The organism is Pseudomonas sp. LB-090624 (genome assembly GCF_003205205.1).
Taxonomy (GTDB): domain Bacteria; phylum Pseudomonadota; class Gammaproteobacteria; order Pseudomonadales; family Pseudomonadaceae; genus Aquipseudomonas.
Genome location: NZ_QJRL01000025.1, coordinates 1 through 55,712, shown reverse-complemented (window position 1 = coordinate 55,712; position 55,712 = coordinate 1). Strand labels below are relative to the sequence as shown.

Annotated in this window: 55 protein-coding genes; 15 read left to right on the top strand and 40 right to left on the bottom strand. The window is 62.6% G+C overall.

Annotation, left to right across the window (positions count from 1 at the left end; all coding sequences use genetic code 11):
* Positions 1–32: 32 nt before the first annotated feature.
* From relA to DMX11_RS20090, 5 genes are all read right to left on the bottom strand, one after another.
* The gene (relA, locus tag DMX11_RS20115; protein WP_110746095.1) at positions 33–2,273 is read right to left on the bottom strand and encodes a GTP diphosphokinase; all 2,241 of its coding nucleotides are present in this window, start codon (positions 2,271–2,273) and stop codon (positions 33–35) included.
* Between the two features lie 96 nt (positions 2,274–2,369).
* Positions 2,370–3,728, bottom strand: a complete 1,359-nt coding sequence (rlmD, locus tag DMX11_RS20110; RefSeq protein WP_110746094.1) for a 23S rRNA (uracil(1939)-C(5))-methyltransferase RlmD — start codon at positions 3,726–3,728, stop codon at positions 2,370–2,372.
* Entirely contained in the window at positions 3,729–4,628 is a 900-nt protein-coding gene (gene cysM / locus DMX11_RS20105; RefSeq protein WP_024717686.1) for a cysteine synthase CysM, read from the bottom strand.
* A 159-nt stretch (positions 4,629–4,787) separates the two neighbouring features.
* A complete protein-coding gene (locus tag DMX11_RS20095) occupies positions 4,788–6,179 on the bottom strand; it encodes a sensor histidine kinase (protein WP_110746092.1) in 1,392 nt (463 codons plus the stop codon).
* A 2-nt stretch (positions 6,180–6,181) separates the two neighbouring features.
* Positions 6,182–6,901: a response regulator transcription factor gene (locus tag DMX11_RS20090; RefSeq protein WP_110746091.1), complete on the bottom strand. Its 720-nt coding sequence runs from the start codon at positions 6,899–6,901 to the stop codon at positions 6,182–6,184.
* Positions 6,902–7,094: 193 nt separating this feature from the next.
* Here DMX11_RS20090 and DMX11_RS20085 point away from each other — a divergent pair, with 193 nt between their 5' ends.
* The 4 genes from DMX11_RS20085 to DMX11_RS20070 all read left to right on the top strand — a co-directional run bounded on the left by DMX11_RS20085 (position 7,095) and on the right by DMX11_RS20070 (position 11,789).
* Positions 7,095–9,848, top strand: coding sequence for a response regulator (locus tag DMX11_RS20085; RefSeq protein ID WP_110746090.1), 2,754 nt, complete (start codon positions 7,095–7,097; stop codon positions 9,846–9,848).
* Positions 9,849–9,929: 81 nt separating this feature from the next.
* On the top strand, positions 9,930–10,919 hold the full coding sequence (locus DMX11_RS20080) for a 2-hydroxyacid dehydrogenase (protein WP_110746089.1): 990 nt from the start codon (positions 9,930–9,932) through the stop codon (positions 10,917–10,919).
* 31 nt (positions 10,920–10,950) lie between these two features.
* Positions 10,951–11,388 carry a hypothetical protein gene (locus tag DMX11_RS20075; RefSeq protein WP_110746088.1) on the top strand — a complete coding sequence of 146 codons (438 nt, stop codon included), beginning with the start codon at positions 10,951–10,953 and terminating at the stop codon, positions 11,386–11,388.
* Entirely contained in the window at positions 11,385–11,789 is a 405-nt protein-coding gene (locus DMX11_RS20070) for an META domain-containing protein (RefSeq protein WP_110746087.1), read from the top strand. Before DMX11_RS20075 ends, DMX11_RS20070 begins: the two co-directional genes overlap by 4 nt.
* A 34-nt stretch (positions 11,790–11,823) precedes the next feature.
* Here DMX11_RS20070 and DMX11_RS20065 read toward each other — a convergent pair whose 3' ends face one another.
* Complete coding sequence (locus DMX11_RS20065) at positions 11,824–12,288, bottom strand: TlpA disulfide reductase family protein (protein WP_023047672.1); 465 nt, start codon at positions 12,286–12,288, stop codon at positions 11,824–11,826.
* Positions 12,289–12,373: 85 nt separating this feature from the next.
* On the opposite strand from DMX11_RS20065, the gene arsC reads away from it, so the two are divergent.
* The 3 genes from arsC to DMX11_RS20050 are packed head-to-tail and all read left to right on the top strand — an operon-like array spanning position 12,374 to position 13,735.
* Entirely contained in the window at positions 12,374–12,727 is a 354-nt protein-coding gene (arsC, locus tag DMX11_RS20060) for an arsenate reductase (glutaredoxin) (RefSeq protein ID WP_110746086.1), read from the top strand.
* The gene (wrbA, locus tag DMX11_RS20055; protein ID WP_110746085.1) at positions 12,724–13,329 is read left to right on the top strand and encodes an NAD(P)H:quinone oxidoreductase; all 606 of its coding nucleotides are present in this window, start codon (positions 12,724–12,726) and stop codon (positions 13,327–13,329) included. The genes arsC and wrbA overlap by 4 nt, the downstream gene beginning before the upstream one ends.
* Positions 13,322–13,735, top strand: coding sequence for a DUF2069 domain-containing protein (locus DMX11_RS20050; RefSeq protein ID WP_110746084.1), 414 nt, complete (start codon positions 13,322–13,324; stop codon positions 13,733–13,735). Before wrbA ends, DMX11_RS20050 begins: the two co-directional genes overlap by 8 nt.
* A gap of 30 nt (positions 13,736–13,765) precedes the next feature.
* On the opposite strand, the gene DMX11_RS20045 is transcribed toward DMX11_RS20050, so the two are convergent.
* Complete coding sequence (locus tag DMX11_RS20045; protein WP_110746083.1) at positions 13,766–14,437, bottom strand: DNA-3-methyladenine glycosylase I; 672 nt, start codon at positions 14,435–14,437, stop codon at positions 13,766–13,768.
* 4 nt (positions 14,438–14,441) lie between these two features.
* A complete protein-coding gene (gene ttcA / locus DMX11_RS20040) occupies positions 14,442–15,266 on the bottom strand; it encodes a tRNA 2-thiocytidine(32) synthetase TtcA (RefSeq protein ID WP_027918067.1) in 825 nt (274 codons plus the stop codon).
* A gap of 261 nt (positions 15,267–15,527) precedes the next feature.
* Between ttcA and DMX11_RS20035 the strand changes: the two genes are divergently transcribed.
* Both DMX11_RS20035 and DMX11_RS20030 read left to right on the top strand, forming a co-directional pair.
* On the top strand, positions 15,528–16,127 hold the full coding sequence (locus tag DMX11_RS20035) for a Yip1 family protein (protein ID WP_003252385.1): 600 nt from the start codon (positions 15,528–15,530) through the stop codon (positions 16,125–16,127).
* A 131-nt stretch (positions 16,128–16,258) separates the two neighbouring features.
* Complete coding sequence (locus tag DMX11_RS20030; protein WP_110746082.1) at positions 16,259–16,753, top strand: SprT family zinc-dependent metalloprotease; 495 nt, start codon at positions 16,259–16,261, stop codon at positions 16,751–16,753.
* Positions 16,754–16,939: 186 nt separating this feature from the next.
* On the opposite strand, the gene fpr is transcribed toward DMX11_RS20030, so the two are convergent.
* Positions 16,940–17,719, bottom strand: coding sequence for a ferredoxin-NADP reductase (gene fpr / locus DMX11_RS20025; protein WP_016501130.1), 780 nt, complete (start codon positions 17,717–17,719; stop codon positions 16,940–16,942).
* A 120-nt stretch (positions 17,720–17,839) separates the two neighbouring features.
* On the opposite strand from fpr, the gene finR reads away from it, so the two are divergent.
* Entirely contained in the window at positions 17,840–18,766 is a 927-nt protein-coding gene (gene finR / locus DMX11_RS20020) for a LysR family transcriptional regulator FinR (RefSeq protein WP_110746081.1), read from the top strand.
* Here the strand turns inward: finR and DMX11_RS20015 are convergent.
* The 3 genes from DMX11_RS20015 to DMX11_RS20005 form a co-directional block, all read right to left on the bottom strand.
* Complete coding sequence (locus DMX11_RS20015; protein WP_010952700.1) at positions 18,763–19,128, bottom strand: diacylglycerol kinase; 366 nt, start codon at positions 19,126–19,128, stop codon at positions 18,763–18,765. The two genes, finR and DMX11_RS20015, sit on opposite strands and share 4 nt — an antisense overlap.
* Before the next feature lie 73 nt (positions 19,129–19,201).
* Positions 19,202–19,852 (bottom strand): response regulator transcription factor ErdR, encoded by a 651-nt coding sequence (gene erdR / locus DMX11_RS20010; protein WP_110746080.1) that lies wholly within the window; start codon positions 19,850–19,852, stop codon positions 19,202–19,204.
* 178 nt (positions 19,853–20,030) lie between these two features.
* Entirely contained in the window at positions 20,031–20,741 is a 711-nt protein-coding gene (locus DMX11_RS20005) for a tRNA-uridine aminocarboxypropyltransferase (RefSeq protein WP_110746079.1), read from the bottom strand.
* Between the two features lie 218 nt (positions 20,742–20,959).
* Between DMX11_RS20005 and DMX11_RS20000 the strand changes: the two genes are divergently transcribed.
* A complete protein-coding gene (locus tag DMX11_RS20000) occupies positions 20,960–21,379 on the top strand; it encodes a quorum-sensing-regulated virulence factor family protein (protein WP_110746078.1) in 420 nt (139 codons plus the stop codon).
* Between the two features lie 14 nt (positions 21,380–21,393).
* Here the strand turns inward: DMX11_RS20000 and DMX11_RS19995 are convergent, their stop codons facing one another.
* Positions 21,394–21,603, bottom strand: a complete 210-nt coding sequence (locus tag DMX11_RS19995; RefSeq protein WP_110746077.1) for a hypothetical protein — start codon at positions 21,601–21,603, stop codon at positions 21,394–21,396.
* A gap of 160 nt (positions 21,604–21,763) precedes the next feature.
* Here DMX11_RS19995 and DMX11_RS19990 point away from each other — a divergent pair, with 160 nt between their 5' ends.
* On the top strand, positions 21,764–22,882 hold the full coding sequence (locus DMX11_RS19990) for an LOG family protein (protein WP_110746076.1): 1,119 nt from the start codon (positions 21,764–21,766) through the stop codon (positions 22,880–22,882).
* 195 nt (positions 22,883–23,077) lie between these two features.
* Here the strand turns inward: DMX11_RS19990 and recX are convergent, their stop codons facing one another.
* The 4 genes from recX to DMX11_RS19970 all read right to left on the bottom strand — a co-directional run bounded on the left by recX (position 23,078) and on the right by DMX11_RS19970 (position 25,971).
* Positions 23,078–23,548, bottom strand: coding sequence for a recombination regulator RecX (recX, locus tag DMX11_RS19985; protein ID WP_110746075.1), 471 nt, complete (start codon positions 23,546–23,548; stop codon positions 23,078–23,080).
* Positions 23,549–23,569: 21 nt separating this feature from the next.
* The gene (recA, locus tag DMX11_RS19980; RefSeq protein WP_110746074.1) at positions 23,570–24,637 is read right to left on the bottom strand and encodes a recombinase RecA; all 1,068 of its coding nucleotides are present in this window, start codon (positions 24,635–24,637) and stop codon (positions 23,570–23,572) included.
* Positions 24,638–24,740: 103 nt separating this feature from the next.
* Complete coding sequence (locus DMX11_RS19975; protein WP_110746073.1) at positions 24,741–25,223, bottom strand: CinA family protein; 483 nt, start codon at positions 25,221–25,223, stop codon at positions 24,741–24,743.
* Positions 25,224–25,317: 94 nt separating this feature from the next.
* The gene (locus DMX11_RS19970) at positions 25,318–25,971 is read right to left on the bottom strand and encodes a hypothetical protein (RefSeq protein WP_110746072.1); all 654 of its coding nucleotides are present in this window, start codon (positions 25,969–25,971) and stop codon (positions 25,318–25,320) included.
* 240 nt (positions 25,972–26,211) lie between these two features.
* Here DMX11_RS19970 and mutS point away from each other — a divergent pair, with 240 nt between their 5' ends.
* Both mutS and fdxA read left to right on the top strand, forming a co-directional pair.
* Positions 26,212–28,785, top strand: coding sequence for a DNA mismatch repair protein MutS (mutS, locus tag DMX11_RS19965; RefSeq protein WP_110746121.1), 2,574 nt, complete (start codon positions 26,212–26,214; stop codon positions 28,783–28,785).
* A 140-nt stretch (positions 28,786–28,925) separates the two neighbouring features.
* Positions 28,926–29,249, top strand: coding sequence for a ferredoxin FdxA (fdxA, locus tag DMX11_RS19960; protein ID WP_003252355.1), 324 nt, complete (start codon positions 28,926–28,928; stop codon positions 29,247–29,249).
* Between the two features lie 539 nt (positions 29,250–29,788).
* Here the strand turns inward: fdxA and rpoS are convergent.
* The 8 genes from rpoS to DMX11_RS19920 form a co-directional block, all read right to left on the bottom strand.
* Positions 29,789–30,796: an RNA polymerase sigma factor RpoS gene (gene rpoS / locus DMX11_RS19955; RefSeq protein WP_003252351.1), complete on the bottom strand. Its 1,008-nt coding sequence runs from the start codon at positions 30,794–30,796 to the stop codon at positions 29,789–29,791.
* A gap of 108 nt (positions 30,797–30,904) precedes the next feature.
* Positions 30,905–31,762, bottom strand: a complete 858-nt coding sequence (locus DMX11_RS19950) for a peptidoglycan DD-metalloendopeptidase family protein (RefSeq protein ID WP_110746071.1) — start codon at positions 31,760–31,762, stop codon at positions 30,905–30,907.
* 222 nt (positions 31,763–31,984) lie between these two features.
* Positions 31,985–32,623, bottom strand: a complete 639-nt coding sequence (locus tag DMX11_RS19945; protein ID WP_162241111.1) for a protein-L-isoaspartate(D-aspartate) O-methyltransferase — start codon at positions 32,621–32,623, stop codon at positions 31,985–31,987.
* Between the two features lie 35 nt (positions 32,624–32,658).
* A complete protein-coding gene (surE, locus tag DMX11_RS19940) occupies positions 32,659–33,408 on the bottom strand; it encodes a 5'/3'-nucleotidase SurE (RefSeq protein ID WP_110746070.1) in 750 nt (249 codons plus the stop codon).
* Positions 33,396–34,454, bottom strand: a complete 1,059-nt coding sequence (gene truD / locus DMX11_RS19935) for a tRNA pseudouridine(13) synthase TruD (RefSeq protein ID WP_110746069.1) — start codon at positions 34,452–34,454, stop codon at positions 33,396–33,398. The genes surE and truD overlap by 13 nt, the downstream gene beginning before the upstream one ends.
* Positions 34,451–34,924: a 2-C-methyl-D-erythritol 2,4-cyclodiphosphate synthase gene (gene ispF, locus DMX11_RS19930; protein WP_110746068.1), complete on the bottom strand. Its 474-nt coding sequence runs from the start codon at positions 34,922–34,924 to the stop codon at positions 34,451–34,453. Before ispF ends, truD begins: the two co-directional genes overlap by 4 nt.
* A 338-nt stretch (positions 34,925–35,262) precedes the next feature.
* Positions 35,263–36,117, bottom strand: coding sequence for an S-formylglutathione hydrolase (fghA, locus tag DMX11_RS19925; protein ID WP_110746067.1), 855 nt, complete (start codon positions 36,115–36,117; stop codon positions 35,263–35,265).
* An 8-nt stretch (positions 36,118–36,125) separates the two neighbouring features.
* The gene (locus tag DMX11_RS19920) at positions 36,126–37,238 is read right to left on the bottom strand and encodes an S-(hydroxymethyl)glutathione dehydrogenase/class III alcohol dehydrogenase (RefSeq protein WP_110746066.1); all 1,113 of its coding nucleotides are present in this window, start codon (positions 37,236–37,238) and stop codon (positions 36,126–36,128) included.
* 107 nt (positions 37,239–37,345) lie between these two features.
* On the opposite strand from DMX11_RS19920, the gene DMX11_RS19915 reads away from it, so the two are divergent.
* Positions 37,346–38,242, top strand: coding sequence for a LysR substrate-binding domain-containing protein (locus tag DMX11_RS19915; protein ID WP_110746065.1), 897 nt, complete (start codon positions 37,346–37,348; stop codon positions 38,240–38,242).
* 70 nt (positions 38,243–38,312) lie between these two features.
* On the opposite strand, the gene ispD is transcribed toward DMX11_RS19915, so the two are convergent.
* The 15 genes from ispD to bamA form a co-directional block, all read right to left on the bottom strand.
* Positions 38,313–39,020 (bottom strand): 2-C-methyl-D-erythritol 4-phosphate cytidylyltransferase, encoded by a 708-nt coding sequence (gene ispD / locus DMX11_RS19910; RefSeq protein WP_110746064.1) that lies wholly within the window; start codon positions 39,018–39,020, stop codon positions 38,313–38,315.
* Positions 39,017–39,298, bottom strand: coding sequence for a cell division protein FtsB (ftsB, locus tag DMX11_RS19905; protein WP_004576849.1), 282 nt, complete (start codon positions 39,296–39,298; stop codon positions 39,017–39,019). The genes ispD and ftsB overlap by 4 nt, the downstream gene beginning before the upstream one ends.
* 164 nt (positions 39,299–39,462) lie before the next feature.
* Positions 39,463–40,752 (bottom strand): phosphopyruvate hydratase, encoded by a 1,290-nt coding sequence (gene eno / locus DMX11_RS19900; protein ID WP_003252333.1) that lies wholly within the window; start codon positions 40,750–40,752, stop codon positions 39,463–39,465.
* 154 nt (positions 40,753–40,906) lie between these two features.
* Complete coding sequence (gene kdsA, locus DMX11_RS19895) at positions 40,907–41,752, bottom strand: 3-deoxy-8-phosphooctulonate synthase (protein WP_110746063.1); 846 nt, start codon at positions 41,750–41,752, stop codon at positions 40,907–40,909.
* Between the two features lie 3 nt (positions 41,753–41,755).
* Positions 41,756–43,384, bottom strand: a complete 1,629-nt coding sequence (locus tag DMX11_RS19890; protein WP_110746062.1) for a CTP synthase — start codon at positions 43,382–43,384, stop codon at positions 41,756–41,758.
* A 269-nt stretch (positions 43,385–43,653) separates the two neighbouring features.
* Complete coding sequence (gene tilS, locus DMX11_RS19885) at positions 43,654–44,937, bottom strand: tRNA lysidine(34) synthetase TilS (protein WP_110746061.1); 1,284 nt, start codon at positions 44,935–44,937, stop codon at positions 43,654–43,656.
* 152 nt (positions 44,938–45,089) lie between these two features.
* Positions 45,090–46,037 carry an acetyl-CoA carboxylase carboxyltransferase subunit alpha gene (locus DMX11_RS19880; RefSeq protein WP_110746060.1) on the bottom strand — a complete coding sequence of 316 codons (948 nt, stop codon included), beginning with the start codon at positions 46,035–46,037 and terminating at the stop codon, positions 45,090–45,092.
* A gap of 106 nt (positions 46,038–46,143) precedes the next feature.
* The gene (dnaE, locus tag DMX11_RS19875; protein WP_110746059.1) at positions 46,144–49,668 is read right to left on the bottom strand and encodes a DNA polymerase III subunit alpha; all 3,525 of its coding nucleotides are present in this window, start codon (positions 49,666–49,668) and stop codon (positions 46,144–46,146) included.
* Between the two features lie 185 nt (positions 49,669–49,853).
* A complete protein-coding gene (rnhB, locus tag DMX11_RS19870) occupies positions 49,854–50,477 on the bottom strand; it encodes a ribonuclease HII (RefSeq protein ID WP_110746058.1) in 624 nt (207 codons plus the stop codon).
* Position 50,478: 1 nt separating this feature from the next.
* Positions 50,479–51,606: a lipid-A-disaccharide synthase gene (lpxB, locus tag DMX11_RS19865; protein WP_110746057.1), complete on the bottom strand. Its 1,128-nt coding sequence runs from the start codon at positions 51,604–51,606 to the stop codon at positions 50,479–50,481.
* 1 nt (position 51,607) lies between these two features.
* Positions 51,608–52,384, bottom strand: coding sequence for an acyl-ACP--UDP-N-acetylglucosamine O-acyltransferase (lpxA, locus tag DMX11_RS19860; protein ID WP_110746056.1), 777 nt, complete (start codon positions 52,382–52,384; stop codon positions 51,608–51,610).
* Positions 52,381–52,821: a 3-hydroxyacyl-ACP dehydratase FabZ gene (gene fabZ, locus DMX11_RS19855; RefSeq protein WP_051097422.1), complete on the bottom strand. Its 441-nt coding sequence runs from the start codon at positions 52,819–52,821 to the stop codon at positions 52,381–52,383. Before fabZ ends, lpxA begins: the two co-directional genes overlap by 4 nt.
* Before the next feature lie 114 nt (positions 52,822–52,935).
* Entirely contained in the window at positions 52,936–53,991 is a 1,056-nt protein-coding gene (gene lpxD / locus DMX11_RS19850; RefSeq protein ID WP_110746055.1) for a UDP-3-O-(3-hydroxymyristoyl)glucosamine N-acyltransferase, read from the bottom strand.
* Position 53,992: 1 nt separating this feature from the next.
* The gene (locus tag DMX11_RS19845; protein ID WP_003252311.1) at positions 53,993–54,496 is read right to left on the bottom strand and encodes an OmpH family outer membrane protein; all 504 of its coding nucleotides are present in this window, start codon (positions 54,494–54,496) and stop codon (positions 53,993–53,995) included.
* A gap of 44 nt (positions 54,497–54,540) precedes the next feature.
* On the bottom strand, positions 54,541–55,712 hold a 1,172-nt coding region (bamA, locus tag DMX11_RS19840), incomplete at its 5' end, for an outer membrane protein assembly factor BamA (RefSeq protein ID WP_110746054.1).

Here is a 55,712-nt window from a genome sequence, read left to right as displayed (position 1 = left end):
GCGGGTGAACCCGCGAAGCAGGCGCCGCGGTCTCAAGGGGTACGATTACGCCGCGTCTCGATGATGTTCGGCAACTGCGAGATACGCCCCAGCAGGCGCCCCAGCGCGTCCAGGCCTGGAATCTCGATGGTCAGCGACATCAGCGCGGTGTTGTCTTCCTTGTTCGAGCGGGTATTCACCGCCAGCACGTTGATCTTCTCGTTCAGCAGCACTTGCGACACGTCGCGCAGCAGGCCCGGGCGATCGTAGGCGCGGATGACGATGTCGACCGGGTAGGTCTGCACCGGGATCGGCCCCCAGCTCACCTGGATCATCCGCTCCGGCTCCTTGCCCGCCAGCTGCAGCACCGAGGCACAGTCCTGGCGGTGGATGCTCACGCCACGACCCTGGGTGATGTAACCGACAATCGCATCGCCCGGCAGCGGCTGGCAGCAGCCGGCCATCTGCGTCAGCAGGTTGCCGACACCCTGGATCTGGATGTCGCCACGCTTGCCGGTACGCGGGCCGCTAGGCTTGCGCGGCACCAGCTCGATCTGCTCGATGCGCTCGGGCTCCAGCAGCTGCTGAGCGGCGTTGACCAGATGGGCCAGGCGCAGGTCGCCAGCACCGAGCGAGGCGAACATGTCCTCGGCGGTTTTTACGTTGGTCTTTTCGGCCAGGCGCTCGAAGTCCACCTGTGGCAAGCCCAGGCGGCTGAGCTCGCGCTCGAGCAAGGTCTTGCCGGCGGCGACGTTCTGGTCGCGCGCCTGCAGTTTGAACCAGTGGACGATCTTGGCCCGCGCCCGCGAGGTGGTGACGTAACCCAGGTTGGAGTTCAACCAGTCACGGCTGGGGTTGCCGTGCTTGCTGGTAATGATCTCGACCTGCTCGCCGGTCTGCAGGCTGTAGTTCAGCGGCACGATACGGCCGTTGATCTTCGCGCCGCGGCAGTTATGGCCGATCTCGGTGTGCACGCGGTAGGCGAAGTCCAGCGGCGTGGCGCCCTTGGGCAAGTCGATGGCGTGACCATCCGGGGTGAACACATAGACCCGGTCCGGCTCGATATCGACCCGCAGCTGCTCGGCCAGGCCACCAATGTCGCCCAACTCCTCGTGCCACTCCAGCACCTGGCGCAGCCAGGAGATCTTTTCTTCGTAGTGGTTGGAGCTGGGCTTGACGTCAGTGCCCTTGTAGCGCCAGTGCGCACACACGCCAAGCTCGGCTTCCTCGTGCATGCCGTGGGTGCGAATCTGCACTTCCAGCACCTTGCCCTCGGGGCCGATCACAGCAGTGTGCAGCGAGCGGTAGCCGTTCTCCTTGGGGTTGGCGATGTAGTCGTCGAACTCCTTGGGGATGTGCCGCCACAGGGTGTGGACGATACCCAACGCGGTGTAGCAGTCGCGGATTTCCGGCACCAGTACGCGCACTGCGCGCACATCGTAGATCTGGCTGAACTCCAAGCCCTTGCGCTGCATCTTGCGCCAGATCGAATAGATGTGTTTTGCCCGGCCGCTGATGTCGGCCTTCACGCCGGTAGCCAGCAGCTCGTTCTGCAGTTGGTTCATCACGTCGCTGATGAAGCGCTCGCGGTCCAGTCGGCGCTCGTGCAGCAGTTTGGCGATCTGCTTGTACTGGTCAGGCTCCAGGTAGCGGAAAGACAGGTCTTCCAGCTCCCACTTGATGTGGCCGATACCCAGGCGATGCGCCAGCGGCGCATAGATGTCGAACACCTCGCGCGCGACACGCAGGCGCTTTTCGTCGTCGGCAGACTTGACCGCACGGATCGCGCAGGTACGTTCGGCCAGCTTGATCAGCGCCACGCGCACGTCGTCGACCATGGCCACGAGCATCTTGCGCAGGTTCTCGACCTGCGCCTGGGAGCCCAACACCAGCGACTGCCGCGGGCTTAGGCTGGCACTGATGGCGGCCATGCGCAGCACGCCGTCGATCAGCTTGGACACCACGGGGCCAAAGCGCTGACTGACTTCGGCCAGGGTGACCTTGCCCTCGCGCACCGAGCGATAGATGACCGCCGCCACCAGCGAGTCCTGGTCGAGCTTGAGGTCGGCGAGTATTTCGGCGATCTCCAGCCCGGCCTGGAAACTGGACGTACCGTCCGCCCAGGAATGCTTGGCCGGGTTGCCCTTTTTCTCTACTTCATGGGCAAACTCGCAGGCCTCTTTCAGCGCTGCGCGATCCAGTGCCGAATCGACGCTTACCACATGGTCCAGCCATGCATCGAGATTGATACTGCCGTCGGTATTGACCGGCTGGTGCACTCTCACCTGTACCATCTTTGTTTTACCTTTCCATACAGCGCACCACGCGGGTGCACTGGCGATCACCGTGCGACTGCCCTTCCGTGGCAGCCGCACCAAGGGGCCAGTCAGCTAGCCCGCTTCGAATAACGCCATGGCCTCGACATGCGCCGTTTGAGGAAACATGTCGAGAATCCCGGCCCTTTTTAACCGGTACCCCTGGCCGACCAACACTTGGGCGTCTCGCGCCAGCGTGGCCGGGTTGCACGATACATAGACCAGCCTGCTGGCCTTGAGGCGGGCGATGCCTTGCACCACCTCGTAAGCACCGTCGCGCGGTGGATCCAAGAGTACCGCAGAAAAGCCCTCGGCGGCCCATCCGGTGCCTGCCAAAGGCTGCGATAAATCGGCCTGAAAAAACCGTGCGTTATGCACATTGTTGTTTCGGGCATTAGCCGCGGCACGGTCGACCATGGCCTGCACACCTTCTACTGCCACCACCTCACGCGCCTGACGGGCCAGCGGCAGGGCGAAATTGCCTAGGCCGCAGAACAGGTCGAGCACCCGCTCATCGGCCTGCGGCGCGAGCCAGGCCAGCGCCTGCTCGATCATTGCCGTGTTGACCTGGGCATTGACCTGCACGAAGTCGCCCGGCCGCCAAGCCAGTTCCAGTTGCCACGGCGCCAGGGCAAAGCCCAGTTGCGCGGCCGGTTCCACGGGTTCCGGCTCACCTTCACCGTGTAGCCACAGCTGGGCATTGGCCTGCTCGCAAAACGCCTGCAGCCTGACCAGGTCCTCTGCCGGCAGCGGCGCTACATGGCGCACCAACAGCGCTTCAGCCGTACCGCTGAACAGTTCCACATGGCCCAGCGCCTGCGGTTTGCTCAACGAACGCAGCACGGTCGGCAAGTGGCGCAGAATCGACTGCAAGGGCTGTACCAGCACCGCACAATCGTCGATGGCGATGATGTCCTGGCTGGCTTCCGCGCGGAAGCCCACCTCCAGCTGACGCGTCTTGAAGTCCCAGCGCACGGCAACACGTGCCCGGCGCCGGTAGCCGAATTCGGGCCCGCTCAGCGGGGCGGCCCATTCTTCAGGCTGCACGCCGGCCACCCGCTGCAACTGCTCGGCCAGGGTGCGCTGCTTGAGCGCCAGTTGCGACGCGTGCGGCAGGTGCTGCAGGTTGCAGCCACCGCAGCGGTCGTAATGCCGGCACGGTGCTTCCCGGCGCTCCGGGCTGGCCTGCAGCAAGCGCTCCAGCCGGGCTTCTACCACTTTGCCGCGGGCGTTGAGCACCCGTGCCTCCACGGCCTCACCGGCCAGGGCGCCACTGACGAACCAGGTACGCCCTTCGAAGAACGCGATTCCCCGGCCGTCACCAGCCAGGCGCTCGATATCCAGGCGCTGCTTCTTGCCCACCGGGACCTGGGGGCTGCGGTTACCGCCGGCCGGCTGGAAGCGCAGGCCGCTGTTGGTTTTTTTCTTGGACATTTAGCTCGGATCGAACAGGCCGGTGGACAGGTAACGGTCGCCGCGGTCGCAGATGATCGCAACCATCACGGCATTTTCCACCTCGCGGGACAGGCGCAGCATGGCAGCGACCGCGCCACCGGAAGACACGCCACAGAAAATGCCCTCTTCACGGGCAAGGCGACGGGTGGTGTCTTCGGCTTCCTGCTGCGACATGTCGACCACGCGGTCGACGCGGGTGGCGTCGAAGATTTTCGGCAGGTACTCCTCGGGCCAGCGGCGGATGCCCGGAATGGCGGAGCCTTCCATCGGTTGCAGGCCAATGATCTGCACCGCCGGGTTCTGTTCCTTGAGGTACTGCGAGCAGCCCATGATGGTACCGGTGGTGCCCATCGAGCTGACGAAATGGGTGATGCTGCCCTGGGTCTGCTGCCAGATCTCCGGGCCGGTGCTGTTGTAGTGGGCGATTGGGTTGTCGCCGTTGGCGAACTGGTCAAGCACCAGGCCACGGCCTTCGGCTTGCAGCTTCTCGGCAAGGTCACGGGCGCCTTCCATGCCCTCTTCCTTGGTGACCAGGATCAACTCGGCACCGTAGGCGGTCATGGCAGCCTTGCGCTCGGCGGTGGAGTTGTCGGGCATGATCAGGATCATCTTGTAACCCTTGATTGCCGCCGCCATGGCCAAGGCGATACCGGTGTTGCCGGAGGTGGCCTCGATCAGCGTGTCGCCGGGCTTGATCTGGCCACGAAGCTCGGCGCGAGTGATCATGGACAGTGCCGGGCGGTCCTTCACCGAGCCGGCAGGATTGTTACCTTCCAGCTTTAGCAGGAGGGTATTGCTGGTTTCGCCAGCGATGCGCTGCAGGCGAACCAGAGGCGTATTGCCGACGCAATCGGCGATGGTTGGGTACTGCAAGGTCATGGCGTATTTCACAATCCGGACGGCAGGGGCGCCTATCATACCGGCAAACCCTTCCCGGCCATATCACGCAATCTGTGGTGGATATAGCTACAAGCTATATCGCTGATTTGGTCCACACCCTTCGCGGGCACGACCGCTCCCGCAGGGATCGCGCTGCCTTCAAGATAAATGCTGTAACTGTGGGAGCGGGTGGGCCCGCGAAGGGGCCGGCACATGTATCGGCAGCCTCATCCACAGCCGCAGCCCATGCTTGCCATTCTGCGCCCACAAGGTCCCACCCTGGCGCTGAATGGCACTGCGGGCGATGCTCAAGCCCAAGCCGAAGCCCCCATCCCCCGGCCGCGAACCGTCCAGCCGCGAGAACGGCGCGAAGATCCGTTCCAGGTCGTCTTCCGCTACCCCGCCGCCCTCATCTTCAACCCAAAGCCACCAGTAACCACCCTCACGCTGCCCACCTAACCGCACAACCCCTTCGGCCGGCGAGTGACGGATGGCATTGCGTAATATGTTTTCCAGCGCCTGAGCCAAGTGGTTGAGGTTGCCCTGCACCCAGCAATCAGCCGGAACTTCGCAACGCAACCGCGCAGGCGACCAGCCACTTTCATAGCAGGCATTCTCGGCCAGCAATTCCCACAGCGCGTGGACCTCGATCGGCTCCAGGTTCATCGGCGCGCGCTCGGCATCCTGCCAGGCCAACTGCAGGGTGTCCTCGACCAATTGCTGCATGCAGTCCACCTCGCGGGTAAGGCGCTCGCGCAGGCGTTGCAGGTCAGTCTCGCCGTCGCCTGCCACCCGCAAGCGGCTCAGCGGGGTACGCATTTCGTGGGACAGGTCGCGCAGCAACTGCTGCTGCATGGCGACTGTGCCCTGCAAGCGTTCGGCCATTTGGTCGAACGCCCGCGCCAGCTCACCCAGTTCGTCATGCCGGGCGATGGTGCGCGAGTCCAGCCGCGCCGACAGCTGGTCGGCGCGCCAGGCATTGGCCTGCTCACGCAGCTGGTTCAGCGGCACGATCAACATGCGGTACAGGCCCACGCAGAGCAGCAAGGTGAACAGGCCCGGGATGATGCCGTTGGTGACCATACGCCACAGCAAGCGATACTGGTCCGGATTGAACCGCTCCGGCAGTTCGATCACCAGCATGCCCTGCTCCGGCGCCCCCGGAAATGGAATGCGCACCCATGGCTGATGGACACTGCGCCGACTCATCGGCCAGTCGACACCGCGCAGGCGAGTCAGCCGCTGCATGATCTGCGGGTTGAGGGTGGCACTGTCGAGCGGTCGCAGGTTCATATCGAGCACGCCCACCCAGCCGCGTTCGCGCTGGTGCATCACCGCCACCCACTGGTCCAGCCCTGCCCGCCCGCCACTGCGCCAGGCCTGCTCGGCCTCGCTGGCATAGCCACGCAAGGCTTGCCGTGCCGGTTCGGAGAGAAAGGCGTTCTGGGTTTCCATATGGCGGCCCCAGGTGTAGCTGAGGCCGATCATCAGCAGGCAAAAACCCACCAGCAGGATGGCCAGCTTCCAGAACAGCGAGTGGCGGTTGAGCATGCCTACTCCGCCTCGCTGGCACTGAGCACGTAGCCCTTACCCCATACGGTGCGGATCTGCCGATCGTGATAGCCGATGCCCTTGAGCTTGCGGCGTATCTGGCTGACGTGCATGTCCAGGCTACGGTCATGGCGCGAATAGCCGCGCTGCAAAACCTGCTGGTAAAGGAACGGCTTGCTCAACACGTCGTCAAGGTTGCGGTTGAGGATGTCGAGCAGGCGGAATTCGCTGGGGGTCAAACCGGCCAGGTGGCCATTGAGGCGAACATCGCACACACCCTCATCGAATTGCAGCTCGCCGTAGCCGGCTTGCTCCAGCGGCGCTTGATGGCGCCGCTCAAGCGCAACGCGGCGCAGGATGGCTTCGATGCGCACCTGCAGCTCGGCCATGCTGAACGGCTTGGGCAGGTAATCGTCGGCGCCACGCTGGAAACCGCTGATGCGATCGGCCTCCGCCCCCAGCGCCGACATCAGGATCACCGGCGTAGCGCTGCGCTGGCGCAGTTGCGCCAAAGCGTCCAGGCCATTGAGCCCGGGCAGCAGGATATCCATGAGCACCACATCGAACACCTGGCGCCCAGCCGTTTCCAGCCCTTCCAGCCCACTGCGGCACCAGGTTACCCGAAAGCCGCCGCGCTGGAGCTCTTCGTGCAGGTACGCACCCAGCACCGGATCATCCTCGATGGCGAGGATATTGGAGTTGTAAATAGCTACAGGATTCATTGGCAACTGCCATGCATTCTCAATTACGCGATTATTGAGCATCCCGAGCCTGCCAGGCAACCGCCCTGCGACCAATGCCATGGCATTGGAATAAAACACCTACTAAAGAGGTGCAATGGTGCGGCAGGCGGAGTAACTTCGCGGCTTGGCCGTCAGCACTTGACGGTATCCAGGCACATCACAGGAGGCGAATGTGCTCGATCGCTTGGGAATCCGCAGCCGGGTCCTGCTACTGGCGCTGCTGCCGGCCGGCCTGATGGCGCTGGTGCTGGGCAGCTACTTCACCTGGCTACAACAGAATGACCTGCGCACACAGTTGCTGCAGCGCGGCAAGATGATCGCCGAACAGCTGGCGCCGCTGGCCGCGCCCGCCATGGCCCGGCTGGCGCCAGCGCAATTGGAGCGGATCGCCGCGCAAACCCTGGAGCAGTCCGACGTGCGCGCGGTGGCCTTCCTCGCCCCGGACCGCACGCGCCTGGCCCATGCCGGCCCGAGCATGCTCAACCAGCCGCCCAGCGGCGGCACCGGCACCCAGCTGCTGCAACGCAGCGGCAATGACGCCACCCGCTACCTGATGCCAGTGTTCGGTCACCACCGCGACCTGGCCACCGATGCCGTGCCGGCCGAAGCTGAGCGCCTGCTGGGCTGGGTCGAGATCGAGCTGTCGCACGATGGCACGCTGCTGCGCGGCTACCGCAACCTGTTCACCAGCCTGTTGCTGATCCTCGCCTGCCTGGTGCTCAGCGGCCTGCTGGCGCTGCGCATGAGCCGCACCATCAATGATCCCATCGAACGCATCAAGCATGCAGTCAATCAGCTCAAGGACGGCCACCTCGAAGAACGCCTGCCGACCATGGGCAGCCATGAGCTGGACGAACTGGCGCGCGGCATCAACCGCATGGCCGAGACCCTGCAAAACGCCCATGAAGAGCTGCAGCACAGCATCGACCAGGCCACCGAGGACGTACGCCAGAATCTGGAAACCATCGAAATCCAGAACATCGAGCTGGACATGGCGCGCAAGGAGGCGCTGGAAGCCAGCCGCATCAAGTCCGAATTCCTGGCCAATATGAGCCACGAGATCCGCACACCGCTCAATGGCATTCTCGGCTTTACCCACCTGCTGCAGAAAAGCGAGATGACGCCGCGCCAGCTGGACTACCTGAGCACCATCGAGAAGTCTGCCGACAACCTGCTCGGCATCATCAACGAGATCCTCGACTTCTCCAAGATCGAGGCCGGCAAGCTGGTGCTCGACAGCATTCCGTTCAACCTGCGCGACCTGATTCAGGACACCCTCACCATCCTCGCCCCGGCCGCACACGCCAAGCAGCTGGAGTTGCTGAGCCTGATCTACCGCGACACCCCGTCGTCGCTGATCGGCGACCCGTTGCGGCTCAAGCAGATTCTGACCAACCTGGTCAGCAACGCCATCAAGTTCACCCGCGAAGGCACCATCGTCGTACGCGCCATGCTCGACGACGAGCACGAGGACTTCGCGCAACTGCGCATCAGCGTGCAGGACACTGGCATCGGCCTGTCACCGCAGGATGTGCGCACGCTGTTCCAGGCCTTCAGCCAGGCCGACAACTCGCTGGCCCGACAGCCCGGCGGCACAGGCCTGGGGCTGGTGATTTCCAAGCGCCTGATCGAGCAGATGGGCGGCGAGATCGGCGTCGACAGCACACCGGGCGAAGGTTCGCAGTTCTGGATCAGCCTCAACCTGCCCAAAGCCCACGACGATATCGAAGAGCTGCCGTTGCAACCGTTGCTGGGCCGCCGCGCCGCCATCGTGGACAGCCACGAATTGGCCCGCCAGGCGCTGGAACACCAACTGGAAGACTGCGGCCTCAGCGTCAGCCTGTTCACCTCGTATGAACAGTTGCTGCAAGCCGTGCAAGCCGCCAGCCAAGCCGGCCAGCCATTCGAGTTCGCCGTGCTCGGGGCCAACCTGGGCAATCTCTCACCCGAGCAACTGGGCCATTACCACCAGCAGCTCGAGCGTTACCACTGCCAGTGCGTGGTGCTGTGCCCTACCACCGAACAGGCGCTTTACCACCCTTACCTGCCCAACGGGCATGGCCAGTTGCTCTCCAAGCCTACCTGCACCCGCAAGCTGCGCCGGCTGCTGCTGGAACTGCTGCAACCGCGTCGGCCGCAAGGCGAAGTGAACAAGGTCAACGGCCAGCGCCAACCGAAGGTCCTGTGCGTCGACGACAACGCCGCGAACTTGCTGCTGGTGCAGACCCTGCTTGAAGACCTGGGTGCCGAGGTGCTGGCGGTCGACAACGGCTATGCGGCAGTGAAGGCCGTACAAGACGAGCCGTTCGACCTGGTACTGATGGACGTGCAGATGCCGGGCATGGACGGCCGCGCCTGCACCGAGCAGATCCGCCTGTGGGAAAACACCCAGAGCGGCAACCCGCTGCCGATCGTTGCCCTCACCGCCCATGCCATGGCCAACGAGAAACGCGCACTGCTGCACGGCGGGATGGACGACTACCTGACCAAGCCGATCAGCGAGCGCCAACTGGCCCAGGTGGTGTTGAAATGGACCGGCCTGAGCCTGGGCATGCCCCAGCAGGGGCAGGCCGAGCAACCACCCAACAGCGATGAGCTGAAGGTGCTCGACCACGAAGAGGGCCTGCGCTTGGCCGCTGGCAAGGCCGACCTGGCAGCCGACATGCTGAGCATGCTGCTGGCCTCGCTGGACGCCGATCGCGAGGCCATACGCGCCGCCCGTGAAGCCGAGGACCACAACGGCCTGATCGAGCAGGTGCACCGCCTGAACGGCGCCTCGCGCTATTGCGGCGTGCCGCAATTACGCGCGGCGTGCCAGCGGAGTGAAACCCTGCTCAAGCAGGAGAGTCCGCAGGCGCAGCAGGCGCTGGATGAACTGGACGCGGCGATCAACCGCCTGGCTGCCCAGGCACGCCTAAGCGCCTGAGTGGGCTCGTGAGATCGGGCGCCGCCCGATCTCACAGGCAGCGGCCAACAGAAGACATGCACCACAAAGGAAACCATCACCATGCGCGCCCTGTTGTTCAGCAGCCAGCACTACGACCAGGAAAGCTTCAGCGAGGCCGCCAAGGGCAGCAGGCTGGACCTGCATTTCCAGCCCGCCCGGCTTACCCTCGACACCGCCGCCCTGGCCGACGGTTACGAAGTCGTCTGCGCCTTCATCAATGACGAGCTCGACGCTCAGGTACTGCAACGCCTGGCCACCGGGGGCACGCGCCTGATCGCCCTGCGTTCGGCCGGCTACAACCACGTCGACCTGGCCGCTGCCAAGCGCCTGGGCCTGGCCGTGGTGCGCGTACCGGCCTATTCGCCACACGCCGTGGCCGAGCACGCCGTGGCGCTGATCCTGGCCCTGAACCGGCGACTGCACCGGGCCTACAACCGCACCCGCGAAGGCGATTTCACCCTGCACGGGCTGACCGGCTTCGACCTGCACGGCAAAACCGTCGGGGTGGTCGGCACCGGCCAGATCGGCTTGGCCTTCGCCCGCATCATGGCTGGCTTCGGCTGCCAGCTGCTCGCCTATGACCCCTACCCCAACCCAGAGCTGCTGGCCCTCGGCGCGCGCTACCTGCCGCTGCCCGAGCTGCTGCGCGAAGCCCGCATCATCAGCCTGCACTGCCCGCTTGACGAGCACAGCCGGCACCTGATCAACGCGCAAAGCCTGGCCCAGCTGCAGCCCGGCGCCATGCTGATCAACACCGGCCGCGGCGCGCTGGTCGACACGCCTGCGCTGATCGACGCGCTAAAAAGCGGCCAGCTCGGCTACCTGGGCCTGGACGTCTACGAAGAAGAAGCCCAGCTGTTCTTCGAAGACCGCTCCGACCTGCCCCTGCAGGACGATGTGCTGGCCCGCCTGCTGACCTTCCCCAACGTGATCATCACCGCACACCAGGCCTTCCTTACCCGCGAGGCACTGGATGCCATTGCCGCGACCACCCTGGAAAACATCAACCGCTGGGCGGCAGGGAATCCCCAGAATCTGGTGATGGGTTAGTGCTAGGATACGCGGCATTTCTGGAGGACCCATGGTCGAGCACGATTTTCGCTACACCCTTTTCAACCCGCAACACACCCTGATCGAGTGCCGCGCGCTGGTGCCGGGCCGGTACCAGGTCACTGGCAACGGCGGCTCGATGCATAAAGGCGACACCCTGCTGGTCACCCTCAAGGGCAGCAAGGACCTGTCCATGCGACTGACCGTGGAAAGCGTGCGCCACCTGATCAACCCGCGCGGCCAATGGGTCGCCGTGGCCAGCGGCCCGGTGTTCAACGAGCTGGAAATCCTCACCTGGCAGGTCGAATGCGACAGCTGCGACGCCGTGCTCGACTTCGAGTTCGCGGTGGACGCCAAGCTCGGCAAGCAAGCCCGCCAGCCTGCGGCCAGCGCGCGTATCGCTGAGCTGGGCTGGGCCAGCCGTGGCGAAAAACACCTGTGCCCGCGTTGCCAGGAGAGCGCCGAGTGAAAAATCTGCTGACCGGCGCGCTGATTGCCACCGGCCTGCTCGGTTGTGCCGCCGAACCTTCCAGGCTGCAGCAGGAACGCAGCTATGTGCTGGAGTGGATTGGCGAACGCCCGCTGATCGACTACAGCCACCTGACCCTGACCCTGGCCAGCGACGGCCGCGCCTATGGTAACGGTGGCTGCAACCACTGGTTTGCACCCTACACGCTGGAGGGCGAACACCTTAGCTTCGGCAAGGTGGGCAAGACCCGCAAGCTGTGTGCACCGGCGTTGATGGAGCAAGAAAAACGCTTCTTGCAGGCGCTGGAAACGGTACAGCGCTGGGATGTGTCGGCAGTGGAGCAAATACGCTTCTGGCCGGCCGAAGGCAAGCCGCTGCGATTCTGGCCTGAGGAAGGCTGAGGATTGCCGGGGCCGCTTTGCGGCCCCGAATGCATCAAGCGCCTTTCAGGGCCTTGATCTTGGCCTGCAACCCTTCCAGGGTCTGCTCGCCCATCAACTGCTCACGCACCTTGCCCTTGTCGTCGATGATGTAAGTCACCGGCAACGCCTCGCTACGCGGCAGGTCATAGCGCTCAGCCGGGTCCTGGGCCAGCACGGTGAAACCGATACCCAGGGTTTCGGCAGCCTGCTTCAGGTCCTGCCCCTGCAGGCCATCGAAGTTCACCCCCACCACCTTGATGCCGTCAGCCGCCCACTGCTTGGCCGCTGCGTTCAGTTCCGGGATTTCGGTACGGCACGGCCCGCACCATTCGGCCCAGTAATTGAGCACCAGCCAGTGCCCTTCGATCTGTTCGGCCTTAACCGTATTACCGTGTTGGTCCACGCCATAATCGGCACCGCAACCACCGAGCAACAGGCTCGCGGTGATGGCCAGTACTGCTGCCAGACGCCTTGCCATGGGTCAATCCTTCTCGAGTTTTAAAGCAAATTGGTCAGTCGCTGCGGTTAGAATAGCCGCCACACCCTGCTGGATGCGACCCGACATGACCGACCTCACGCTCTATCATAACCCGCGCTGCTCGAAATCCCGCGGCGCGCTGGAACTGCTCGAAGCCCGCGGCCTGGCCCCGGCCATCGTACGCTACCTGGAAACCCCACCCGACGCCGCTACCCTCAAAGCCCTGCTCGGCAAGCTGGGCATCGCCCCGCGCCAACTGCTGCGTACTGGCGAAGACGAGTACAAGGCTTTGGGCCTGGCCAGCCCGGCATTGACCGACGCGCAGCTGATCGACGCCATGGTCCAGCACCCCAAGCTGATCGAGCGGCCGATCCTGGTAGCCGGCGATAAAGCCGTGGTCGGCCGCCCGCCGGAAAAAGTGCTGGAGATCCTGCCGTGAGCCAACCTTACATTCTGGTTCTGTACTACAGCCGCCACGGTTCGACCAGCGAAATGGCCCGGCACATCGCCCGCGGCATCGAGCTGGCGGGCATGGAAGCGCGCCTGCGCACGGTGCCGGCGATTTCCACCGAATGTGAAGCCGTGGCCCCGGACATTCCAGCCAGTGGCGCGCTGTACGCGACCCTCGACGACCTGCGCCACTGCGCCGGCCTGGTGCTGGGCAGCCCGACCCGCTTCGGCAACATGGCGGCGCCGCTCAAGTACTTCCTCGATGGCACCAGCAGCCTGTGGCTGGGCGGTGAACTGGTCGGCAAGCCGGCTGGGGTGTTCACCTCCACCGCCAGCCTGCACGGCGGCCAGGAAACCACCCTGCTGTCGATGATGCTGCCGCTGATGCACCACGGCATGCTGGTGATGGGCTTGCCCTACAGCGAGTCGGCACTGCTGGAAACCCGCGGCGGCGGCACCCCGTACGGCGCCAGCCACCACGCCGGTGCCGACGGCAAGCGTGAACTCGACCCACATGAAATCGCCCTGTGCCGTGCCCTTGGCCAACGCCTGGCGACCACGGCCAAGGCCCTGGAGGCCGCGCGTGGCTAAAAAGCCCAAGGTGTTGCCGCCGCTGGATTGGCTGGCACCGCGCCTGCGCCTGACGCGGGCGCTGAGCCTGGCGTTCTTCGTGGGGCTGATCACCCTACTGGTGGTGAACAACCTGTGGTTCGCCAACCTGCATGGGGCACGGGTCGAGGTGATCCTGGCGATCGAGCTGCTGCCACTGGTGTTGCTGCTGCCGGGCATGCTGCTGGGCAGCGCCCGGGCGCATGCCTGGACCTGCTTCGTGGTGAATATCTATTTCATCAAGGGCGTGCTGGCAGCGTTCGACCCGGCGCGGGCAGTGTTTGGCTGGATCGAAGTGGCGATCAGCCTGGGGCTGTTCATAGCCGGGCTGCTGTATGTGCGCTGGAAGTTCCAGCATGAGCGGCGCATGGCGGGCGAAGGGAGTTAGTCGTGGGGCTGCGGTGCAGCCCCGCCGACCTCAATGGTTGACGGTATGCGCCAGCATCACCGACAACTGGCACAGCGGCCGCCCGCTCTCGGCATGCCACTGGTTGAACGCCTGCTGCACCAGGGCCAGGTCGCGCTGGCTGGTCGGCTGTTTGTCGATCACCTTCTGCGCAATCAACGCCGCTGCCATGTCATCGGTCGGGATGAACGTGTCCTTGCCGACCATGCGCAAGAACCGTGGCGCCGACAACCCGCCCAACTGGTTGCCATGCTTGGCCAGGTACTTCCACAAGCCGACAATGTCGGTCACTGGCCAGTCGGCGATGAAGGCCCCAAAACTGCCCTGTGCCTTGGCGATGTCCAGCACCATCTGCGCATTGCGCGGCACGCTCTTGAGCTTGCCCAGGTGGCGGATAATGCGCTCATCCTGCATCAGCCGCTCCAGATGCTCGGCGCCCATCAGCACCACTTTCTCCGGGTCGAAGCCGAAGAACACCTGCTCGAACGCCGGCCACTTGGCGTCCACCAGGCTGTGCTTGAGGCCCGCGCGGAACACGCGCAGGGCCAGCGTCGACAGGTAGCGATCGTCGCTGATGGCGCGCAATTGTGCTGGCGTACGTGGCTGCGGCAGGAAGGCCTCCAGGGCCTGGGCCGAGCCAAAGCGGTTCAGGCAGTACTCATGCAGCCACTGGTAATCACGCATGGGTTCAGATGTTCACCACGTCGAGGAAACGCGGGGTGGCGTTCTCGTCGATCTTCAGGCTGGTGAAGTCGAACAGGTTGCGGTCGGCCAGCTGTGAGGGCGCCACATTCTGCATGGCACGGAAAATACTCTCGGTACGGCCTGGGTGCTTGCGCTCCCACTCCACCAGCATGTCCTTGACCACCTGGCGCTGCAGGTTTTCCTGCGAACCACACAGGTTGCACGGGATGATCGGGAATTCCTTCATGTCCGAGTAGGCCTGGATGTCCTTCTCGCTGCAGTAGGCCAGCGGGCGGATCACCACATTGCGGCCGTCGTCGGCGCGCAGCTTGGGCGGCATGCCCTTGAGTGCGCCGTTGAAGAACATGTTGAGGAAGAAGGTTTCGACGATGTCGTCGCGGTGGTGCCCCAACGCCATCTTGGTCGCGCCGATTTCGTCGGCGAAGGTGTAGAGGGTGCCACGGCGCAGGCGCGAGCACAGCGAACAGGTGGTCTTGCCCTCGGGTACCAGCTCCTTGACCACCGAGTAAGTGTCCTTCTCGACGATGTGGTACTCGACCCCCAGTTCCTTCAGGTAGGCCGGCAGCACGTGCTCAGGGAAGCCCGGCTGCTTCTGATCCATGTTCACCGCGACGATCTCGAACTTGATCGGTGCAACCTTCTGCAGGTGCAACAGAACGTCGAGCATGGTGTAGCTGTCCTTGCCGCCGGACAGGCAGACCATGACCTTGTCGCCATCCTCGATCATGTTGTAGTCGGTGATGGCTTCGCCGGCGAGACGACGCAGGCGTTTTTGCAGTTTGTTCTGGTTGACCGAGAGGGTGCCCATAGCGCTTGAATCCGCGAGGTGTGACAAAAGGCGGCTATTTTACGCACAAACGGGCCGCGGCTGTAGGCATTCCGATAAAGACTTCAATGTAATCAACAGTGCCGTATACAGCGCAATTTGCTCTAAAAAGCACGGTTTATTCCGGTAACGGCTTCCTATACTGCGACATAAGGCCACATTACCGCTTGCATCGGTGTTCGGGCCTCGGGCCGCTTGCGCTCCATCTGGGGGGCGTTTGGCAACATTGAGAGGAGTGACGGCATGATCCATCACGTTGTGGGGCTGTTTACCCATCCCGACCAGGAATGGCGGGAGATTCGTGGCGAAGAAGAAACCATCAGCCACATGTACCTGACACACACCCTCATCCTGGCGGCGATCCCCGCCGTTTCCGCGTTTATCGGCACCACACAGGTCGGCTGGGTGATCGGCGACCGGCCAGCAGTGATGCTGACCATGGAAAGCGCCATCTGGATGAGCATCATGTCGTACCTGGCGATGCTCGCCGGGGTGGCCGTGATGGGGGCGTTCATCCACTGGATGGCTCGCACCTACGACGCCAACCCGTCCATGGCGCAGTGCATTGCCTTTGCTACCTACACCGCCACACCGCTGTTCATCGGCGGCCTGGCGGCACTGTACCCGCATCTGTGGCTGGGCATGCTGATCGGCACTGCCGCCATCTGCTACACGGTGTACCTGCTGTATGTCGGCTTGCCGACGTTCATGAACATACCCTCTGACGAAGGCTTCCTCTTCTCCAGCTCGGTGCTGGCAGTAGGCCTTGTGGTACTGGTGGCGATCATGGCTGCCACGGTGATCATCTGGGGACTGGGCGTGGGGCCCGTCTACACCAACTAGAACAGACTGAACCAACACTGGGGCATCAACCAGGGGCCGCCGCAAGGCGGCCTCTGGCTGTGCGCTGACCGGTGGCTCGGCAAGCCGCCCGCGGTTACGGCATAATGCCCGGTCAGGAGAACCACCCCGCCATGCCCGAGCTGCTCCGACAACGCGTCGAAACCTGTTACCAGCAAGCCGAAACCTTTTTCAAGCGCCCCTTCCCGCGCCCGGAAGTCAGCTTCAAGCTGCGCGGGCAAAAAGCCGGGGTCGCTCACCTGCACGAGAACCTGCTGCGCTTCAACCTGCAGCTGTACCGCGAAAACCAGGATGACTTCCTGCGCCAGACCGTCGCCCATGAAGTGGCACACCTCATCGCCCACCAATTGTTCGGTGACCGTATTCAGGCCCATGGCGAGGAATGGCAGTTGATCATGCGCGGGGTGTACGAACTGCCGCCCAACCGTTGCCACAACTACGAGGTGCAACGGCGCGTGGTCACCCGCTATATCTACCGATGCCCTTGCCCGCAAAGCGACTTCCCGTTCACCGCCCAACGGCACAAGCTGGTGCACCAGGGGCGGCGTTACCTGTGCAAGCGCTGCCGGGAGATTCTGGTGTACAGCGGTGAGACGCGCGTCGAATAGAGTGTGTATTGCCGGTGCAGGCCCTTTCGCGGGGCAGCCCGCTACCTCAGGGATAACGCTGGATCCTGGGAATTGATGCCCTTGTGAAAGCGGGCTTGCCCCGCGAAAGGGCCGCTGCAACCACTCGACAACTATCAGGCATAAGAAAGGCGACCCGAGGGTCGCCTTGCTGTACCTGCCCGCGCCTTACTTCTCGACGAAGGCACGCTCGATCAGGTAGTCACCCGGCTCGCGCATGCGGGCAGAGACTTTCAGGCCGAAGCTGTCCAGTACTTCGCTGGTCTCGTCGAGCATGCTTGGGCTGCCGCAGATCATCGCGCGGTCGTCCTGCGGGTTGATCGGTGGCAGGCCGATGTCACTGAACAGCTTGCCGCTGCGCATCAGGTCGGTCAGGCGGCCCTGGTTCTCGAACGGCTCACGGGTGACGGTCGGGTAGTAGATCAGCTTGTCGCGCACCGATTCACCGAAGAACTCGTTCTGCGGCAGGTGCTCGGTGATGAACTCGCGGTAGGCCACTTCGTTCACATAGCGCACACCATGCACCAGGATCACTTTTTCGAAGCGCTCGTAGGTTTCCGGGTCCTGGATGACGCTCATGAACGGCGCCAGGCCAGTGCCGGTGCTCAGCAGGTAGAGGTGCTTGCCCGGGTTCAGGTCATCGAGGACCAGGGTGCCGGTAGGCTTCTTGCTGATGATGATCTCATCGCCTTCCTTCAAGTGCTGCAGCTGCGAGGTCAGCGGGCCGTCCGGCACCTTGATGCTGAAGAACTCCAGGTGCTCTTCCCAGTTCGGCGAAGCGATGGAGTACGCACGCATGAGCGGACGGCCGCTTTCCTGCTGCAGGCCGATCATCACGAACTGACCGTTCTCGAAGCGCAAGCCCGGGTCGCGGGTGCACTTGAAGCTGAACAGGGTGTCGTTCCAGTGGTGCACACTGAGGACACGTTCGTGGTTCATGTTGCTCATTGATGGGGCTCCTGAAGAAAAACGCAGCGCGTGCAACACGCACAGTTGCGCGATAGTTTAGGGGCAGCGACAATATCTGTTAACTGGATTATCAAGATATGTGTTATCGGTTATATCGATATGCGATTTACACTTCGTCAACTGCAAGTCTTCGTCGCCGTGGCCCAGCATCAAAGCGTCTCCCGGGCCGCCAGCCTGCTGGCGTTGTCGCAGTCGGCCGCCAGCACTTCGATCACCGAACTGGAGCGCCAATCGAGTTGCCAGCTGTTTGACCGTGCCGGCAAACGACTGGCCCTCAATGCCCTGGGCCATCAACTGCTGCCCCAGGCGGTAGCCTTGCTCGATCAGGCCAAGGAAATCGAAGACTTGCTCAACGGCAAGTCCGGGTTCGGTTCCCTGGCGGTCGGCGCCACCCTGACCATTGGCAACTACCTGGCCACCTTGTTGATCGGCAGCTTCATGCAGACGCACCCCGAAAGCCAGGTAAAGCTGCATGTACAGAACACTGCGCATATCGTGCAGCAGGTTGCCCATTACGAAATTGATCTGGGTCTAATCGAAGGCGACTGCAACCACCCCGACCTGGAAGTCCAGCCATGGGTCGAGGACGAACTGGTGGTGTTCTGCGCACCACAGCACCCGCTGGCCAGGCTGGGCCGCGCCGATATCGAAAGCCTGTCGCAAGAAGCATGGATCCTGCGAGAACAAGGTTCGGGCACGCGCCTGACCTTCGACCAAGCCATGCGCCATCATCGCGCCAACCTCAACATCCGCCTGGAACTGGAACACACCGAGGCGATCAAGCGCGCGGTCGAGTCAGGGCTTGGAATCGGCTGCATTTCACGACTGGCCTTGCGCGACGCTTTTCGCCGGGGCAGCCTGGTGCCGGTAGAAACTCCGGAGCTAGACCTGATGCGCCAGTTCTACTTCATCTGGCACAAGCAGAAATACCAAACCTCTGCCATGCGCGAATTTCTCGAACTCTGCCGCAACTTCACTGCGGGCTTTACCCGCAGCGACGAAATCGTGCTGCCGCCGATCGCTTAAAGCAGGATCACGCCCCATACCAGCGCCACCATGGTCAGTGCCACCAGCTGTGCGGCGCTGCCCATGTCCTTGGCGTTCTTCGACAGTGGGTGGCGCTCCAGCGAAATGCGGTCGATGGCGGCCTCCACGGCCGAATTGAACAGCTCGACAATCAGCCCCAGCAGGCACACGGCAATCATGATCGCCCGCTCCGCGCGGCTAACCGGCAGCCAGAAGGCAATCGGGATCAGCAGCACGTTGAGCAGTACCAGCTGGCGGAATGCTGCCTCGCCCTTAAAGGCCGCGCGCAGGCCGTCCAGCGAGTAGCCAGCGGCGTTGAAGATACGTTTCAGGCCGGTCTGGCCCTTGAATGGCGATGTCATGTGAGTCACTTCACAACGGAAAGGCCAGCAGACTAGACCGGCCCGGGTAAAAAAAGCGTGAAGCCGCAAGCAGTCAGTTGCTGGCAACCGATTCAAGTTGTTGCAACAGCAGTGCAGCCTGAGTCCGGGTACGCACGCCCAGCTTACGGAATATCGCCGTCACGTGCGCCTTGATGGTGGCTTCCGACACGTTCAGCTCATAAGCGATCTGCTTGTTCAACAGGCCTTCGCAGACCATGGTCAGCACCCGGAACTGCTGCGGCGTGAGGCTCGCCAGGCCTTCGCTGGCAGCCTTGGCTTCGGCCGAGACATCGACCTTTTCGAACGCTTGCGGCGGCCACCAGACTTCGCCGTCGAGCACTTTGCGTACAGCATCCTGGATCACTTCCAGGGGGCTGGACTTGGGAATGAACCCACTGGCGCCAAATTCCCGGGACTTGACCACCACGGCGGCTTCTTCCTGCGCCGAAACCATCACTACCGGAATCTGCGGGTATTGCCCGCGCAGCAGCACCAGCCCGGAAAAACCGTAGGCACCCGGCATGTTCAAGTCCAGCAGCACCAGGTCCCAGTCGGCTTTTTCGCTCAACCGGACTTCCAGTTCGGCAATGCTCGCAACTTCGACCAGGCGCACATCCGGGCCCAGGCCGAGGGTAACGGCCTGGCGCAGGGCGCCACGGAACAGTGGGTGGTCATCGGCAATCAGGATTTCGTAAGTGGCCATCGATCTAAGGATCCTGTTCTGTGCCAGGCACTCGGGGGTTGGGGAAGTGCACGGCGGGGAATCGGCGCCAAGGATGCCGAGCACGGTCAAGGATGGTCAAGCCAACGCCCTGCCGTCTCGCCCACCCTGGCTGCCAGCTCCGTCATTATGAACCAAAGCAGGGGCTATGCCCCTTGGACTATAGGAAGGTATGCAAACGCTGGTGAGTGTCATCCTGATCGTCCAGCGGCAGGCGCCGCTTGCCGCTCAGGTAATGCAGGCTGAACACATCCAGGTAGGCATCCAGCGCCTGCGAAGCCCGGCTATCGCCGGCAAGGTCCAGGCACATGGCTGCGACTTCGGCCGTGCAGAAGTGATCGTCGCGCTTGGAGCGGCGCAGGCGGTAGCGCGACATCTGTTCAGCTTGCAGGCTCAACACCGGAAAACGGTCCAGGTACGGGCTTTTGCGGAACATCTTGCGTGCTTCGGTCCAGGTGGCATCCAGCAGGATGAACAGCGGGCGTTTGCCCGGCATGCGCACCACCTCGCTGACCACCCGCTCCTGGGCGACGAACTCGCCCGGGAACACGATATAGGGCTGCCACTGCGGGTCGTCGAGCAACGCCAGCAAACGCTCGTCAACCGAAGTGCGCAGCCAGCCGAACGCCGAGGTATCTTCGATCAGGTCGGCAATCAGCCAGCCGGTGTTGGTTGGCTTGAGCGGCTCGGTGTCGTGCATCAGCAGGCACATGCCAGCGTCGGCCTGCACCCGAGGCTTCCAGGCGCACAGGCAATGGGTGGCAATTACCCGACAATCCGGGCAGCGCTCGGCACGTGATCCACGGGCGATGAAAGGCTTGTTGCTGCGGGCCAGGCGTTCGGCACGCAGGCGCGCTACCGCATGGCTCATGCCGGCAGGCCTCTGGACAGGTTGGAAATGGGCACAAGGATGACTCTGGAAAAACAAGGGGATCAGTCTATCAGAACAGCGGGCAATTGCTGTGCAGGCGGCAGGCCGGTCTTTATAATCGGATGTTTTCCGTGCTGGGCCTGCAGGCCCGCACGATTCTACGGAACGCCGTCGACGGGCGCATGTCAAAGCGCCAGTCATCGAACCAGGAGAGATTCATGCTGCGCCTTATCGCCCCCGCCCTGAGCCTGTTGCTCACCCTGCCCTTGGCAGCCCAGGCGGCTTCCAAGCAGGATTACGACCTGAACAAGATGCTCGAAAAAGTCGCCAAAGAGAGCAGCGTCGGCACCCCGCGCGCGATAAACGAAGACATTCTCGACCAGGGCTACACCGTGGAAGGCAAGGCGCTGGTCAATCACCTGAGCGTGCGCCAGAGCCATGCCGAGCGCATGCAGGCCAACCCTGAACAGGTGCGCAGCCAATTGGGCGACAGCGTGTGCCGCAACAGCGGCTTCCGCAATCTCATGTCCAAAGGCGCAGTGATGGTCTACCGCTTCACGGTCTACAAGACCAACCAGCCCATCATGGATCAGGCTTTCGACAATGCCAGCTGCGTAGCCGGTAACAAGAAGAAGTAAGCACTGGGTCGCACTCACTCCTTCTCGTCTTCACGGGCGCGCCAGTGCCCTTCGGCGGCTTCGGCACGCATCTCGGCCAATAGCGCTTGCAAGTAGCGCGACTGGCACTCCAGCCCTGCCAGCCTGCGCTGGCACTCGGCCTCCAGGCTCAGGTGATGCACCTGGGCCGCACTTTCCAGCTGCTGCAAGAGTTGCCGGTCCACTTCGATGATCAAGCGATGCATACCGCCACCTCCCGCATCGACACGTTTCGCTTTACCAGTTAACCAAACCCGTACCGCCGTTGGCCGCATGCCGACGGGCGGCGCCGCCAAACTACCCGGCACAATTGGTCGCGAGGGTCTAGATTGAGGTCAGAGGTATTGGTGCATAAGGAGACGTTGCATGCCTTACCAATCGAACGAACAGCTGTTCAGCCACTTCCGCGACAACAACATCGACCTGAGCCACATCGATGCACAACTGCAACTGGTAGCACCCGATAGCCCCAACCTGCCGCTGTACCGCGACATGATATTGACCATCCTGCGCATGGCCCACGACGACAGCGACCGCTGGAGCGCCAAGATAACCCTGCAGGCCCTGCGCGAACTGGATCATTCGTTCCGCGCCCTGCAGCGTTACAAGGGCCGGCGCAAGGTGACCGTGTTCGGGTCGGCACGCACCCCGCTGGAACACCCGATGTACGCTTTGGCCCGCGAACTCGGCGCCTGCCTGGCACGTTCCGAGCTGATGGTCATCACCGGTGCCGGCGGCGGCATCATGGCGGCTGCCCACGAAGGTGCTGGCAGCGCGCACAGCCTGGGCTTCAACATCACCCTGCCCTTCGAACAGCACGCCAACCCGACTGTGGATGGCACCGACAAACTGCTACCGTTCCATTTCTTCTTCATCCGCAAGCTGTTCTTCGTCAAGGAAGCCGATGCCCTGGTGCTTTGCCCGGGCGGTTTCGGCACCCTCGATGAGGCGCTGGAGGTGCTGACCCTGATCCAGACCGGCAAGAGCCCGCTGGTGCCGGTGGTGCTGCTCGACTCACCGGGCGGCAGCTTCTGGCGTGACTGCCTGGACTTCATCAGCCGCCAGTTGGAAGAAAACCGCTACATTCTGCCCACCGACCTGAAGCTGGTGCGCCTGGTGCACAGCGCTGACGAGGCGGTTGAGGAAATCAACCAGTTCTACAGCAACTACCACTCCAGCCGCTGGCTGAAGAGCCAGTTCGTGATCCGCATGCACCATGCGCTGAGCGAGGCAGCGTTGTATGACATACAGGAAGGTTTTGCCGATTTGCGTCTGAGCGGCAAATATCACCAGCAACCGGATAGCAGCGCCGAGCATGAGGTAGGCAACTACAGCCACCTGACCCGTTTGTCATTCGCCTTCAATGGCCGCGACCAAGGGCGGTTGCGCGAGCTGGTGGATTTCATCAACCTGCCGGAGAACTGGGCCAAGCCGCAGCCCATGCATACCACACAGCGAGCCAGGGAGGCGCTGAAGGTCAATTGATGGCCCTTGCCAGCCAATCGCCCTCACGGGGAATCGCGACGCCCTGTGCAAGCGCCAATGCGTCACGACAGGACTGCAAAGCGGCCCAACCATCATGCAGTGCCGCTGAGATTCCGGCGCTGCCAGCCAGCCCTGTCGCGACACAAGGCCACACAAGGATTGCAACAGCATCGGGATTCCAAGCAGCACGGGCGGTCAGTAATCGTCCAGATCACGCCCGTTCAGCAGCCGACCGATCATGTCCATGGGGAACCCACGGTAAGCCAGAAAGCGGGTTTGCTGAGCACGGCTACGCGGATCCTGCGGGCGTTGACCGGCAAATTTGCGCTGCCAAACATCACGCAGGCGCTCAGCCCAATTCACCTCGCTTTCGCGAAGCGCCTGTTCAATGTCGGAACGCGCCAAACCGCGCTGACCAAGCTCTTCGCGAATACGCGCAGGCCCATAGCCAGACCCAGAACGGTAGCGGATAAAACTTTCAAGGTAGCGGGCTTCACTCAGTAGCCCCTCTTCGGTAAGCCGGTCGAGCTCAGGCTCGATCAGCTCATCCGAAGCGCCGCGCTGACGCAACTTGCGCGTCAGCTCGACGCGACCATGCTCACGTCGCGCAAGCAGGTCCATGGCTGTCCGCCGGATGGCGACGGGAGTGTCGAGTACGGCGGACATGTTCAGCTATCTACCGCGCAATCAATAACCGGCGTCAGCATCGGCCATGTCGTCGGCATCGGCTTCGGCAGCAGCAGCCTTGCCAGCCTCAGCAACGGCACCCGCCTTCAGCAGCTTGTCACGAATCTGCTTCTCGATCTCGGCGCCGATAGCCGGGTTCTCAGCCAGGTACTTGGCAGCGTTGGCTTTACCTTGGCCGATCTTGTTGCCCTGATAGGCATACCAGGCACCGGACTTCTCGACCAGGCCCTGAGATACACCGAGGTCAATGATCTCACCGTTACGGTAGATACCCTTGCCGTAGAGAATCTGGAACTCGGCCTGACGGAACGGAGGCGAAACCTTGTTCTTGACGATCTTGACGCGGGTTTCGCTGCCGACCACTTCGTCGCCTTCCTTGACCGCGCCGGTACGGCGGATGTCCAGACGGACCGAGGCGTAGAACTTCAGGGCGTTACCACCGGTGGTGGTTTCCGGGCTACCGAACATCACGCCAATCTTCATACGGATCTGGTTGATGAAGATGACCAGGCAGTTGGCGTTCTTGATGTTACCAGTGATCTTGCGCAGCGCCTGGGACATCAGGCGAGCCTGCAGGCCCACGTGCATGTCACCCATTTCGCCTTCGATCTCGGCCTTTGGTACCAAAGCGGCAACGGAGTCGACGATGATCACGTCAACGGCGTTGGAGCGCACCAGCATGTCGGTGATTTCCAGGGCCTGCTCGCCAGTGTCCGGCTGCGAAACCAGCAGGTCGTCGACGTTGACGCCCAACTTGCCGGCGTATTCAGGATCGAGGGCGTGTTCGGCGTCGACGAAGGCGCAGGTGGCACCGTTCTTCTGGGCTTCGGCGATGACCGACAGGGTCAGCGTGGTTTTACCCGATGATTCCGGGCCGTAGATCTCGACGATACGGCCTTTTGGCAGCCCGCCGATGCCAAGCGCGATGTCCAGGCCCAGGGAGCCGGTGGAGATGGCCGGGATGCCTTGACGCTCCTGGTCACCCATGCGCATGACCGCGCCTTTACCGAATTGACGTTCGATCTGACCCAGGGCCGCAGCCAAGGCGCGCTTCTTGTTGTCGTCCATTGAAATCCTCACGTGTTCGACTTGGCCCTGACGGCCGGAATACCTGTATAAGTAGCCAGTATTATTCCACAGGCAGACGCCTGAGCAAACCCCTGTCGTCGATTTACTCGGCACCAAGCTGTAACAAGCCGTCTAACGCGGCGATCACCGTCTGTCGGCGCACCGCCTCGCGGTCACCGTCGAACTGGCGGCGCTCACTGAACACCCGGCTACCGTCGCCCCAGGCCAGCCACACTGTGCCCACCGGTTTGGCTGGCGAACCGCCGTCCGGGCCGGCCACGCCGCTCACCGCCACGGCGAAGCGCGCGCCGCTGGCTGCCTGGGCGCCGCGAACCATGGCCTCGACGACTTCCTGGCTGACCGCGCCCACCTCGCCGAACAGCGCCGGGGGCACGCCCAGCTGTCGGGTTTTCTGGGCGTTGGAGTAGGTCACGTAACCGGCCTCGAACCAGGCAGAGCTACCGGGCACACGGGTGATGGCTTCGGCGATCCCGCCGCCGGTGCAGGATTCGGCAGTGGTCACCTGAGCATTGAAACGGCGCAGGTGTTCACCCAGGCGGGTGGCAAGCGTGGTGATCGGGTCCATGCAGGGCTCCTTCAAGGCAAGCCTCTACCCTAGCATCTTGTGGGCGGGGGTGTTCGCCCGGAGGCATCGACACGACACTCCCCGGCCACACCCATCAGAAGTTCAGACGCAGCGCGGTGCGCCAGATGTTCTTCAGCGGCGAGCGACGGTGCTTGGCCCAATTACGCTCCCACCATTCGTCTTCATTACGTATGACCTGCTCCAGGTCACTGCCGGTCACTGCAGCTGCATGCTGCCGGTACATCATGGGGAACACGCAATGCTGGCGCATCTTGTGCTTCACGACCACATCCACGGGCGTGCCATCGTATGGCGTCTCTGCGAGGATTCGGCAGCCTTCGCGCGACAGCACGTAGGCATGCAGGGCGACCACCCGGCCTCTGGCGATGAACGGAAACCAGGTCAGCCATGTGCGCCCCATGGAGTAACCCAGGTGCAAGGCTTCGAAGGGTCGCGAGCGTATGAAGCGGTTTACCCAGTCGACCCGCGAAGGCTTGAAGGCATAGGCTTTGGCGTCATCTTCGAAAATCAGGATTCTTTCCAGTCCATCGTCAAGCGCGCGACGGGCCAGCTGTTGATGCGATTCATAGCATCCGCGCCTGGGATCACTGTGCTTCTCGACGACATGAAAGATGACGTCGTTGCCAAGCTGCCGCCCGATCGTGTCAGTGAACAGTTCGCGCCGGTCTGCGCGGGTATCGAGGGAAATACAGAAAACTGCGTCGACATCAAAACGTACTGCGCTCACTACACCGTCCCTGATGGTCAAAAAAAGTCCGCAATTCTCCACAGAGGCCCAATGATGTCAACACGCCTTCAGGGCAACCCAGCATGCGCCTGCCTGACAGGTTCTGCCTGCCAGGCAGCCGTGTTAACCTATGCGGCTTGAAAATCCGGTGGGTCTCGGCGTCGAGCATGCAACACAGAACGCCCCAAAATTGCCCCACAATATTGAGACCTACTTTCTAAGCCATTGATGAATAAAGCAATCTCTGATCTCTCCGCACACACCCCGATGATGCAGCAGTACTGGAAGCTGAAGCACCAGCACCCGGACCAGCTGATGTTCTATCGCATGGGCGACTTCTACGAAATCTTCTACGAAGATGCGAAAAAAGCCGCAAAACTGCTGGATATCACGCTGACTGCGCGCGGCCAATCGGCTGGCCAGTCCATCCCCATGTGCGGTATTCCGTTCCACTCGCTGGAGGGCTACCTGGCCAAATTGGTCAAGCTTGGCGAGTCGGTGGTCATCTGCGAGCAAATTGGGGACCCGGCGACCAGCAAAGGCCCGGTGGAGCGCCAGGTGGTGCGCATCATCACCCCCGGCACCGTCAGTGACGAAGCCCTGCTCGACGAACGCCGCGACAACCTGATTGCCGCGCTGCTAGGTGACGAGCGCCTGTTCGGCCTGGCGGTGCTGGATATCACCAGTGGCAACTTCAGCGTGCAGGAGATCAAGGGCTGGGAAAACCTGCTGGCCGAACTCGAACGCCTGAACCCGGTCGAGCTGCTGATCCCCGATGACTGGCCACGCGACCTGCCGGCCGAGAAGCGCCCGGGCGCCCGCCGCCGTGCACCGTGGGACTTCGACCGCGACTCTGCGCGCAAGGCCCTGTGCCAGCAGTTCGCAACCAAGGACCTGAAAGGCTTTGGCTGCGACAAGCTGACCCTGGCCATTGGCGCTGCGGGCTGCCTGCTGACTTATGCCAAAGAAACCCAGCGCACCGCCCTGCCGCACCTGCGCAGCTTGCGCCACGAGCGCCTCGACGACACGGTCATCCTCGATGGCGCCAGCCGGCGCAACCTGGAACTGGACGTCAACCTGGCCGGCGGGCGTGACAACACCCTGCAATCGGTAGTGGACCGTTGCCAGACCGCCATGGCCAGCCGCTTGCTGAGCCGCTGGCTGAACCGCCCGCTGCGCGACCTCAAGGTGCTGCAGGCGCGCCAGGACTCGATCCGCTGCATGCTCGACGGCTATCGCTTCGAAAAGCTGCAGCCGCAGTTGAAGGAAATCGGCGACATCGAGCGCATCCTCGCCCGTATCGGCCTGCGCAATGCCCGCCCCCGTGACCTGGCGCGCCTGCGCGATGCGCTGGGCGCGTTGCCCGAGCTGCAAAACGCCATGACCGAGCTGGAGGCACCGCACCTGGCGCGCCTGGCCGCCATCACCGGCACCTACCCGGAGCTGGCCAGTCTGCTGGAGCGGGCGATCATCGACAACCCGCCAGCGGTGATCCGCGATGGCGGCGTGCTCAAGGCCGGTTACGACAACGAACTGGACGACCTGCTGGCGATCAGCGAGAACGCCGGCCAGTTCCTGATCGACCTGGAAGCCCGGGAAAAAGCCCGTACCGGCCTGGCCAACCTCAAGGTCGGCTACAACCGCGTGCACGGCTACTTCATCGAGTTGCCGACCAAGCAGGCCGAGCAGGCGCCAGGCGACTACATCCGCCGCCAGACCCTCAAAGGCGCCGAGCGCTTCATCACCCCCGAGCTGAAGGCGTTCGAGGACAAGGCATTGTCGGCCAAAAGCCGCGCCCTGGCCCGCGAGAAGATGCTCTACGACGCGCTGCTGGAAACCCTGATCAGCCACCTGGCGCCGCTGCAGGACAGCGCCGCCGCCCTGGCCGAACTGGATGTGCTCAGCAACCTGGCCGAGCGCGCGCTGAACCTCGACCTGAACTGCCCGCGCTTCGTCGACGAGCCTTGCCTGCGCATCGAGCAGGGCCGCCACCCGGTGGTGGAACAGGTACTGACCACGCCGTTCGTGGCCAACGACCTGGGCCTGGACAACAGCACGCGCATGCTGATCATCACCGGCCCTAACATGGGCGGTAAATCGACCTACATGCGCCAGACAGCACTTATCGTGCTTCTGGCCCATATCGGCAGTTTCGTGCCCGCAGCCAGCTGCGAGCTGTCGCTGGTCGACCGCATCTTCACCCGCATCGGCTCCAGCGACGACCTGGCCGGCGGCCGCTCGACCTTCATGGTCGAGATGAGCGAAACCGCCAACATCCTGCACAACGCCACCGACCGCAGCCTGGTGCTGATGGACGAAGTGGGCCGCGGCACCAGCACCTTCGACGGCCTGTCGCTGGCCTGGGCCGCCGCCGAGCGCCTGGCCCAGCTACGTGCCTATACGCTGTTCGCCACCCACTACTTCGAGCTCACCGTGCTACCGGAGAGCGAGCCGCTGGTGGCCAACGTGCACCTGAACGCCACAGAGCACAATGAACGCATCGTGTTCCTGCACCATGTGCTACCCGGCCCTGCCAGCCAAAGCTACGGCCTGGCCGTTGCGCAGTTGGCCGGCGTGCCGACGGCAGTGATCCAGCGTGCCCGCGAACACCTTGGCCGGCTGGAAACCACCAGCCTGCCCCATGAGCAGCCTGCGGCCCACAAGGCCAAGGACGCGCCGCAAGTGCCGCACCAGAGCGACTTGTTCGCCAGCCTGCCTCATCCGGCCATCGAGAAGCTGGGTAAGCTGCAACTGGACGACATGACCCCGCGTCAAGCTATCGAAATGCTATATCAACTAAAGAACCTGTTATAACGGCGCCCATTACAAGCTGGTAGAATCCGCCGCGGTTTGCTGGTGCTGCAGGTTATTAGCCTGGCCTGCAGCCACATACCCGTAAACCGCGCGGCCCTGAGAGGAAGGGCCGCCGCCGTCGCCTGAGGAGAGAATTAGAAATGACCTTCGTCGTCACCGACAACTGCATCAAATGCAAATACACCGACTGCGTGGAAGTCTGTCCGGTGGACTGCTTCTACGAAGGCCCGAACTTCCTGGTCATCCACCCGGACGAGTGCATCGACTGCGCACTGTGCGAGCCGGAGTGCCCAGCGCAAGCCATCTTCTCGGAAGACGAAGTGCCTTCGGGCATGGAAAACTTCATCGAGCTGAACGCCGAGCTGGCGGAAATCTGGCCTAACATCACCGAGCGTAAGGACGCCCTCCCGGACGCTGAAGAGTGGGATGGCAAGCCTGGCAAGATTGCCGACCTGGAGCGCTGATAGCGCCCAGACGCGAAAAAGGCCCTTCGGGGCCTTTTTTGTTTTCCTGCGGGCAAAAAAAAGGGGCGGTTTGACCCGCCCACATTTTTTTCCGTAGTCCCTGCTTGTCCCAAACATCATCCTGATGAAATCGCTTCTTGCGATGTCCTTGGCCTTCATCCTGAAAGCCTGTGCATGTCCCTGTGCACAGTTCGAATACTAGCGGGTTCAGCCGGGCGAGCAAGGGATGGAGCTTGCAAAGTATTTCCGCGGACACATTTACTCACCGATGAATAAACCATGCTTTTCAACGGGTTGTGAAAATGCAGCCTTTGGAAACGACATTGATTTACCGAAGGTTGCATAAATAGCTTACACAACGAGTAAGCAAAGGCTTACACGCGGTGTTACTAGGGTAGCGCGGTACACATTTGATAGGTGGCTTGCCTGGCAGCCTCTGGGCGCTATGCGCCCCGAAAATCTGAACGGGACGTTCGCTTTTCTCGCCACGAACAAAAAAGCCCCGAGATCATCGGGGCGTTTTTTTGTTGCAGCGCTAGCTACTGGAACAATGACTCGCTGGACAGGCCATTCTTTTCAAGGATCTCGCGCAAGCGCTTGAGGCCTTCCACCTGGATTTGCCGCACGCGTTCACGGGTAAGGCCGATCTCCAGCCCAACATCCTCAAGGGTGCTGCTTTCATGCCCGCGCAGGCCAAAGCGGCGTACAACCACTTCGCGCTGCTTGTCGGTCAACTCGCCCAGCCACTGATCAATGCTCTGCGACAGGTCGTCATCCTGCAGCAGCTCGCACGGATCGGTCGGGCGGTCGTCGGTCAGGGTATCGAGCAGGGTCTTGTCCGAATCCGGGCCAAGCGACACGTCTACCGAAGACACCCGCTCGTTGAGCCCGAGCATGCGCTTGACCTCGGCGACCGGCTTTTCCAGCAAGGTGGCGATTTCTTCCGGCGAAGGCTCGTGGTCGAGTTTTTGCGTCAGCTCGCGCGCGGCGCGCAGGTAGACGTTCAGCTCCTTGACCACGTGGATTGGCAGGCGAATGGTACGGGTCTGGTTCATGATCGCCCGTTCGATGGTCTGGCGAATCCACCAGGTCGCATAGGTCGAGAAACGGAAACCGCGCTCCGGGTCGAACTTCTCGACCGCACGGATCAGCCCCAGGTTGCCCTCCTCGATCAGGTCGAGCAGCGACAGGCCACGGTTCACGTAACGACGGGCAATTTTCACAACCAGGCGCAGGTTGCTTTCGATCATGCGCTTGCGGCCGGCCGGGTCGCCTTTTTGCGACAGCCGTGCGAAGTGCACTTCCTCTTCCGGGGAAAGCAGTGGCGAGAAACCAATCTCGTTGAGGTACAACTGGGTGGCATCAAGCGCCCGGCTGTAATCGATGTACTTGTGTTGCTTGAGCGAAGAGCCTGACTTGGCCCTCGTCCGAACCGAAGATACAGCAGGTTCGTCTGACACCACATCCGTTTCCAAAACGATACCCGTCTCCATCAGGAGGACGTCATCGTCGATGTCAAACTCCGGCACTTCTTTACTGAGAGCCATTGTTATAGTCCTTTGCTGAGTTCGAACTCAGACTCGAGCGGCACCTTTATCCCTGGCAGCGCTTGAGCCTGTCCCCTCTACATCGCAGGAACAGGCCGGGTACAACGGTCAACGACGTGGCAGGAACTGGAGCGGATCGACGGGTTTGCCCTGGCGGCGAATCTCGAAATGCAGCTTCACCCGATCAGTGCCCGTGGACCCCATTTCAGCAATCGACTGCCCTGCCTTGACCTGCTGCCCCTCCCGAACCAACAGCCTGCGGTTATGGCCGTAGGCACTGACGTAGGTATCGCTGTGTTTGATGATGATCAGCTCGCCGTAGCCCCTTAAACCACTCCCGGCGTAAACCACCGCACCATCAGACGCAGCAAAAACAGGCTGTCCCAAATCACCGGCGATATCAATGCCTTTATTCAAACTACCGTTTGAAGCGAATTTTCCAATCAGCACGCCGTTGGCAGGCCAGGTCCAACCACCTACCGCGCGCTCTGCAGCGGGTACGGTAGCGACTACCGGGGCAGTGGTGGACGGCGCCGACGTGGCCGGTTTGCTGGGGTTGGCAGGCGCCGTGACAGTGCCGCCCACAGGCCGCCGCGTGACCGTGGTGCGGCTTGACGACGATGGGCTGGACACCACCGTGGTGCTACTGCCGGAACCGCTGCTGAAACGAATCGCCTGGCCCGGGCGAATGGTGTAGGGCGCGGCGATGCCGTTGCGTGCGGCCAGCTCCTTGTAGTCCCAGCCATAACGGAAGGCGATGGAGAAGAGGGTGTCGCCAGGCTTGACGATGTACTGCCCGGAAGTCACCGCCGGGCGCTTGGGCGCACTGTTGTTGCGGTCGACCACCCGCGCGCTGGTGCTGCTGGTGCTTGAGCAACCCACCAGTAGCGTGCCCATGGCCAATGCAATCACCAGAAGCTTGAAACCTGACCCGTCCTTGCGCTGCCGAATGACTGTGTGACCCACCCGCGCTCCCCTCATGGTGCCGAAAAACGATATGAAGACAAGAAATGCAATATTGTTGCAATTATAACCGAGCCAGCCAGTGTTGGCAGGCCGGTGGGAAAGGCTGTTGCAAAGCCCCGCTCCACGCGATGCGCTAGCGCTTCACCCCGCCAGATAGACAGGACGAAACTGCAGGAATTCGCCGACCGCGCAAAAATACCGCGAGACTCATGCCGGTATACCTCAGGCCAGCGGCCCATTGAGTAGCGGTACGAAACGCACGGCGCCCAACACGCGTCGAGAGAACCCATGCTCCTCGCGCACGATCAGCATCAGTTGCTGCGTTTCGCCAGCCGGCCCCACGGGGATGACCAGACGGCCACCGGGTGCCAACTGGTCGAGCAGTGCCTGCGGTACCTCCGGCGCCACGGCGGTGACGATGATGCCGTTGTAAGGCGCCAGCGCCGGCCAGCCTTCGCAACCGTCGCCCCAACGGAACACCACGTTGCGCAGGTTCAATTCCACCAGGCGTTCCTTGGCCCGGTCCTGCAGCACCTTGATGCGCTCCACCGAGAATACCCGCTCGACCAGTTGGGCCAGGATCGCCGTCTGGTACCCGGAACCGGTGCCAATCTCCAGCACCTTGTCCAGCGGCCCGGCCTCGAGCAGCAGCTCGCTCATGTGGGCAACCATGAACGGTTGCGAGATAGTCTGGTTGTGGCCGATCGGCAGCGCGGTGTCTTCGTAGGCGCGATGTGCCAGGGCTTCGTCGACGAACAGGTGGCGCGGGGTACGGCGGATCACGTCGAGCACCTTGGTGTTCGACACGCCCTCTTCGCACAGGCGCTGGATCAACCGCTCCCGGGTCCGCTGGGAAGTCATGCCGATGCCGCGCCGCAGCATATCGTCCTCGCGCATCAGAGCAGGCCCTCCAGCCAACCGTCGAGCTGCTCGAAGGCATCATTGAAGGTGCGGTCGAGTTGCAACGGGGTGATCGATACGTAGCCCTGCATCACCGCGTGGAAGTCGGTGCCAGGGCCGCCGTCCTCGGCATCCCCGGCCACGGCGATCCAGTAGCCTTCCTTGCCGCGCGGGTTGACCACTTTGGTCGGCGCCGCAGCACGCGCCCGGTGACCGAGGCGGGTGAGCTGTATGCCGCGGATGTGCTCCAGTGGCAGGTTGGGAATATTGACGTTCAGTACGGTACGGGGCGGCAGGGCCAAGCGCGACTGCGCCTCGACCAGGCGACGGGCGATATGGGCCGCCGTCGGCAGGTTGTCGGGCAGGCGCGACAACAACGAGAAGGCCAGCGAGGTGCCGCCGAGGAAGCGGCCTTCCAGCGCCGCGGCAACCGTGCCGGAATACAACACGTCGTCGCCCAGGTTGGCACCCAGGTTGATCCCCGACACGACCATGTCCGGCGTGTGCGGCAACAAGCCATTCAGCCCCAGGTGCACGCAATCGGTCGGGGTCCCGTTGAGGCTGATGAAGCCATTGGCCAGAGTCTGCGGGTGCAGTGGCCGGTCCAGCGTCAGCGAACTGCTGGCGCCGCTCTTGTCTTGCTCCGGGGCGATCACCGCGCACTCGGCGTAATCCGCCAGCGCAGCATGCAGCGCGGCGAGGCCGGGTGCGGTAACACCGTCGTCGTTCGAAATCAGAATACGCATGGGCTGTCCGTCTGCCCTGCCGACACCAGATCCACGACTTCACGCACCACCACGGTGGCGAAGCATCCAGCCGGCAGGACGAATTCCAGTTGCAGGATATCAGGCTCGGGATAATGCCACGTCAGGCCGCCAATAGGGAGCCGCAGAATGCGTCGTTCGTGATCCATGCCCGCCTGGGCCAGCCACTGGCAAAGTGCCGGCTGGCGTGCGCCGACGGCATTTTCCAGCGCGGCAGTGGCAGCGCCGGCAGGTGAAGCGCCCTCGCCCCACATCGGGCCGGTCGGGTGCAGGTCGAGAATCGCCAGGCGCGGGTCGACACACTCCGCCTCACCTGCCGGGAAGAAGCTACGGCTGTCGGTGAATGCCAGCAGGTCGCCGACCTGAGCCCGATTCCAGCTACCTTCGGCGACACGTGCCGCCAGCAGTTGGTTGAACAGGTAGCTGCGCCCGGCCGACAGCAGCCGCGAGCGTACATTGCGCTGCTCGGGCAATGCCTTGCGCCCGGCCCAGTCGAGGGCATCGTGAACATTGCCACCGCCGTGGCCGAAGCGCTGAGTGCCGAAATAGTTGGGGACACCCTGCTGCTTGAGCTGTTGCAGACGCGCATCCACGGCTTGGTGATCGGCGCTCAAGGCCGTCAGACGCAAGGTGAAACCGTTGGCAGAGTGCGCGCCCCGTTGCAGCTTGCGCTGGTGGCGCACCTGCTTGAGCACGCGCAGGCTGGCATCCTCGGCACGGGACAGGTCAGGGTCGGCCTTGCCCGGCAGGTGCAGGCTGAACCATTGGCGGGTCAGCGCCTGGCGGTCCTTGAGCCCGGCGTAGCTGATGCTGCGCACCGGCACGCCAGCGGCACGGGCCAGACGGCGGGCGGCTTCCTCGGTGTTCAGGTCACGCTTCTCGACCCACAGCCACAGGTGCTCGCCCTGCCCCGACAGCGGGATATCCAGCACTTCGTCGACCTGGAAATCTTCGGCCACTGCCTTGAGTACCGCAGTGCCCAGTGATTCGCCCGATGCGCGCGGGCCCAGCAGTTCCAGTTCGGTCATGCTGGCAGCAGCAGGGCGACCGAATGCACGGCAATACCCTCCTCGCGGCCACAGAAGCCCAGTTTTTCGGTGGTGGTGGCCTTGACATTGACCTGGTCCAGCTCGACCTGCAGGTCTTCGGCGATCAACTGGCGCATGGTTTCGATGTGCGGGGCCATTTTCGGTGCCTGGGCGACGATGGTGGCGTCGACATTGCCGACTTGCCAGCCCTTGGCCTTGACGATAGCGACCACGTGACGCAGCAGGACGCGGCTGTCGGCACCTTTGAACTGCGGGTCGGTGTCTGGGAAATGCTTGCCGATGTCGCCCAGCGCGGCCGCGCCAAGCAGGGCATCGCTCAGGGCGTGCAGCAGCACGTCACCGTCGGAGTGGGCCAGCAGGCCGAATTTGTGCGGGATACGCACCCCGCCCAAGGTAATGAAATCACCGTCGCAGAAACGGTGCACATCGTAGCCATGGCCAATACGCATAGAAAAACGCCCTGAATGAGTCAGGGCGTGATTCTACCTGCTTTTGAGGCATTGGGGCGTGAGGTGATTGACGCTGTATTGGCGGCGCCTGCGAGATCGAGCGCCGCCCGCGCGGCGCATCGCGAGCTGCGCTCGCTCCTACGTTTTTTTCGGGCCAGTAACGCCTGTGACAGGCGCGCGCGACCGCCTTGTTTGAATGACGCGATATCGCGTCATGCGCCAACGCGGTCGCGCGTAAATCCCCCAGGCATAATTGGTCGAAACAAACGGAGCGAGCGCAGCTCGCGATGCGCCGCGCGGGCGGCGCTCGGTATCACAAACGCTGAAAATGCTACGGCTTAAACCCGCCCCAGCGCCACCGCATGATGGCGCAGGTGGTCTTCGATGAAGCTGGCGATGAAGTAGTAACTGTGGTCATAGCCAGGCTGCAGGCGCAGGGTCAGTTCATGGCCGCCCTTGCGTGCCGCCTGCTCCAGCACTTCGGGCTTGAGCTGCTTCTCGAGGAAGTCGTCGCGGTCGCCCTGGTCTACCAGCAAGGGTGGGCACTCGCCAGCAGGCGTCTCGGCCAGCAGCACGCTGGCATCCCACTCGCGCCAGCGCGCACGGTCTTCGCCCAGGTAGCGACTGAACGCCTTCTCGCCCCACGGGCAATCCATCGGGTTGCTGATCGGCGAGAACGCCGAGACCGAGCGGTAGCGCCCCGGGTTGCGCAAGGCGCATACCAGTGCGCCATGCCCGCCCATGGAGTGGCCGCTGATGCTGCGCTCGGCCGACGCTGGGAAGTGTGCCTCGATCAGCGCCGGCAGTTCTTCCACCACATAGTCGTGCATACGGTAGTGCTGCGCCCAAGGTTGCTGGGTGGCGTTGAGGTAGAAGCCAGCGCCCAGGCCGAAGTCCCAGGCGCCGTCCGGATCGCCCGGCACCTGCTCGCCACGCGGGCTGGTATCGGGGGCCACGATGATCAGCCCCAGCTCGGCGGCCAGACGCTGGGCGCCGGCCTTCTGCATGAAATTCTCGTCGGTGCAGGTGAGGCCGCTGAGCCAGTACAGTACCGGCAGCTTTTCACCCTGCTCGGCCTGCGGCGGCAGGTACACAGCGAACACCATGTCACAACCCAGCACCTTGGAGTGATGCCGGTAACGCTTGTGCCAGCCGCCGAAGCTCTTTTGGCAGGAGATATTATCCAGGCTCATGGCACACCTCAGAAGTGGATCACGCTGCGGATGCTCTTGCCTTCATGCATCAGGTCGAAGGCCTTGTTGATGTCCTCCAGGCCCATGGTGTGGGTGATGAAGGTGTCCAGCGGAATCTCGCCCTTTTCGGACATTTCCACGTAGCTTGGCAGCTCGCTGCGGCCACGCACGCCGCCGAACGCCGAACCACGCCATACCCGACCGGTCACCAACTGGAACGGGCGGGTGGCGATTTCCTGGCCGGCACCGGCCACGCCGATGATGACCGACTCACCCCAGCCTTTGTGGCAGCATTCCAGGGCGGCGCGCATCAGTTGTACGTTGCCGATGCACTCGAAGGAGAAGTCCACGCCACCGTCGGTGAGGTCGACGATCACTTCCTGGATCGGGCGGTCGTACTCTTTCGGGTTGATGCAGTCGGTGGCGCCCAGCTGGCGGGCGATCTCGAACTTGGCCGGGTTGATGTCGATGGCGATGATCCGCGACGCCTTGGCCTTCACTGCACCGATCACGGCCGACAGGCCGATGCCGCCGAGGCCGAAGATGGCCACTGTGTCACCCGGCTTGACCTTGGCGGTGTTGAGCACTGCACCGATACCGGTGGTGACGCCGCAGCCCAGTAGGCAGACCTTCTCCAGGGGGGCTTCCTTCTGGATCTTGGCCACGGAAATTTCCGGCAGCACGGTGTACTCGGAGAACGTCGAGGTGCCCATGTAGTGGAACAGCTGCTGGCCCTTGTACGAGAAGCGCGTGGTGCCGTCCGGCATCAGGCCTTTGCCCTGGGTGGCGCGAATGGCCTGGCACAGGTTGGTCTTGCCCGAGAGGCAGAACTTGCACTTGCCGCATTCCGGCGTGTACAGCGGGATCACGTGATCCCCCACGGCCACCGACGTCACACCCTCGCCTACCGCTTCGACGATAGCCCCACCTTCGTGGCCGAGGATCGATGGGAAGATGCCTTCCGGGTCGGCGCCGGACAAGGTGTAGGCGTCAGTGTGGCAGACACCGCTGGCGACCACGCGCAGCAGCACCTCGCCGGCCTTGGGCATGGCCACGTCGACTTCGACGATTTCCAGGGGTTTCTTGGCTTCGAAGGCTACGGCAGCACGGGACTTGATCATCAAAGGTCTCCAGACAGAGGGTCGATTCAGTCTTGCAGTGTAATTCAGCGCCTTTTAATGAATAATCAGGCCAAAGACAAAACATTATTGCCATACAGGGATAATCCATGAGCAGCCGCTGGGAAGGGATCGACGAATTCGTCGCCGTGGCCGAGTCGGGCCAGTTCACCGCCGCCGCCGAGCGCCTGGGGGTGTCCTCGTCGCACATCAGTCGGCAGATCGCCCGGCTGGAGGAGCGCTTGCAGACCCGTCTGCTGTACCGCAGTACCCGCCGGGTGACGCTGAGTGAAGCCGGGCAGACCTTCTTGCAGCATTGCCAGCGCCTGCAGGATGGCCGCGAGGAAGCCCTGCGTGCCATGGGCGATCTGGCCAGCGAGCCGAAGGGCTTGCTGCGCATGACCTGCGCTGTGGCCTATGGCGAACGTTTCATCGTGCCGTTGGTGACGCGGTTCATGGCGTTGTATCCGCAGTTACGGGTGGACGTGGAATTGAGTAACCACACCCTCGACCTGCTGCATGAAGGCATGGACCTGGCGATCCGCCTGGGCCGGCTGGCCGATTCGCGCCTGGTAGCCACCCGCCTGGCGCCACGGCGCATGTATCTGTGCGCCTCGCCGGCTTATCTGGAGCGATATGGCAGGCCGCATAGCCTGTCGGAGCTGGCGCGGCACAATTGCCTGGTGGGCAGTTCGGACTTATGGGCGCTGCAGCAGGACGGCCGCGAAATCAGCCAGCGGATACAGGGCAACTGGCGCTGCAACAGTGGCCAGGCAGTGCTGGATGCGGCGCTGCAAGGGATCGGGTTGTGCCAGTTGCCGGACTACTACGTGCTGGAACACCTGAACACTGGTGCGCTGGTGTCTTTGCTCGAAGCGCACCAGCCGCCGAATACGGCGGTATGGGCGCTGTATCCGCAACAGCGACACCTGTCGCCGAAGGTGCGGCGGTTGGTGGATTACCTGAAGGAAGGGTTGGCGGGGTTGCCGGAATATCGTTTCGGGTGAAGGGATGCGCCGCCTGTACTGGCCCATTCGCGGGTTCACCCGCGAATGGGCCAGTACAGGAGAACGATGTTCAGCGCCTACCCGCCCAGCGCTGACGCAACCACTCCAGGTCTTCAGGCCGGGTCACCTTGATGTTATCGCTACGCCCCTCGACCAGCCGCGGCGCCTGGCCGGACCATTCGATGGCCGAAGCCTCATCGGTCACCACCACATCGGACACCAGGCACTCAGCCAGCGCCCGGTGCAAGGCACCAAGGCGAAACATCTGTGGCGTGTAGGCCTGCCAGATGGTACTGCGGTCCACCGTAGCGCTTACCCGCCCGTTGCCATCGGCACGCTTGAGCGTGTCACGCGCCGGCACCGCCAGCAGGCCACCCACTGGGTCATCCGCCAACTCCGCCAACAGCTTGTCCAGGTCGCTGCGTGCCAGGTTTGGCCGCGCGGCATCGTGCACCAGCACCCAATCGCTGTCTGCCGCCCCTTGGGCATGCAGCAGCAGCAAGGCGTTCAGTACCGAGTCGGCGCGCTCACGCCCGCCCGCTGCGCGCTGGATTCGCAGGTCGCTGGCACAGCGCAGGCCGTGCCAGTACGGGTCGTCTTCGGCAATGCTGACCACCACACCTTTCAGCGCCGGGTGGCCAAGAAAACAGTCGAGGCTATGCTCGAGAAGGGTCTGCCCGGCCAGCTCCAGATACTGCTTGGGGCGGTCGGCAGCCATGCGGGCGCCAACGCCCGCAGCAGGAATCACGGCCCAGAAGGCCGGTAAGGTTTCGATCATTTCTGTGGCAACTGGAAGAGGGTTTCGCCCTCTTTGACCATCCCCAATTCATGGCGGGCGCGTTCTTCAACGGTCTCCATGCCTTTCTTCAGCTCAAGCACTTCGGCATCGAGCACACGGTTACGCTCGAGCAATCGCTCGTTTTCGGCATGCTGGTCGGCAATCTGCTGCTTCAGCTCGGTCACTTGCGCCAGGCTGCCGTTACCCACCCACAGGCGGTATTGCAGGCCTCCCAACAGCAGGAGCAGAACGAGGAACAACCAATAGGGACTGCGCATCACGTTATCCAGGTTAAAAAGGCTGCCGCGTACTTCTACGGGGCCTCGAATAGCACGAAGCCTGGCCGAGGCCAGGCTTCGTCGACAGAAACCCGTTGGAACGCAGTTCAGTTCAGTAAGAACGCCCCTGCAGCTCCGGCTACTGTCTTTTTACCATCTCTTGCTTAGCCGCGAAACTCGGCACGACCACGGTAAACCGCTTTGGCGCCCAGTTGCTCTTCGATGCGCAGCAGCTGGTTGTACTTGGAAACGCGGTCGGAACGGCACAGCGAACCCGTCTTGATCTGGCCAGCTGCAGTACCCACGGCCAGGTCGGCGATGGTCGAGTCTTCAGTTTCGCCGGAACGGTGCGAGATCACTGCGGTGTAGCCGGCAGCCTTGGCCATCTGGATGGCTTCCAGCGTCTCGGTCAACGAGCCGATCTGGTTGAACTTGATCAGGATCGAGTTACCGATGCCCTTCTCGATGCCTTCCTTGAGGATCTTGGTGTTGGTCACGAACAGGTCGTCACCTACCAGCTGGACCTTTTCACCGATCTTGTCGGTGAGGATTTTCCAGCCAGCCCAGTCAGATTCGTCCAGGCCGTCTTCGATCGAGATGATCGGGAAACGCTCGGTCAGGCCCTTCAGGTAGTCGGCGAAGCCTTCGGCGTCGAACGACTTGCCTTCGCCGGACAGGTTGTACTTACCGTCTTCGTAGAATTCGGAAGCAGCGCAGTCCAGGGCCAGGGTCACGTCGGTGCCCAGCTTGTAGCCGGCTTTTTCCACGGCTTCGGCGATGGCGCCCAGGGCGTCTTCGTTGGAAGCCAGGTTCGGTGCAAAGCCACCTTCGTCACCGACGGCGGTGTTCAGGCCACGGGCCTTCAGCACGGCTTTGAGGTGGTGGAAGATTTCAGTGCCCATGCGCAGGCCGTCGGAGAAGGTCTTGGCGCCAACCGGCTGCACCATGAACTCCTGAATGTCGACGTTGTTGTCGGCGTGCTCGCCACCGTTGATGATGTTCATCATCGGCACTGGCATCGAGTATTGGCCCGGGGTGCCATTCAGGTTGGCGATGTGCGCGTACAGCGGCAGGTCCTGGTCCTGGGCAGCGGCCTTGGCGGCAGCCAGGGACACGGCCAGGATGGCGTTGGCGCCCAGTTTGGCCTTGTTCTCGGTACCGTCCAGCTCGATCATGGCGCGGTCCAGGGCCTTCTGGTCGGAAGGATCCTTGCCCAGCAGCAGGTCACGGATAGGGCCGTTGATGTTGGCGACGGCCTTCAGCACGCCCTTGCCCAGGTAACGGCTCTTGTCGCCATCACGCAGCTCCAGCGCTTCGCGCGAGCCGGTGGAAGCACCGGACGGCGCGCAAGCGCTGCCGATGATGCCGTTGTCGAGCAGTACATCGGCTTCCACAGTGGGGTTGCCACGCGAATCGAGAACTTCACGACCTTTGATGTCGACGATTTTTGCCATTGTTGTAAGCACTCCAGAATTGACGAAAACAACGCAGCTTAGAGAATTCTTGCCGTTCACCTGGCTGAAATCGCGATTGGCAGGCCAAGTGAAGGGAGCCCCTGACCGGCGGGTCAGGGGTGGAACGGGCAGTACTTTACCCGAGAAATGAGCTTTACGCGGTTTCTACCGTCGGAAAACTTTTCACCAGGTCGTCCAGTTGCTTGAGCTGGGCCAGGAATGGCTCCAGTTTGTCCAGGCGCAGCGCGCACGGGCCATCGCACTTGGCGTTGTCCGGGTCGGGGTGGGCTTCAAGGAACAGCCCGGCCAGACCTTGGCTCATACCGGCCTTGGCCAGGTCGGTAACCTGGGCGCGGCGGCCACCGGCGGAATCGGCGCGACCACCCGGCATTTGCAGGGCGTGGGTCACGTCGAAGAACACCGGGTACTCGAACTGCTTCATGATGCCGAAGCCGAGCATGTCCACCACCAGGTTGTTGTAACCGAAGCTGGAACCACGCTCGCAGAGGATCAACTGGTCATTACCGGCCTCTTCGCACTTGGCCAGGATATGTTTCATTTCCTGGGGTGCGAGGAACTGGGCCTTCTTGATGTTGATCACCGCACCGGTCTTGGCCATGGCCACTACCAGATCGGTCTGCCGCGACAGGAAGGCCGGCAGCTGGATGATGTCGCACACCTTGGCCACCGGCTCGGCCTGATACGGCTCGTGCACGTCGGTGATCACCGGTACGTTGAAGGTGCTTTTGATCTCTTCGAAGATCTTCAGCCCTTCTTCCATGCCCGGCCCACGGTACGACGTTACCGACGAACGGTTGGCCTTGTCGAAGCTGGCCTTGAACACATACGGGATACCGAGCTTTTCGGTAACCCGCACGTACTCTTCGCAGACCTTCATTGCCAGGTCTCGGGACTCCAGGACGTTCATGCCGCCGAACAGGACGAACGGCTTGTCGTTGGCGATCTCGATGTTACCGACGCGAATGATCTTCTGGGTCATTGATCAGGCCTTGTTCTTCTGAGCCAGGGCTGCCTTGACGAAACCACTGAACAGCGGGTGGCCGTCACGCGGGGTGGAGGTGAACTCCGGGTGGAACTGGCAAGCGACGAACCATGGGTGGTCCTTGGATTCGACCACTTCCACCAGCGCGCCGTCTTCGGAACGACCGGAAACCACCAGGCCAGCGTCGACCAGTTGCGGCAGCAGGTTGTTGTTCACTTCGTAACGGTGACGGTGACGCTCGGTGATCACGTCCTTGCCGTAGCAGTCGTGCACCTTGGAACCGGCAGCCAGCTGGCAGTCCTGTGCACCCAGGCGCATGGTGCCGCCCAGGTCGGAAGCTTCGTCGCGGGTCTCGACCGCGCCAGTGGCATCGGCCCACTCGGTGATCAAACCAACGACCGGGTGGCCGCTGTTGCGGTCGAACTCGGTGGAGTTGGCGTCTTTCCAGCCCATCACGTTACGGGCGAACTCGATCACGGCCACCTGCATGCCCAGGCAGATACCCAGGTACGGAACCTTGTTCTCACGGGCGTATTGCACCGCGGTGATCTTGCCTTCTACGCCGCGCAGGCCGAAACCGCCTGGCACGAGAATGGCATCGGCGCCTTCGAGCAGGCTGGTGCCCTGGTTCTCGATGTCTTCCGAGTCGATGTAGCGCAGGTTGACCTTGGTGCGGTTGGTGATGCCGGCGTGGCTCATCGCTTCGATCAGCGACTTGTACGCATCCAGCAGCTCCATGTACTTGCCGACCATGGCGATGGTCACTTCCTGCTCCGGGTTGAGCTTGGCATCGACCACCTTGTCCCATTCGGACAGGTCGGCGCCATTGCACTGCAGGCCGAAGCGCTCGACGACGAAGTCGTCCAGGCCCTGTGCGTGCAGCACGCCCGGGATCTTGTAGATGGTGTCGACGTCTTCCAGCGAAATCACCGCACGCTCTTCAACGTTGGTGAACAGCGCGATCTTGCGACGCGAAGAGGCATCGACCGGGTGGTCGGAGCGGCAGATCAGCACGTCCGGCTGCAGGCCGATGGAGCGCAGCTCCTTGACCGAGTGCTGGGTCGGCTTGGTCTTGGTCTCGCCAGCGGTGGCGATGTACGGGACCAGGGTCAGGTGCATCAGCATGGCGCGCTTGGAGCCTACTTCTACACGCAGCTGGCGGATTGCTTCGAGGAACGGCTGCGACTCGATGTCACCCACGGTACCGCCGATTTCCACCAGGGCCACGTCGGCATCGCCGGCGCCCTTGATGATGCGACGCTTGATCTCGTCGGTGATGTGCGGGATGACCTGGATGGTCGCGCCCAGATAGTCACCACGGCGTTCTTTGCGCAGCACGTGCTCGTAGATACGGCCGGTGGTGAAGTTGTTGTTCTGGGTCATGGTGGTGCGGATGAACCGCTCGTAGTGGCCCAGGTCGAGGTCGGTCTCGGCGCCATCGTGGGTGACGAACACTTCACCGTGCTGGAACGGGCTCATGGTGCCCGGATCGACGTTGATGTACGGATCCAGCTTGAGCATGGTGACCTTCAGGCCCCGCGCTTCCAGGATGGCCGCCAGGGAAGCCGAGGCAATGCCTTTCCCCAATGAAGAAACAACACCGCCCGTGACGAATATGTAGCGCGTCATGAAAAACCCTAGAAGTCTGCGTTAAGGCGGCCAGCGCCGCCGGAGAAAGCGAAGGAAGGCCGAAGCCCCCGATCACCTGCGTCAATCACAGTGCATCTCGAAAAACTGCCGCGTCTGTACAGACCAGGGTTATCCCCGGCATGGAGCTCGCTCGTCATTTTCAGAATCAGCCCAGCAAAAAACTGCTTGGTAATCGGCAACTGCTGTGTTTTCGCGGAACCCACAGAAGTTGTATCAAGAAGGGAGGGTAGTCTACCGGAATGTACCCTTCAGCTCAAACCTTGCGCGTTCGTCGGTAACTGCCAGTGCAGCTGGCAATCCGCCTGCAACAGCCCGGGCAGGTTGGCCACCGCCAACAGGCGCGTGCCGTGGTACAGCAGCGGCAGGCGCGAACGCAGGAAATGCGGTACCTGCTGCTCGTTGAGCAGGCGCTTGAGCTCACGTCGGCCTCGGCCGGGAACCTCCAGCACTTCACCGCCCTGCCGGTAGGCTACGCGCAGCCCGTGCAGGCCGGCTGCGCCAACCAGTCGCACACTGCCGTTGCCTGGCAGCAGCAACGGCAGCCCGGGCACTGGCCAGTCCAGCTGGCCAACAGGATGCTGCAACCAATCGCCGCTCAACCACCAGATGCGCCCCTGGCTGCGCAGCAGCTGCCCGTCAGCCAGCCGCCAGACCGGTTGTGCATCGGCAGCGGCATCGCGCAAATCTACCCAACCGGCCCAATGCCGGGTATCGGGCAACCGGCTGCGCCGGCTCAGCCAGTATTGCAAGGCGTTGCGCTGACGCGCCGGGGAGAGTGCCCTCAGGGCTGCCAGGTCGAGGGAGTCCAGCCCTGCCCAGGCGATGGGCGCGCCCTCCCCCGCAAGCGCCAGGTCTTCCTGGGCCAGTTCGTCCAGCATGCCCAGCGCCTCTCCCAAATGCTGTGCTGCACGGGCGAAGTTCTGGCTGGCCTGCGGCCAACGCTGCTGCAACCGGGGCATCACTTCGCCGCGCAGGAAGTTGCGTGCGAATTGGGTGTCGGCGTTAGACGGGTCTTCGATCCAGGTCAGCCCTTGGGCCTCGGCATAATCCTGCAACTGTTGTCGGGAACAGGCCAGCAACGGCCTGACCAGGCTGCCCTGCCCCAACGCCCGCTGCCCCGGCATTGCCGCCAGGCCACGCAGGCCGGCACCGCGCAACAAGCGGAACAACAGGGTTTCGGCCTGGTCGTCGCGGTGCTGCCCGGTGAACAGGATGCCGCCTGGGCCCAGGGTTTGCCTGAAAGCGGCATAGCGGGCGTCGCGGGCAGCTTGTTCCAGGCTGGCGCCGGGGCTGACCTGGACATGGATGACCTGGAGTTGAATGCCGAGATCGTCACAGACGGTTTGGCAGTGGCTGGGCCAGGCATCGGCAGCGCCTTGCAGGCCGTGGTGGATATGGACGGCGCGCAGCGGGGGGGATGCGTGGTTGCGGGCGTACTCGGCCAGCAGGTGCAGGAGGACGGTGGAATCGAGGCCGCCAGAGAAAGCGATGCACCAAGAGGGGGCGTTGAGCCAGGGGGCGAGATCAATCATCAAGACCTCGAAAAGTATGATGCCACATCCGCGTGTAAACCCGCTTCCACAGGGGCCGTGCATTACCTGCGGGAGCGGCTTTACCCGCGAACACCGGCGAAGCCGGTGCCATCAATCCCAAGGGCCGCAAAACGGCCCCGGGGCAATCAGAATCAGAGGCCGTAGCTCATCAGGCGCTCGTAACGACGGGCCAGCAGCGCATCGTTGTCGAACTTGCCGAGCATGTCCAGTTGCTGCACCAGATCGGCACGGATGCTTTCGGACATCTTGGCCGGATCACGGTGGGCGCCGCCCAGCGGCTCCTGGATGACCTTGTCGACGATGTTCAGGCTCTTCAGGCGCTCGGCAGTGATGCCCATGGCCTCGGCCGCGTCAGCTGCCTTGTCGGCGGTCTTCCACAGGATCGAAGCGCAGCCTTCCGGCGAGATCACCGAGTAGGTAGAGTACTGCAGCATGTTCAGCTGGTCGCACACACCGATAGCCAGTGCACCGCCGGAACCACCTTCACCGATCACGGTGGCGATGATCGGGGTTTTCAGGCGCGCCATCACGCGCAGGTTCCAGGCAATGGCTTCGCTCTGGTTGCGTTCTTCGGCGTCGATGCCCGGGTAGGCGCCCGGGGTGTCGATGAAGGTCAGGATCGGCATCTTGAAGCGCTCGGCCATTTCCATCAGGCGGCAGGCCTTGCGGTAGCCTTCAGGGCGCGGCATGCCGAAGTTGCGGCGCACTTTCTCGCGCACTTCGCGGCCTTTCTGGTGGCCAATGACCATGACCGGTTTGCCGTCCAGGCGCGCCGTACCACCCACGATGGCAGCATCGTCGGAGAAGTGGCGATCACCGTGCAGTTCTTCGAACTCGGTGAAGATGTGCTCCAGGTAGTCCAGGGTGTATGGACGACGTGGATGACGCGCCAGGCGGGCAATCTGCCAGCTGGTCAGGTTGCCGAAGATGCTTTCGGTCAGGGTGCTGCTCTTGTCTTGCAGACGGGCAATTTCATCGCTGATGTTCAGCGAGTTGTCGTTGCCTACCAGGCGCAGGCCTTCGATCTTGGCTTGCAGGTCGGCAATCGGCTGTTCGAAATCGAGAAAATTCGGGTTCATAGTCATCCGTCTTGGGTCTACGGCCAGGCGGCCGGCCGGTTGATCCGTTTGGCGCCCTACCTTAAGGGATCAGGCGCATTCAGGTCGAGATTAAATTTTTGTCGATTCAACGATATTGCAGGAAGACGTTCTCACGCCCGAACTGGTCACGCAGCGCCTGAATCAGCCCGTCAGCCGGGTCGATCGCCCACTGCTCGCCGAACTGCAGCATGGCCTTGGCATCACTGCCGGTGTACTCCAGGGTGATCGGGCACGCGCCACGATGGCGGGTGATCAACTCGCCCAGCCACTTCAGCCGGTCGCCCTTGAGCGCTTCGTGCGCCACCTTCAGGCGCAGGCTCTCGGCCAGCTTGGTACGTGCATCTTCCATGGTCATGACCTGCTTCACCCGCAGGCGCAGGCCACCGGAGAAGTCGTCGTTGCTGACCTCTCCCTCGACCACCACCATTGCATCGTTCTGCAGCAAGGACTGTGCCGCGATGTAGGCATCGGCAAACAGCGATGCCTCGATGCGCCCGGAGCGGTCATCCAGGGTGACGAAGCCCATCTTGTCGCCCTTCTTGTTCTTCATCACCCGCAGGGCAATGATCATGCCGGCGATGGTCTGGGTTTCGCGTGACGGCTTGAGGTCGATGATGCGCTGGCGGGCGAAGCGGCGAATCTCGGTCTCGTACTCGTCGATCGGGTGGCCGGTCAGGTACAGGCCAAGGGTGTCCTTCTCGCCCTTGAGGCGCTCCTTGAGGGTTAGCTCGCGCACCTTGCGGTGGTTGGCATAAACGTCAACCTCCGCTTCAGCGAACATGCTGCCGAACAGGTCGACATGGCCACTGTCAGCGGTATGCGCGGCCTGCTCGGCGGCCTTGATCGCCTCGCCCAGCGCTGACAGCAAGGTCGCCCGGTTGAGATCGATGTTGGCCTGGTAGGCCTTGATCTCGTCATGGAAATGCGGCCCCAGGCGGTCCAGCGCGCCGCTGCGCACGAGCGCGTCGAGGGTACGCTTGTTGACCCGCTTGAGGTCGATGCGCTCACAGAAGTCGAACAGATCCTTGAACGGCCCGCCCTGGGCCCGCGCTTCGACGATCGCCTCCACCGGGCCCTCACCGACCCCCTTGATGGCGCCCAGGCCGTAAACGATACGGCCGTCGTTGTTGACGGTGAACTTGAAGTCGGAGAAGTTCACGTCCGGTGCGTCGAGGCGCAGCTTCATGCTGCGTACTTCCTCGACCAGCACCACCACCTTGTCGGTGTTGTGCATGTCCGCCGACAGTACCGCTGCCATGAACGGCGCCGGATGGTGGGTTTTCAGCCACGCGGTCTGGTACGACACCAGGCCGTAGGCGGCAGAGTGAGATTTGTTGAAGCCGTAGCCGGCGAACTTCTCCACCAGGTCGAAGATGTTACCGGCCAGGTCCGCATCGATATTGTTGGCCACGCAACCTTCGATGAAACCACCGCGCTGCTTGGCCATTTCTTCGGGTTTTTTCTTACCCATCGCCCGGCGCAGCATGTCGGCACCACCCAGGGTGTAGCCGGCCATGACCTGGGCAATCTGCATCACCTGTTCCTGGTACAGGATGATGCCGTAGGTGGGGGCCAGTACCGGCTTGAGGCCTTCGTACTGGTAGTCGGAATGCGGGTAGGCCAGTTCGGCGCGGCCGTGCTTGCGGTTGATGAAGTCGTCCACCATGCCCGATTGCAGCGGCCCTGGGCGGAACAACGCAACCAGTGCGATAAGGTCTTCCAGGCAGTCGGGCTTGAGCTTCTTGATCAGCTCCTTCATCCCGCGCGATTCAAGCTGGAACACCGCCGTGGTTTCGGCCTTCTGCAGCAGCTCGTAGGTCTTGCGGTCATCCAGCGGGATGAAATCGATGTTGAGATCGGGCAGGTTCTTCTTGGCCTGCTCGCGGTTGATGATCTCCATCGCCCACTTGATGATGGTAAGGGTTCGCAGGCCGAGGAAGTCGAACTTCACCAGGCCGGCGGCCTCGACGTCATCCTTGTCGAACTGGGTTACCAGGCCGCCGCCTTCTTCATCACAGGCGATCGGCGAAAAGTCGGTGAGCTTGGTCGGTGCGATAACCACACCACCGGCGTGCTTGCCGGTACCCCGGGTCACGCCTTCCAGCTTCAAGGCCATGTCCCAGATTTCACGGGCGTCTTCGTCGCCCTTGAGGAAGTCGCGCAGGATCTCTTCCTGCTCGTAGGCCTTCTCCAGGGTCATGCCCACTTCGAACGGGATCATCTTCGACAGGCGGTCGGCCAGGCCGTAGGACTTGCCCTGCACACGCGCCACGTCACGCACCACCGCCTTGGCGGCCATGGTACCGAAGGTGATGATCTGGCTTACCGCGTTGCGGCCATAGGCTTCGGCCACATAGTCGATCACCCGATCACGGCCATCCATGCAGAAGTCGACGTCGAAGTCGGGCATGGAAATACGTTCCGGGTTGAGGAAGCGCTCGAACAGCAGGTCGTAGGCCAGCGGGTCGAGGTCGGTGATCTTCAGGACATAGGCCACCAGCGAGCCGGCACCCGAACCACGGCCCGGGCCAACCGGTACATCGTTGTTCTTGGCCCATTTGATGAAGTCCATAACGATGAGGAAGTAACCGGGGAAGCCCATCTGGATGATGATATCCAGCTCGAACTTCAAGCGGTCCAGGTAGACCTGGCGCTTCTCTTCGTAATTGGGCGTGGTCTCTTTCGGCCACAGCACCGCCAGGCGCTCTTCCAGGCCCTCGTGGGAAACATGCCGCAGGTAGTCGTCGATGCCCATGCCGTTGGGCGTGGGGAAATCGGGCAGGAAGTACTTGCCCAGCTGTACCTGGATATTGCAGCGTTTGGCGATTTCCACGGTGTTGGCGATGGCGTCGGGCAGGTCGCTGAACAGCTCGGCCATTTCCTCAGCCGACTTCAGGTACTGCTGGTCGCTGTAGCCTCGCGGGCGGCGCGGGTCGTCGAGGGTCCAGCCCTCACCGATACACACGCGGGTTTCGTGGGCGTCGAAGTCGGCCTGCTTGATGAAACGTACGTCGTTGGTGGCAACCAGCGGCGCGCCGAGCTTGTCGGCCAGGGCCACAGCGGCGTGCACATATTCTTCGTCACGGGCGCGGTTGGTGCGCTGCACCTCGACATAGAAGCGGTCGGGGAACATGCCCATCCAGTCTTGCAGCAGGGCCTGGGCTTCATCCTCCCGGCCGGCCAGCAGGGCCATGCCGATGTCGCCCTCCTTGCCTGCGGACAGACCAATCAGGCCTTCGCTCGCAGGCGCGATCCATTCGCGCTGAAGAATGACCAGGCCATTGCGCTGGCCGTCGGTCCAGCCGCGCGAAATCAGTTCGGTGAGGTTGCGATAGCCCTTGGGGTCCATGGCCAGGAAACAGATGCGCGACAGCGGCGCTTCCGGGTCGGCCCCGGCCAGCCACAGGTCGGCACCACAGATCGGCTTGATGCCGGCGCCCATGGCAGTCTTGTAGAACTTCACCAGCGAGCACATGTTGCTCTGGTCGGTGATGGCTACCGCCGGCATGTTCATCCCGGCCAGTGCCTTGGCCAGTGGTTTGATCCGCACCAGGCCGTCGACCAGCGAAAATTCGGAGTGGACGCGCAGGTGAACGAAGGGAACCGACATGGAAGATCCTGTAGCAGTGCTGAACGACAAGGGCGGGATTGTAGCCTAACTAGGGGCTTTTTTTGGGGCTGCTTTGCAGCCCTTCGCGGGCACGCCCGCTCCTGCAGGTACGGCACCGCTGCTCAGACCGATGAATCCTGGGGAGCGGGCATGCCCGCGAAGGGCCGCAAAGCGGCCCCAATAGGTCAGATCAGGGAATCGGTGACGCCTTCGCGCGCTTCCCAGGCTGCCCGCACCGGGGCGAAGGAGCGCCGATGAATGGGCGTAGGCCCAAGGCGCGCCAAGGCTTCGAGATGCACCGGGGTTGGGTAACCTTTGTGCCCGCCAATGCCATAACCTGGGTAGATCAGTTCGAATGCACTCATCTCCCGATCACGGATCACTTTGGCCAGGATCGAGGCCGCCGCAATGGCCGGCACCTGGCTATCACCCTTGACCACAGGGGCCGACGGGACTGCCAGTTTCGGGCAGCGGTTACCGTCGATCAGGGCAAGCTTGGGTGTAACGTGCAAGCCTTCGACCGCACGCTGCATGGCCAGCATGGTGGCCTGCAGGATGTTCAGGCGGTCGATCTCCTCGACTTCGGCGCGGGCGATGCAAAAGCTCAGGGCCTTTTCGCAAATCTCGTCGAACAGCGCCTCGCGCTTGGCCTCGGTGAGCTTCTTCGAGTCATTCAGGCCAATGATCGGCCGCGCCGGGTCGAGGATCACCGCCGCCGTCACCACCGCGCCGCACAGCGGGCCACGGCCTACTTCGTCGACACCGGCAACCAGATCTTCGACCAGGTTGAAGTCCAATCCAATTTGCATGTCAGCGGTCCTTGAGCAGGGCCAGTACCGCTTCGGCCGCCTGGTTTGAGGCGTCACGGCGCAGGGTGCGATGAATTTCGTCGAAGCGTTCGGTCTGCCGGCTGCCATCTTGCACGAGCGGCGCCAAAGTCTTGGCCAGGGCTTCGCTGGTAGCAGCGTCCTGCAGCAACTCGGGCACCAATTCACGCTGGGCCAGCAGGTTCGGCAACGACACGTAGGGGCTTTTCACCAGGCGCTTGAGGATCCAGTAGGTCAACGGCGCCAGGCGATAAGCCACCACCATCGGCCGCTTGTACAACAGCGCTTCGAGGGTAGCGGTGCCCGAGGCGATCAGGACGGCATCACATGCGGCCAAGGCCTGATGCGACTGGCCATCGAGCAGGGTCAGCGGCAACTGGCGCCCCTCAAGCATCTGCTCGACCTGGGCGCGCCGCGCAGCATTGGCGCAAGGCAGCACGAAGCGCACGCCTGGCACCTGCTGGCGCAAGCGCTCGGCGGCATCGAGGAACAATGCGCCCAGGCGGCCCACTTCGCCACCACGGCTGCCCGGCATCAGTGCCACCACTGGCCCGTCACCAAGCCCCAGCAGGGCGCGGGCGGCGGCACGGTCGGCTTCAAGCGGGATGGTGTCGGCCAGCGGGTGGCCGACAAAGCGCACCGGCACGCCCTGCTCTTCGTAGAAGCGCGCCTCGAAAGGCAGCAGCGTCAGCATCAAGTCGCAGCCTTCGCGAATCTTCAGCACACGCTTCTGTCGCCAGGCCCATACCGAAGGGCTGACGTAGTGCACGGTCTTGATCCCGGCCTGGCGCAGTTTGAGTTCGATATTGAGGGTGAAGTCAGGGGCGTCGATACCGATGAACACATCGGGCTTTTCATCGATCAGGGTTTGGATCAGCAGCTTGCGACGCTTGAGCAGCTCGCGCAGGCGCCCCAGTACTTCGACCAGGCCCATGACCGCCAGGCGCTCCATGGGGAAGTAGGATTGCAGGCCTTCTGCTTCCATCAAGGGGCCGCCCACGCCGATGAAACGGACCTCGGGGTGGCGTTCCTTGAGAGCCCGCATCAAGCCTGAACCCAGAATATCGCCGCTGGCCTCACCTGCGACCAAGGCTACGCAAAGCCGGGCCATGTCAGCGGGTAATGCCGCGGGCGGAGTTCACGATCGACTGGCGGAACAGCTCGACCTCAGGATGTTGCGCAGCCGGTTCAGCCAACTCCTTGAGCGCATCTTCGACGGTCAGGCCCTGGCGGTAGACAATCTTGTAGCAACGACGCAGCACATGGATCACCTCGTCACTGAAACCGCGGCGGCGCATGCCCTCGAAGTTCATGCTGCGGGCTTCGGCCGGGCTGCCGAACACGGTCACGAACGCCGGTACGTCCTTGCCGATTGCCGTACCCATGCCGGAAAACGCGTGGGCACCGATATGGCAGTACTGGTGTACCAGGGTATAGCCGGACAGGATTGCCCAGTCACCCACATGCACATGGCCGGCCAGCGCCGTATTGTTGACCAGGATGCAGTGATTACCGATGACGCTGTCATGGCCGATGTGGGCGTAGGCCATGATCAGGTTATGGTCACCCACTGTGGTTTCCGCACGGTCCTGAACGGTACCACGGTGAATGGTCACCCCTTCGCGGATCACGTTGTGATCACCAATGACCAGCCGCGTCGGTTCCCCCTTGTACTTCAGGTCCGGGGTGTCTTCGCCGATCGAGGAAAACTGAAAGATACGGTTGTGCCTGCCGATACGGGTCGGCCCTTTGAGCACAACATGCGGCCCGATAACGGTGCCCTCCCCGACTTCTACATCAGGGCCAATGATCGACCAAGGGCCGACCTCGACACCATCGGCCAGCCTGGCTGATGGATCGATAATGGCCCGAGGATCAATCGAATTCATAGGGAGCGTTCCGCGCAGGTGATTTCTGCCGAGCAAACCGGCTTGCCGTCGACCAGCGCACGGCATTCGAACTTCCAGATCATGCTCTTGCGGCTGAGGAACCGGGCCTCCAGCACCAGCTGGTCACCTGGCAGCACCGGCTGACGGAAGCGCAGCTTGTCGGAACCGACGAAGTAGTACAGGGTGCCATCGGCCGGCTTGGCATCGAGCATCTTGAAACCCAGTATGCCGGCCGCCTGGGCCATGGCTTCGATGATCAGGACGCCCGGCATGATCGGGTGCGCCGGGAAGTGGCCATTGAAGAACGGCTCGTTGATGCTGACATTCTTGTAGGCACGAATGCTCTGGGCCTCGAAGTCCAGGTCCGTTACGCGGTCCACCAACAGGAACGGGTAACGGTGAGGCAGGTATTCGCGAATCTCGTTGATGTCCATCATTTCGGGGGGGAAGCCTGTAATAAGAATAGGGAGCGCAGGTGCTGACCACACGCTCCTTTTGCAATCCAAAGAGGAGCCAGCTAGCGACTGTTCACTCTTGCTCAGGGAATGGTATCAGCCTTCTGATGTCGGCAGGCCACCTGAGGTCACGGTATCGACGCGTTTTTCCAGCTGCTGGAGACGCTTGGCCATGTCGTCCAGTTGGCGGATACGCGCGGCGCTCTTGCGCCAGTCAGCCAATGGCTGCATGGCAGTGCCGGAAGAATAGGAACCCGGTTCAGTGATCGAACGGGTAACCATGGTCATTCCGGAAACGAAAACGTTGTCGCAAATATCAATGTGCCCAACCAGCCCCACACCACCGGCCAGCATGCAGTGCTTGCCGATGCGCGTGCTGCCGGAGATTCCGACGCAAGCGGCCATGGCCGTGTGATCACCGATCTGCACGTTGTGAGCGATCTGGATCTGGTTGTCCAACTTGACCCCGTCGCCGATCCGGGTGTCGGACAGCGCGCCACGGTCTACAGCAGTATTGACGCCGATCTCCACGTCATCACCGATGGTGACGCCGCCGATCTGTGCAATTTTACGCCAGATGCCCTTCTCGTTGGCGAAGCCGAAGCCCTCGCCGCCGATCACGGCACCCGACTGTATGACCACACGCTTACCGATGGTCACGTCGTGATACAACGTGACCCGCGGTGCCAGCCACCCCCCTTCACCGACCACACAGCGGGCACCGATGAAGCAGTGGGCGCCGATACTGACGTTGGCGCCGATGCGCGCACCACTTTCGACGACCGCGAACGGCCCGATGCTGGCGCTGGCGTCCACCTGGGCATCTTCCGCCACCACGGCGCTGGGATGTATTCCCGCCTCAGCCTTGGGTTTGGGATCGAACAGGTGGGAAATCCGCGCGTAAGCCAGGTACGGGTCCGCCACGACCAGGGCATTGCCGGCAAATCTTTCGGCATCCGCAGCCTTGAGCAGCACCGCGCCGGCCTGGCTGTTATCCAGGTACTTGCGGTACTGCGGGTTGGCGAGGAAGCTCAACTGCGTCGGGCCAGCCTCTTGCAAGGTGGCCAGCCCGGTAATCTGCAGCGCCTCGGGCCCCTTGAGGGTAGCACCGAGGGCCTCGGCCAGCTGGCCTAGCGTCATGGTCACACTCATATCAACGGGCTTGGTTCATGCGCTCGATGACCTGGCGGGTGATGTCGTACTGAGGCTTGACATCGATGACCGCACCACGCTCCAGGACCAGGTCGTAACCGCCCTTCTTGATCACTTCTTCGACAGCACCGTCCAGCTTCGGCTTCAGCTGCTTGAGCATGTCGCGATCGGCAACGGCCTTGGCTTCGTTCAGCTCCTTGGACTGGAACTGGAAGTCGCGGGCCTTTTGCTTGAACTCAAGCTCCAGGCGCTCACGCTCCTGCTGCTGCATCTTGTCGCCGCCCTTGATCAGGCGGTCCTGGATGCCCTTGGCACTGCTTTCCAGGCTTTTCAGCTTGGTCAGTTGCGGGCCGAACTTCTTCTCGGCATCGACCGCGTATTTCTTGGCGGCATCCGATTCAAGCAGGGCCATCTGATAGTTCAGAACGGCAACCTTCATTTCGGCGAAAGCCGGGGTGGCGACCAGCGCCGCGGCCACTACGGCCAGTTGAGCCAATTTACGCACGATGCACTCCTGGATAAACCGTTGTCATTAAGCAAGGGCCGACCTTAGAAGGTCTGGCCCAGAGAGAATTGGAACACCTGGGTATCGGCATCGTCCGGCTTCTTCACCGGCATTGCCAGGCTGAAGCTCAACGGGCCCAGTGCGGTAATCCAGGTCACGCCCAGGCCGACCGAGCTGGCCATGCCCGAGAAGCCGACTTTTTCGCAATCAGGCTTATTGCCGCAATTGGTATCGAACACGTTACCCACGTCCCAGAACACGGAGGTGCGCAGCGAACGCTGGTCCTTGACGAACGGCAGCGGGAACAGCAATTCGACGCCACCTTGCACCAACACGTTACCACCGAACGGCAGCGGATCCTGATCCGGGTCGGCGATGGTGCCTGGCTTGCCACCCGCGGCCTCGCCGATGCTCGGCGTACTGCGAGGGCCAAGGCTGCTGTCCTTGAAGCCACGCACGGAGTTGAAGCCACCTGCGAAGTAGTTCTCGTAGAACGGCAGGCCAGAGGTGCTGCCGTAACCATCACCATAGCCCAGCTCGGTGTGCAGGCGCAGGGTGTAATCGTTGTTGATCGGCTGGAACAGCTGACCACGGTAGTCAAGCTTGAAGAAGGACAGGTCGCTGCCTGGAATGGTCGATTCCAGGGTCAGGCTTTGCGAGTGGCCACGGGTGGCCAGCACGCCCTTGTTCAGGGTCGACTCGGACCAACCGATCGAAGCCTTGAAGTTGAGGAAGTTGTCGCCTTCCTGCTCAAGGAAGTCGAAGATCTCGTCAACGGTGTACTTACCGGTCTTGATCTTGTCCTGCTGCACGCTCAGGCCGTAGGTCAGACGCGAGGTTTCGCTGATCGGGTAGCCCAGGCTGACGCCGGCACCGTAGCTGTCCACCGCATAGCTGGCCACGTCGACGTCGAGGTCGTCGTAGTCGGTGCTGCGGTAGAAGGCGTTGTAGCCCAGGCTGACGCCATCGGCAGTGAAGTAGGGGTCAACGAAGCCGAAGTTGTAGCGGGTCTGGTATTCCGAACGGGTCAGCCCGATGGACACCTTGTTACCGGTACCGAGGAAGTTGCTCTGGCTGATCGAACCACCCAGGATCAGGCCCGCACTCTGGGCGAAGCCGACGCTGGCGGTGATCGAACCGGAAGCCTGCTCTTCGACGCTGTAGTTGACGTCGACCTGGTCGTCGGTGCCGGGCACCGGTGGGGTCTCGACGTTGA

What these genes read in the sequence shown, in the direction of transcription:
- cysM (WP_024717686.1), bottom strand. Translation starts at nt 4,628, where the DNA reads ATGACCTTGCAGTACCCAACCATCGCCGATTGCGTCGGCAATACGCCT.
- lpxD (WP_110746055.1), bottom strand. Translation starts at nt 53,991, where the DNA reads ATGAGTGTGACCATGACGCTAGGCCAGCTGGCCGAGGCCCTCGGTGCT.
- DMX11_RS19880 (WP_110746060.1), bottom strand. Translation starts at nt 46,037, where the DNA reads ATGAACCCGAATTTTCTCGATTTCGAACAGCCGATTGCCGACCTGCAA.
- arsC (WP_110746086.1), top strand. Translation starts at nt 12,374, where the DNA reads ATGACCGACCTCACGCTCTATCATAACCCGCGCTGCTCGAAATCCCGC.
- lpxB (WP_110746057.1), bottom strand. Translation starts at nt 51,606, where the DNA reads ATGGCCCGGCTTTGCGTAGCCTTGGTCGCAGGTGAGGCCAGCGGCGAT.
- lpxA (WP_110746056.1), bottom strand. Translation starts at nt 52,384, where the DNA reads ATGAATTCGATTGATCCTCGGGCCATTATCGATCCATCAGCCAGGCTG.
- DMX11_RS20030 (WP_110746082.1), top strand. Translation starts at nt 16,259, where the DNA reads ATGCCCGAGCTGCTCCGACAACGCGTCGAAACCTGTTACCAGCAAGCC.
- DMX11_RS20075 (WP_110746088.1), top strand. Translation starts at nt 10,951, where the DNA reads ATGGTCGAGCACGATTTTCGCTACACCCTTTTCAACCCGCAACACACC.
- DMX11_RS20035 (WP_003252385.1), top strand. Translation starts at nt 15,528, where the DNA reads ATGATCCATCACGTTGTGGGGCTGTTTACCCATCCCGACCAGGAATGG.
- DMX11_RS19990 (WP_110746076.1), top strand. Translation starts at nt 21,764, where the DNA reads ATGCCTTACCAATCGAACGAACAGCTGTTCAGCCACTTCCGCGACAAC.
- ispF (WP_110746068.1), bottom strand. Translation starts at nt 34,924, where the DNA reads ATGCGTATTGGCCATGGCTACGATGTGCACCGTTTCTGCGACGGTGAT.
- fpr (WP_016501130.1), bottom strand. Translation starts at nt 17,719, where the DNA reads ATGAGCAACATGAACCACGAACGTGTCCTCAGTGTGCACCACTGGAAC.
- DMX11_RS19920 (WP_110746066.1), bottom strand. Translation starts at nt 37,238, where the DNA reads ATGATCAAGTCCCGTGCTGCCGTAGCCTTCGAAGCCAAGAAACCCCTG.
- kdsA (WP_110746063.1), bottom strand. Translation starts at nt 41,752, where the DNA reads ATGACCCAGAAGATCATTCGCGTCGGTAACATCGAGATCGCCAACGAC.
- DMX11_RS20090 (WP_110746091.1), bottom strand. Translation starts at nt 6,901, where the DNA reads ATGAATCCTGTAGCTATTTACAACTCCAATATCCTCGCCATCGAGGAT.
- dnaE (WP_110746059.1), bottom strand. Translation starts at nt 49,668, where the DNA reads ATGTCGGTTCCCTTCGTTCACCTGCGCGTCCACTCCGAATTTTCGCTG.
- DMX11_RS19995 (WP_110746077.1), bottom strand. Translation starts at nt 21,603, where the DNA reads ATGCATCGCTTGATCATCGAAGTGGACCGGCAACTCTTGCAGCAGCTG.
- eno (WP_003252333.1), bottom strand. Translation starts at nt 40,752, where the DNA reads ATGGCAAAAATCGTCGACATCAAAGGTCGTGAAGTTCTCGATTCGCGT.
- recX (WP_110746075.1), bottom strand. Translation starts at nt 23,548, where the DNA reads ATGTCCGCCGTACTCGACACTCCCGTCGCCATCCGGCGGACAGCCATG.
- DMX11_RS20000 (WP_110746078.1), top strand. Translation starts at nt 20,960, where the DNA reads ATGCTGCGCCTTATCGCCCCCGCCCTGAGCCTGTTGCTCACCCTGCCC.
- relA (WP_110746095.1), bottom strand. Translation starts at nt 2,273, where the DNA reads ATGGTACAGGTGAGAGTGCACCAGCCGGTCAATACCGACGGCAGTATC.
- DMX11_RS19890 (WP_110746062.1), bottom strand. Translation starts at nt 43,384, where the DNA reads ATGACGCGCTACATATTCGTCACGGGCGGTGTTGTTTCTTCATTGGGG.
- DMX11_RS20005 (WP_110746079.1), bottom strand. Translation starts at nt 20,741, where the DNA reads ATGAGCCATGCGGTAGCGCGCCTGCGTGCCGAACGCCTGGCCCGCAGC.
- ftsB (WP_004576849.1), bottom strand. Translation starts at nt 39,298, where the DNA reads ATGCGCAGTCCCTATTGGTTGTTCCTCGTTCTGCTCCTGCTGTTGGGA.
- rpoS (WP_003252351.1), bottom strand. Translation starts at nt 30,796, where the DNA reads ATGGCTCTCAGTAAAGAAGTGCCGGAGTTTGACATCGACGATGACGTC.
- recA (WP_110746074.1), bottom strand. Translation starts at nt 24,637, where the DNA reads ATGGACGACAACAAGAAGCGCGCCTTGGCTGCGGCCCTGGGTCAGATC.
- finR (WP_110746081.1), top strand. Translation starts at nt 17,840, where the DNA reads ATGCGATTTACACTTCGTCAACTGCAAGTCTTCGTCGCCGTGGCCCAG.
- DMX11_RS20015 (WP_010952700.1), bottom strand. Translation starts at nt 19,128, where the DNA reads ATGACATCGCCATTCAAGGGCCAGACCGGCCTGAAACGTATCTTCAAC.
- surE (WP_110746070.1), bottom strand. Translation starts at nt 33,408, where the DNA reads ATGCGTATTCTGATTTCGAACGACGACGGTGTTACCGCACCCGGCCTC.
- fdxA (WP_003252355.1), top strand. Translation starts at nt 28,926, where the DNA reads ATGACCTTCGTCGTCACCGACAACTGCATCAAATGCAAATACACCGAC.
- tilS (WP_110746061.1), bottom strand. Translation starts at nt 44,937, where the DNA reads ATGATTGATCTCGCCCCCTGGCTCAACGCCCCCTCTTGGTGCATCGCT.
- rlmD (WP_110746094.1), bottom strand. Translation starts at nt 3,728, where the DNA reads ATGTCCAAGAAAAAAACCAACAGCGGCCTGCGCTTCCAGCCGGCCGGC.
- rnhB (WP_110746058.1), bottom strand. Translation starts at nt 50,477, where the DNA reads ATGCAAATTGGATTGGACTTCAACCTGGTCGAAGATCTGGTTGCCGGT.
- truD (WP_110746069.1), bottom strand. Translation starts at nt 34,454, where the DNA reads ATGACCGAACTGGAACTGCTGGGCCCGCGCGCATCGGGCGAATCACTG.
- fghA (WP_110746067.1), bottom strand. Translation starts at nt 36,117, where the DNA reads ATGAGCCTGGATAATATCTCCTGCCAAAAGAGCTTCGGCGGCTGGCAC.
- DMX11_RS20080 (WP_110746089.1), top strand. Translation starts at nt 9,930, where the DNA reads ATGCGCGCCCTGTTGTTCAGCAGCCAGCACTACGACCAGGAAAGCTTC.
- fabZ (WP_051097422.1), bottom strand. Translation starts at nt 52,821, where the DNA reads ATGATGGACATCAACGAGATTCGCGAATACCTGCCTCACCGTTACCCG.
- DMX11_RS20065 (WP_023047672.1), bottom strand. Translation starts at nt 12,288, where the DNA reads ATGGCAAGGCGTCTGGCAGCAGTACTGGCCATCACCGCGAGCCTGTTG.
- DMX11_RS19945 (WP_162241111.1), bottom strand. Translation starts at nt 32,623, where the DNA reads ATGACTTCCCAGCGGACCCGGGAGCGGTTGATCCAGCGCCTGTGCGAA.
- DMX11_RS19915 (WP_110746065.1), top strand. Translation starts at nt 37,346, where the DNA reads ATGAGCAGCCGCTGGGAAGGGATCGACGAATTCGTCGCCGTGGCCGAG.
- ttcA (WP_027918067.1), bottom strand. Translation starts at nt 15,266, where the DNA reads ATGGGCACCCTCTCGGTCAACCAGAACAAACTGCAAAAACGCCTGCGT.
- erdR (WP_110746080.1), bottom strand. Translation starts at nt 19,852, where the DNA reads ATGGCCACTTACGAAATCCTGATTGCCGATGACCACCCACTGTTCCGT.
- DMX11_RS20095 (WP_110746092.1), bottom strand. Translation starts at nt 6,179, where the DNA reads ATGCTCAACCGCCACTCGCTGTTCTGGAAGCTGGCCATCCTGCTGGTG.
- DMX11_RS20045 (WP_110746083.1), bottom strand. Translation starts at nt 14,437, where the DNA reads ATGCGTGATTACCAGTGGCTGCATGAGTACTGCCTGAACCGCTTTGGC.
- DMX11_RS19975 (WP_110746073.1), bottom strand. Translation starts at nt 25,223, where the DNA reads ATGGACCCGATCACCACGCTTGCCACCCGCCTGGGTGAACACCTGCGC.
- ispD (WP_110746064.1), bottom strand. Translation starts at nt 39,020, where the DNA reads ATGATCGAAACCTTACCGGCCTTCTGGGCCGTGATTCCTGCTGCGGGC.